This window comes from Streptomyces corchorusii (assembly GCF_001514055.1).
Classification (GTDB): Bacteria; Actinomycetota; Actinomycetes; order Streptomycetales; family Streptomycetaceae; genus Streptomyces; species Streptomyces olivaceoviridis.
Map to the genome: position 1 here is coordinate 115,344 of NZ_KQ948370.1, position 56,465 is coordinate 171,808.

52 protein-coding genes and 5 pseudogenes (1 of these 57 only partly in view) are annotated in these 56,465 nt (G+C 70.0%); 27 read left to right on the forward strand and 30 right to left on the reverse strand.

All coding sequences use genetic code 11. The annotated features are described in order from the left end of the window. The 3 genes from AQJ11_RS37810 to aroA all read left to right on the forward strand — a co-directional run. On the forward strand, positions 1-453 hold the 3' end of the coding sequence (locus AQJ11_RS37810; protein ID WP_079082589.1) for an ATP-binding cassette domain-containing protein. The gene continues 1,581 nt to the left of window position 1, outside the view; the window shows 453 of its 2,034 coding nt (coding positions 1,582-2,034); its start codon lies off the left edge, out of view; it ends in the stop codon at positions 451-453. A 68-nt stretch (positions 454-521) separates the two neighbouring features. Further along, positions 522-677: a hypothetical protein gene (locus AQJ11_RS48695; protein WP_244218554.1), complete on the forward strand. Its 156-nt coding sequence runs from the start codon at positions 522-524 to the stop codon at positions 675-677. A 200-nt stretch (positions 678-877) separates the two neighbouring features. Further along, the gene (gene aroA / locus AQJ11_RS37815; protein WP_159061759.1) at positions 878-2,242 is read left to right on the forward strand and encodes a 3-phosphoshikimate 1-carboxyvinyltransferase; all 1,365 of its coding nucleotides are present in this window, start codon (positions 878-880) and stop codon (positions 2,240-2,242) included. Between the two features lie 70 nt (positions 2,243-2,312). Here aroA and AQJ11_RS37820 read toward each other — a convergent pair whose 3' ends face one another. From AQJ11_RS37820 to AQJ11_RS37840, 5 genes are read right to left on the reverse strand one after another with little or no spacing between them, the layout of a single operon-like run. Continuing rightward, a complete protein-coding gene (locus AQJ11_RS37820; protein ID WP_059266325.1) occupies positions 2,313-2,990 on the reverse strand; it encodes a hypothetical protein in 678 nt (225 codons plus the stop codon). 24 nt (positions 2,991-3,014) lie between these two features. Next, a complete protein-coding gene (locus tag AQJ11_RS37825; RefSeq protein WP_063807728.1) occupies positions 3,015-4,115 on the reverse strand; it encodes an oxidoreductase in 1,101 nt (366 codons plus the stop codon). A gap of 22 nt (positions 4,116-4,137) precedes the next feature. Beyond that, the gene (locus AQJ11_RS51735; RefSeq protein WP_059266326.1) at positions 4,138-4,413 is read right to left on the reverse strand and encodes a hypothetical protein; all 276 of its coding nucleotides are present in this window, start codon (positions 4,411-4,413) and stop codon (positions 4,138-4,140) included. Then, positions 4,413-5,174, reverse strand: coding sequence for an MmgE/PrpD family protein (locus tag AQJ11_RS37835; RefSeq protein WP_079082591.1), 762 nt, complete (start codon positions 5,172-5,174; stop codon positions 4,413-4,415). Before AQJ11_RS37835 ends, AQJ11_RS51735 begins: the two co-directional genes overlap by 1 nt. Positions 5,175-5,218: 44 nt before the next feature. After that, entirely contained in the window at positions 5,219-5,929 is a 711-nt protein-coding gene (locus AQJ11_RS37840) for an SMP-30/gluconolactonase/LRE family protein (protein ID WP_059266328.1), read from the reverse strand. An 83-nt stretch (positions 5,930-6,012) separates the two neighbouring features. Between AQJ11_RS37840 and AQJ11_RS49465 the strand changes: the two genes are divergently transcribed. Next, on the forward strand, positions 6,013-6,291 hold the full coding sequence (locus tag AQJ11_RS49465) for a hypothetical protein (RefSeq protein WP_159061761.1): 279 nt from the start codon (positions 6,013-6,015) through the stop codon (positions 6,289-6,291). A gap of 72 nt (positions 6,292-6,363) precedes the next feature. Here AQJ11_RS49465 and AQJ11_RS37845 read toward each other — a convergent pair whose 3' ends face one another. Further along, positions 6,364-6,828 carry a hypothetical protein gene (locus tag AQJ11_RS37845; protein WP_059266329.1) on the reverse strand — a complete coding sequence of 155 codons (465 nt, stop codon included), beginning with the start codon at positions 6,826-6,828 and terminating at the stop codon, positions 6,364-6,366. A 173-nt stretch (positions 6,829-7,001) separates the two neighbouring features. Between AQJ11_RS37845 and AQJ11_RS37850 the strand changes: the two genes are divergently transcribed. The 3 genes from AQJ11_RS37850 (at position 7,002) to AQJ11_RS37860 (ending at position 9,420) form a co-directional block, all read left to right on the forward strand. Continuing rightward, positions 7,002-7,637 (forward strand): hypothetical protein, encoded by a 636-nt coding sequence (locus tag AQJ11_RS37850; RefSeq protein ID WP_059266330.1) that lies wholly within the window; start codon positions 7,002-7,004, stop codon positions 7,635-7,637. After that, entirely contained in the window at positions 7,634-8,116 is a 483-nt protein-coding gene (locus AQJ11_RS37855; protein ID WP_059266331.1) for a hypothetical protein, read from the forward strand. The genes AQJ11_RS37850 and AQJ11_RS37855 overlap by 4 nt, the downstream gene beginning before the upstream one ends. A 314-nt stretch (positions 8,117-8,430) precedes the next feature. After that, positions 8,431-9,420, forward strand: a complete 990-nt coding sequence (locus AQJ11_RS37860) for a dipeptidase (RefSeq protein WP_059266332.1) — start codon at positions 8,431-8,433, stop codon at positions 9,418-9,420. A 164-nt stretch (positions 9,421-9,584) separates the two neighbouring features. Here AQJ11_RS37860 and AQJ11_RS37865 read toward each other — a convergent pair whose 3' ends face one another. From AQJ11_RS37865 to AQJ11_RS37880, 4 genes are all read right to left on the reverse strand, one after another. After that, positions 9,585-10,505 carry a nucleoside hydrolase gene (locus AQJ11_RS37865; RefSeq protein ID WP_059266333.1) on the reverse strand — a complete coding sequence of 307 codons (921 nt, stop codon included), beginning with the start codon at positions 10,503-10,505 and terminating at the stop codon, positions 9,585-9,587. Positions 10,506-10,576: 71 nt separating this feature from the next. Next, positions 10,577-11,428 carry a carbohydrate ABC transporter permease gene (locus AQJ11_RS37870; protein ID WP_059266334.1) on the reverse strand — a complete coding sequence of 284 codons (852 nt, stop codon included), beginning with the start codon at positions 11,426-11,428 and terminating at the stop codon, positions 10,577-10,579. A 6-nt stretch (positions 11,429-11,434) separates the two neighbouring features. Next, entirely contained in the window at positions 11,435-12,391 is a 957-nt protein-coding gene (locus AQJ11_RS37875; protein WP_208616713.1) for a carbohydrate ABC transporter permease, read from the reverse strand. Continuing rightward, the gene (locus AQJ11_RS37880) at positions 12,388-13,698 is read right to left on the reverse strand and encodes an ABC transporter substrate-binding protein (protein WP_059266336.1); all 1,311 of its coding nucleotides are present in this window, start codon (positions 13,696-13,698) and stop codon (positions 12,388-12,390) included. The genes AQJ11_RS37875 and AQJ11_RS37880 overlap by 4 nt, the downstream gene beginning before the upstream one ends. A 212-nt stretch (positions 13,699-13,910) precedes the next feature. Between AQJ11_RS37880 and AQJ11_RS37885 the strand changes: the two genes are divergently transcribed. Next, positions 13,911-14,930, forward strand: coding sequence for a LacI family DNA-binding transcriptional regulator (locus AQJ11_RS37885; RefSeq protein WP_059266337.1), 1,020 nt, complete (start codon positions 13,911-13,913; stop codon positions 14,928-14,930). A 108-nt stretch (positions 14,931-15,038) separates the two neighbouring features. Here AQJ11_RS37885 and AQJ11_RS52255 read toward each other — a convergent pair. Beyond that, positions 15,039-15,209: pseudogene (locus AQJ11_RS52255) on the reverse strand (nucleoside triphosphate pyrophosphohydrolase family protein); the annotation flags it as partial. 173 nt (positions 15,210-15,382) lie between these two features. Between AQJ11_RS52255 and AQJ11_RS52895 the strand changes: the two are divergent. Next, positions 15,383-15,583 (forward strand): annotated as a pseudogene (locus tag AQJ11_RS52895) (hypothetical protein); the annotation flags it as partial. Here AQJ11_RS52895 and AQJ11_RS37895 read toward each other — a convergent pair. Beyond that, the gene (locus AQJ11_RS37895) at positions 15,542-16,120 is read right to left on the reverse strand and encodes a transposase (protein ID WP_107120935.1); all 579 of its coding nucleotides are present in this window, start codon (positions 16,118-16,120) and stop codon (positions 15,542-15,544) included. The pseudogene AQJ11_RS52895 and the gene AQJ11_RS37895 sit on opposite strands and share 42 nt — an antisense overlap. Before the next feature lie 289 nt (positions 16,121-16,409). Beyond that, positions 16,410-17,227, reverse strand: a pseudogene (locus tag AQJ11_RS47270) (IS5 family transposase). A gap of 168 nt (positions 17,228-17,395) precedes the next feature. Between AQJ11_RS47270 and AQJ11_RS37910 the strand changes: the two are divergent. Beyond that, on the forward strand, positions 17,396-18,037 hold the full coding sequence (locus tag AQJ11_RS37910) for a C39 family peptidase (protein ID WP_059266341.1): 642 nt from the start codon (positions 17,396-17,398) through the stop codon (positions 18,035-18,037). Continuing rightward, positions 18,034-19,401 (forward strand): UDP-N-acetylmuramoyl-tripeptide--D-alanyl-D-alanine ligase, encoded by a 1,368-nt coding sequence (locus AQJ11_RS37915; protein WP_063807729.1) that lies wholly within the window; start codon positions 18,034-18,036, stop codon positions 19,399-19,401. Before AQJ11_RS37910 ends, AQJ11_RS37915 begins: the two co-directional genes overlap by 4 nt. Positions 19,402-19,979: 578 nt before the next feature. Here AQJ11_RS37915 and AQJ11_RS37920 read toward each other — a convergent pair. The 8 genes and pseudogenes from AQJ11_RS37920 to AQJ11_RS37955 form a co-directional block, all read right to left on the reverse strand. After that, positions 19,980-20,804 carry a shikimate dehydrogenase gene (locus AQJ11_RS37920; protein WP_059266342.1) on the reverse strand — a complete coding sequence of 275 codons (825 nt, stop codon included), beginning with the start codon at positions 20,802-20,804 and terminating at the stop codon, positions 19,980-19,982. Positions 20,805-21,123: 319 nt separating this feature from the next. Next, positions 21,124-21,564, reverse strand: a pseudogene (locus AQJ11_RS52900) (NAD-dependent epimerase/dehydratase family protein); the annotation flags it as partial. Next, the gene (locus AQJ11_RS48705) at positions 21,561-22,289 is read right to left on the reverse strand and encodes a coenzyme F420-0:L-glutamate ligase (RefSeq protein WP_059266344.1); all 729 of its coding nucleotides are present in this window, start codon (positions 22,287-22,289) and stop codon (positions 21,561-21,563) included. The gene AQJ11_RS48705 and the pseudogene AQJ11_RS52900, both read right to left, overlap by 4 nt. After that, positions 22,286-23,344: a glycosyltransferase family protein gene (locus AQJ11_RS37935; RefSeq protein WP_059266345.1), complete on the reverse strand. Its 1,059-nt coding sequence runs from the start codon at positions 23,342-23,344 to the stop codon at positions 22,286-22,288. The genes AQJ11_RS48705 and AQJ11_RS37935 overlap by 4 nt, the downstream gene beginning before the upstream one ends. Further along, positions 23,341-24,216 carry a phosphoenolpyruvate carboxykinase (ATP) gene (locus AQJ11_RS37940; protein WP_059266346.1) on the reverse strand — a complete coding sequence of 292 codons (876 nt, stop codon included), beginning with the start codon at positions 24,214-24,216 and terminating at the stop codon, positions 23,341-23,343. The genes AQJ11_RS37935 and AQJ11_RS37940 overlap by 4 nt, the downstream gene beginning before the upstream one ends. Continuing rightward, a complete protein-coding gene (locus tag AQJ11_RS37945) occupies positions 24,213-25,439 on the reverse strand; it encodes a methionine adenosyltransferase (RefSeq protein ID WP_059266347.1) in 1,227 nt (408 codons plus the stop codon). Before AQJ11_RS37945 ends, AQJ11_RS37940 begins: the two co-directional genes overlap by 4 nt. Beyond that, complete coding sequence (locus AQJ11_RS37950) at positions 25,387-26,322, reverse strand: Gfo/Idh/MocA family protein (RefSeq protein WP_059266348.1); 936 nt, start codon at positions 26,320-26,322, stop codon at positions 25,387-25,389. Before AQJ11_RS37950 ends, AQJ11_RS37945 begins: the two co-directional genes overlap by 53 nt. Further along, positions 26,319-27,176, reverse strand: coding sequence for a sugar phosphate isomerase/epimerase family protein (locus AQJ11_RS37955; RefSeq protein WP_059266349.1), 858 nt, complete (start codon positions 27,174-27,176; stop codon positions 26,319-26,321). Before AQJ11_RS37955 ends, AQJ11_RS37950 begins: the two co-directional genes overlap by 4 nt. A gap of 792 nt (positions 27,177-27,968) precedes the next feature. On the opposite strand from AQJ11_RS37955, the gene AQJ11_RS37960 reads away from it, so the two are divergent. From AQJ11_RS37960 to AQJ11_RS37970, 3 genes are all read left to right on the forward strand, one after another. Continuing rightward, positions 27,969-29,321 (forward strand): NsdA family TPR-like regulatory protein, encoded by a 1,353-nt coding sequence (locus tag AQJ11_RS37960; RefSeq protein ID WP_059266350.1) that lies wholly within the window; start codon positions 27,969-27,971, stop codon positions 29,319-29,321. Beyond that, a complete protein-coding gene (locus tag AQJ11_RS37965; RefSeq protein WP_107120938.1) occupies positions 29,318-30,202 on the forward strand; it encodes a glycosyltransferase family 2 protein in 885 nt (294 codons plus the stop codon). The genes AQJ11_RS37960 and AQJ11_RS37965 overlap by 4 nt, the downstream gene beginning before the upstream one ends. A gap of 110 nt (positions 30,203-30,312) precedes the next feature. Beyond that, on the forward strand, positions 30,313-30,822 hold the full coding sequence (locus AQJ11_RS37970) for an SUKH-4 family immunity protein (RefSeq protein ID WP_059266351.1): 510 nt from the start codon (positions 30,313-30,315) through the stop codon (positions 30,820-30,822). A gap of 23 nt (positions 30,823-30,845) precedes the next feature. Here AQJ11_RS37970 and AQJ11_RS52905 read toward each other — a convergent pair. Continuing rightward, a protein-coding gene (locus tag AQJ11_RS52905; RefSeq protein WP_425265015.1) for an IS630 family transposase occupies positions 30,846-31,909 on the reverse strand; the annotation gives its coding sequence in 2 pieces (ribosomal slippage) (positions 30,846-31,462 and positions 31,462-31,909; 1,065 coding nt in all). Positions 31,910-32,645: 736 nt separating this feature from the next. Here AQJ11_RS52905 and AQJ11_RS37985 point away from each other — a divergent pair. The 6 genes and pseudogenes from AQJ11_RS37985 (at position 32,646) to AQJ11_RS38010 (ending at position 40,845) form a co-directional block, all read left to right on the forward strand. Further along, positions 32,646-34,661 (forward strand): ATP-dependent nuclease, encoded by a 2,016-nt coding sequence (locus AQJ11_RS37985; protein WP_059266354.1) that lies wholly within the window; start codon positions 32,646-32,648, stop codon positions 34,659-34,661. Positions 34,662-34,707: 46 nt separating this feature from the next. Beyond that, positions 34,708-36,576 (forward strand): UvrD-helicase domain-containing protein, encoded by a 1,869-nt coding sequence (locus tag AQJ11_RS37990; protein ID WP_059266355.1) that lies wholly within the window; start codon positions 34,708-34,710, stop codon positions 36,574-36,576. 190 nt (positions 36,577-36,766) lie between these two features. Further along, positions 36,767-37,294 (forward strand): annotated as a pseudogene (locus AQJ11_RS47285) (DEAD/DEAH box helicase); the annotation flags it as partial. A 608-nt stretch (positions 37,295-37,902) separates the two neighbouring features. Beyond that, positions 37,903-39,156, forward strand: coding sequence for an IS256 family transposase (locus tag AQJ11_RS38000; protein WP_079082597.1), 1,254 nt, complete (start codon positions 37,903-37,905; stop codon positions 39,154-39,156). Positions 39,157-39,229: 73 nt separating this feature from the next. Continuing rightward, positions 39,230-39,661 (forward strand): DUF5959 family protein, encoded by a 432-nt coding sequence (locus AQJ11_RS38005; RefSeq protein ID WP_059266357.1) that lies wholly within the window; start codon positions 39,230-39,232, stop codon positions 39,659-39,661. A gap of 488 nt (positions 39,662-40,149) precedes the next feature. Further along, a complete protein-coding gene (locus AQJ11_RS38010; protein WP_059266358.1) occupies positions 40,150-40,845 on the forward strand; it encodes a TRADD-N-associated membrane domain-containing protein in 696 nt (231 codons plus the stop codon). Here AQJ11_RS38010 and AQJ11_RS38015 read toward each other — a convergent pair. Continuing rightward, a complete protein-coding gene (locus AQJ11_RS38015; protein WP_208616714.1) occupies positions 40,842-41,477 on the reverse strand; it encodes a hypothetical protein in 636 nt (211 codons plus the stop codon). The two genes, AQJ11_RS38010 and AQJ11_RS38015, sit on opposite strands and share 4 nt — an antisense overlap. A gap of 50 nt (positions 41,478-41,527) precedes the next feature. Next, positions 41,528-42,574: an NADP-dependent oxidoreductase gene (locus AQJ11_RS47290; protein WP_059266360.1), complete on the reverse strand. Its 1,047-nt coding sequence runs from the start codon at positions 42,572-42,574 to the stop codon at positions 41,528-41,530. Between the two features lie 223 nt (positions 42,575-42,797). Between AQJ11_RS47290 and AQJ11_RS38025 the strand changes: the two genes are divergently transcribed. After that, entirely contained in the window at positions 42,798-43,211 is a 414-nt protein-coding gene (locus AQJ11_RS38025; protein WP_059266361.1) for a winged helix-turn-helix transcriptional regulator, read from the forward strand. Positions 43,212-43,448: 237 nt separating this feature from the next. Here AQJ11_RS38025 and AQJ11_RS38030 read toward each other — a convergent pair whose 3' ends face one another. After that, on the reverse strand, positions 43,449-43,793 hold the full coding sequence (locus AQJ11_RS38030) for a hypothetical protein (protein WP_059266362.1): 345 nt from the start codon (positions 43,791-43,793) through the stop codon (positions 43,449-43,451). Between the two features lie 564 nt (positions 43,794-44,357). On the opposite strand from AQJ11_RS38030, the gene AQJ11_RS38035 reads away from it, so the two are divergent. Further along, entirely contained in the window at positions 44,358-45,047 is a 690-nt protein-coding gene (locus tag AQJ11_RS38035) for a hypothetical protein (RefSeq protein ID WP_208616715.1), read from the forward strand. A gap of 245 nt (positions 45,048-45,292) precedes the next feature. Here the strand turns inward: AQJ11_RS38035 and AQJ11_RS51745 are convergent, their stop codons facing one another. The 4 genes from AQJ11_RS51745 to ku form a co-directional block, all read right to left on the reverse strand. Continuing rightward, on the reverse strand, positions 45,293-45,991 hold the full coding sequence (locus AQJ11_RS51745) for a hypothetical protein (protein ID WP_244218556.1): 699 nt from the start codon (positions 45,989-45,991) through the stop codon (positions 45,293-45,295). Between the two features lie 673 nt (positions 45,992-46,664). Next, positions 46,665-47,843, reverse strand: a complete 1,179-nt coding sequence (locus tag AQJ11_RS38045) for a PP2C family protein-serine/threonine phosphatase (RefSeq protein ID WP_244218561.1) — start codon at positions 47,841-47,843, stop codon at positions 46,665-46,667. 298 nt (positions 47,844-48,141) lie between these two features. Continuing rightward, a complete protein-coding gene (locus tag AQJ11_RS38050; RefSeq protein WP_059266363.1) occupies positions 48,142-48,369 on the reverse strand; it encodes a DUF6417 family protein in 228 nt (75 codons plus the stop codon). 325 nt (positions 48,370-48,694) lie between these two features. Beyond that, positions 48,695-49,615, reverse strand: a complete 921-nt coding sequence (gene ku, locus AQJ11_RS38055) for a non-homologous end joining protein Ku (protein ID WP_059266364.1) — start codon at positions 49,613-49,615, stop codon at positions 48,695-48,697. Between the two features lie 504 nt (positions 49,616-50,119). Here ku and AQJ11_RS38060 point away from each other — a divergent pair. The 5 genes from AQJ11_RS38060 to AQJ11_RS38080 all read left to right on the forward strand — a co-directional run bounded on the left by AQJ11_RS38060 (position 50,120) and on the right by AQJ11_RS38080 (position 55,337). Beyond that, complete coding sequence (locus AQJ11_RS38060; protein ID WP_059266365.1) at positions 50,120-50,566, forward strand: peptidase inhibitor family I36 protein; 447 nt, start codon at positions 50,120-50,122, stop codon at positions 50,564-50,566. 547 nt (positions 50,567-51,113) lie between these two features. After that, positions 51,114-51,992, forward strand: a complete 879-nt coding sequence (locus AQJ11_RS50135; protein ID WP_059266366.1) for a hypothetical protein — start codon at positions 51,114-51,116, stop codon at positions 51,990-51,992. Positions 51,993-52,136: 144 nt separating this feature from the next. Beyond that, a complete protein-coding gene (locus AQJ11_RS38070; protein ID WP_107120940.1) occupies positions 52,137-52,961 on the forward strand; it encodes an ATP-dependent DNA ligase in 825 nt (274 codons plus the stop codon). Positions 52,962-53,412: 451 nt separating this feature from the next. Further along, on the forward strand, positions 53,413-53,655 hold the full coding sequence (locus AQJ11_RS38075; RefSeq protein WP_208616716.1) for a hypothetical protein: 243 nt from the start codon (positions 53,413-53,415) through the stop codon (positions 53,653-53,655). A gap of 200 nt (positions 53,656-53,855) precedes the next feature. Continuing rightward, positions 53,856-55,337, forward strand: a complete 1,482-nt coding sequence (locus AQJ11_RS38080; protein ID WP_059266368.1) for a helix-turn-helix domain-containing protein — start codon at positions 53,856-53,858, stop codon at positions 55,335-55,337. A gap of 244 nt (positions 55,338-55,581) precedes the next feature. Here AQJ11_RS38080 and AQJ11_RS38085 read toward each other — a convergent pair whose 3' ends face one another. After that, positions 55,582-56,253: an HNH endonuclease family protein gene (locus AQJ11_RS38085; RefSeq protein ID WP_059266403.1), complete on the reverse strand. Its 672-nt coding sequence runs from the start codon at positions 56,251-56,253 to the stop codon at positions 55,582-55,584. Positions 56,254-56,465: the final 212 nt, after the last annotated feature.

Sequence of the window (56,465 nt, forward strand, 5' to 3'; positions counted from 1 at the left end):
GTCGAGAACCTGCCGCACGGCTGGGACTCGATCGTGTTCAAGGGCTACGAGCGCGGTGTCCAGCTCTCGGGAGGCCAATGGCAGAAGCTGGGGTCCGCTCGAACAAGGTACCGACAGGCGCCATTCCTGCTGGTCGACGAGCCGACCAGCGCCCTCGACCCTCATGCGGAGATCGCCGCGTTCCAGGGGCTGTGGTCTCTGGCCGAGGAGGGGCACGCGGTCGTACTCGTCACCCACCGGCTCGCCGCGACGATGCACGCCGACCACATCTACGTCCTCGAACAGGGATGTGTCGTCGAGGACGGCACCCACGAGGACCTGATGTCCCTCAAGGGCGGCCTGTACCAGGGGATGTTCACCGCCCAGGCCGCGCAGTACGGGATCACGCCGGCACCCGACGGCGTTCCCGCTCCCCGCGGCGCCCAGCCGTCCGGCCACGAGACGACGAGCTGATCCACCGGAGCGACCCCCGTCCCGGACCGCCACCCCTCCCCCACGACTTCGAAGGCGAGACGACGCCCATGTCACCCAGCTCCACCGCGATCCGCAGGACCGTCGAGGCGTACCTCGGCGAGCACCCCGGAGAGCGTGACGCCCTGGCCGGGCTTCTCGCCGCGCTGGACCGGCCCGTCGACGCGACCGCCCGGACGCCACTCGGCCCGGGCCGGCTCGCTTAGGACCTGCCCGGTTGGTCCATGGCGACGGAGGATGTTCGCACTCTGCAAATCGAGTGCGAGGCGGTGCGGGCCAGCGCGCCCATCCCGGATCCGCGAGCCGCATCCTCGGCGATTCGGCCAATGGGTCCGCGAACTCCGGGCGACGGCAGCTGTTGGTGAACTAGGGTCGGTCTAGAGCGTGATCATTCGGGCACGTTGCCTTGTTCCGCTACGGCCGCACGCGCATCATTCCACGGAGAAAGAGCCTCATGACACCCGCCGTTTCCGATTCCGACCTCGATGCCGTCTCCAGCCTCCAGGTGACCGGTGCCGGGCCAGCCCGCGGCTTGCTCCAGGTACCCGGCGACAAGAGCATTTCGCACCGGGCTGTGCTGATGGCGGCAATGGCCCACGGGCCCACCGTCATCACCGGCCTGTCCATGGGACAGGACGTGACACACACGCTCGGAGCCGTCCGCCAATTCGGCGTGTCTGTCGACCACGCAGGTGACGGCCGTGTACGGGTGGAAGGGCCGATCCGTCACGAGCCCGCCGATGTCCTGGACCACGGCAACGCGGGCACCGGCATCCGGCTCACGGCCGGCGTCTGTGCCGGAATCGACGGCGTCTCGGTCCTCACCGGGGATCGCTTCCTTCGGCGCCGGCCGATGGATCGGATCGCTGAACCGCTGCGCATGATGGGCGCCACGGTCGATGGGCGCGAGCGTGGGCGGCTGGCTCCGCTGGTGATCCGCGGGGGCGGGCTGACCGGCATCACCTACTCCCCGAAGCAGGCGTCCGCCCAGGTCAAGAGCGCGTTGCTCCTGGCGGGCCTGTCTGCGGCAGGTCCGACCACGGTGGAGGAGGTGCACCCGACGAGGCGGCATACGGAGGAGATGCTGGCCCAGTTCGGGGGCCGGGTGCGTGTGGACGGGAATCGGGTGACGGTCGAGCCCGGGGATCTGACGGGTACGGAGGTCGTGGTGCCGGGCGATCCGTCTCAGGCCGCGTTCTGGGCGGTGGCTGCCCTGCTCGCTCCGGAGCACGGCGAGGTGGTGGTGGAGAACCTGTACACGGGCTTCGGGCGCAGCGACTTCGTGAACGTGCTGGAGCGGATGGGCGCCGACATCGACTTCGACCTCACCACGGGCACCCTCACGGTCAAGGCGTCCCGGCTGCGGGCGGTGGACCTCACGGCCGAAGACATCCCCGGCATCGTGGACGAGGTCCCCGCGCTGGCGATGGCGGCGGCCGTCGCCGAGGGCACTACCGTCATCTCAGGCGCCGGCGAACTGCGGGCCAAGGAAAGCGATCGGATCGCGTCGACCACGCGCCTGCTGCGGGCGTTCGGCGTGCAGGTGTCCGAGACGGAGGACGGCATGGTGATCGAGGGGGGCTCCCGGCTGCGCGCGGGCCGGGTCGACTCGCACGGTGACCACCGCATCGCGATGACGGCCGCGGTCGCCGCGGCGTGCGTGGAGGGCGCGACGGTGATCGACGGCTGGGATTCGGTGGCGACCAGCTACCCCAGGTTCGCTGCCGACCTGGTGCGGCTGACCGGAGCGAGCGCCCAGCCCGGCGCGTAACCGTCCCGCCGGCCCGTCTTGTCTCCGACGTCTCCTCGGGGAGAAGACGGGCCGTTGTCGTGGGAGCCGGCTACCAGCGGTAGCCGTGGTGGGCGAACTCGGGCGCGTACGCCTCCTCGATGGCCCGGCGTGCGGCCGGGGTGAGGATCTGGCGGTAGTCGCTGCCCGGTGGCCGGAACTGGGACTTGGCGCGGGGCAGGACCAGCGCCGGCAGCCCGACGCGGGTGCACAGGGCGTCGAGCCCGGCCTGTAGGTGCTCGTGGTGGATGACGGTGTCGACCATGACTTCCCCGCCCGCGTCCGTGTACAGGGGCCAGTTGAACGCGTCGTGGAACTCCCCGGACTCGATGAACTCGCCGATGGGGATGCGGGGTTCCGTGCGGTGCCGGTGGAAGTAGAGCGAGACGACTTTCTCGTAGGGGCTGCGCTCCAGGCACACGGTCAGGTAGCGGTCCCAGGTGTCCGCTCCGAGCTGTTGGCGGATCTCGCGGGCGGGCATGTGGTTGTAGAAGCGCACTCCGGGGCCGCGGCCGGGCGGTACCGGCTCCCGGTCCGGGGTGTAGCCGTGGACCAGGTGATGCTGCGGTGCCCGGCCCCCTTCAGCGGTTCGCAGGGCTTCGTCCCGTGGCGACATCGAGGTGATGATGTCCGCCTGGCCGGCGTGACGGGACAGGGCGATCTCCACCGAGGTGCCTGCGGCTTTCCTGGTGCGGACGAAGATGAGCCCGCTGTCGTGCATGACCAGCATGATCGGATCTCACTTTCCTTGCGGTCACAGCTCCGGCGGCAGGTGGCCGTCGCCGGCAGCCGCGGTGGTGGCCAGGGCGCGCCGGTAGGGAGCGGGTGCGAGGTCGTGGGCATGCCTGGCCGGGAGCATCGGGTCGACCAGGAGTTGGCGGCCCATCAGCACCAGGTCGCATGTGCCGTCGGCGAGCAGGTCGCGTGCCTGGCCCAGGGTGGTGATCTTGCCGACGGCCGCGGTGGGCACACCGGTCCTGTGGCGGATGGTGGCCGCGTACGGGGCCTGCCAGCACGGGCCGGTGGGGCGTGGCTCGGGCCGGGCGATGCCGCCGGATGTGCAGTCGATCAGGTCGGCGCCGTCTGCGGCGAGCAGCGGTACGAGCCGGACCGTGTCGTCGAGCGTCCAGCCGCCGGGCAGGAAGTCGCAACAGGACATCCTTACGATGAGGGGCAGTTCGTCGGGCAGCGCGGCGCGCACGGCCCGCACGGTTTGCCGCAGCAGCAGGGTCCGGCCCGCGAAGTCGCCGCCGTAGGCGTCGGTGCGGTGGTTGGCGAGAGGCGGCAGGAAGCTGTGCAGGAGCCGGCCGTGACCGGCGTGGAGTTCCACGACACGGAATCCGGCGCAGGCCGCGCGCGTGGCCGCTGCCGCGAACTGGGTGACCGCCCGCTTGATCTGGGCGGGCGTCATTTCGGCGGGCGTGCTGTACCCGTCGGCGAATGCCAGCGGCGAGGGGCCGAGAGGCGTCCAGCCGCCGTCGGTCTCGGCGAGCGCGGCATCGGCGCCGTCGCCCCACGGGCGGGTACGGGCTGCCTTGCGGCCCGCGTGGGACAGCTGCAGGCCGGGCACCGCACCCTGCGCGGTGATGACCTCGGCGATCTGGGTCAGGGCCTGGGCCTGGGTGTCGTTCCACAGTCCGAGGTCGTCGGGCGTGGCCAGCCCCTCGGGGGCGACGGCGGTGGCCTCGACGAGGACCAGGCCCATGCCGACGGAGCGCGTCTGGTAGTGCGGCAGGTGCCATCGGGGGGCCGGCAGGCTGCCGGGTGCGGCCTGGTAGGTGCTCATCGCGGGCAGGCCGAGCCGGTTGCGCAGTTCGACGTTCCTGAGCCGCAGCGGTGTGAACAGCGGGTCCATGAGTGGTGGTCCCCTTTCTCGTTCAGGAGCCGGTCTCGGGCAGCCGTTCGGCGGCCGCGGCCAGCGCGTGGTCGTACGGGTCCGGGTCGTCTTCGGGCAGCGGCTCGTACGCGTCCCGGGTGTCGATCTCCACCATGCGGTCGAGGAGCCTGGCCGTGCCGGGGAAGCTGTCGGGGGCCGGGAGCGCGACGCGCAGTCCGAGGCTTGAGGCGAGGCCGGGATCGGTGAACAGGGGCGTATCGTGGAGCGGCCGGGCGGGCAGCGCCGCGCGCACGCCGGCAGCCCGCAGGGCCTGCACTACGGCGTCCGCGCGGCGGCCGGGGGCGGCGCGCCAGTGCCACTTGTACAAGGCGCCTGCCGTGCGGCCGCCCGGATCGGGCAGCGGCGCCAGGGCGGGCAGATGCCGGGCGAGCAGCTGCTCGACGGCCGTCTGCCGCTCGGCCTTCGTCGCCAGGGTGTGCGGCAGGCGCCGCAGGTGATCGGCGACGAGGGCCGCGGCGACCGGGGCCGGCCGCCGGTTGTGGCCGAGACCGGTGACCGCCAGTGCCCGCAGCCGCTCGCCACCGCGGCGGCGACGGCATGGAGGAAGTCGGCGTTGAGGTGGTGCCGTTCCTTGACGCCGAACAGGCCGCCGCATGCTTCGATGAGCCGGACGCCGATGTCGTATCCGAGAACCACGGCGTTGAGGAGCTCCGCGCCGGTCGCCACCTGCCGCTCGGCCATGGCGACTGCGGCGTGGACGAGTGTGGCGCCGGGGTGGCCGCCGACGACATGGGCACCGTCGATCTCGTCCGCGTGGCCCGCGGTTCCGTTCGCGAGAGCGGCGAGGGGTGCGGAGACGCGCAGGGGGGTGCCCAGCACCCGGGCCTCCGGAGGGCCGGCCAGCCCGGCGACGTACTGCGCCGCGAGCGCGCCGGCCGGCTGCGCCCTGCCGAAGTGGGCACTGGCCAGTTCGTCGAGGATCACCTGTTTCGCGCGTTCTCGTACCTCCTCGGGAATCCGTTCCAGCGAGGTGGAAGCCGCGTACTGGGCGAGGATGAGGGTCATCGATTCAGACATGATGCGTGGACGTGCTCCTGCTCCGGTTTGAAGGTCGACCCGTGCTAGGCGCCTGCGCCCCCGCCGTTGGACTGGGCATCGCCGAGGCCCAGGGCGCGGAACGTGTAGACGAAGCCGCCGTTGTCGCCGCCGACCACCAGATAGCCATCGTGGGTGCCAGGCTTGATGACGAGGTTGGTGGTGAGCAGCTCGGGAGCCGGCATCGTCTGTGGCACGACGATGGTCGCCAGCAGCGTGCCGTGGGGGCTGTAGACGTAGATCTTCCCGTCGCCGAAGGCGGCCTCGTAGATGTTGCCGCTGGCGTCGACGGCGTTCGAGTCGAAACCGCCCACGCCCTCGTTGCCAGACATGCCGATGCTCGGGTCGACCACGCTCTTGTGGTCGGCGGACAGCGGCAGGTAGGCGGTGCGCCCGGCGCGGAACTCGCTGACCCACAGGGCCGAGTACGTCGGATCGAACGAGACGCCGTTCGCGCCGGCCAGGCCGTCCATCAGCAGGGTGGGGTGGGTGCCGTTCGGATCGAACCGGATCACCCGGCCGGTCGCTTTCCAGGGTGTGCCCTGGAAGTCGGTGACGAAGAGGGCGCCGTTGCGGTCGAAGGCGATGTCGTCGGCCGCCAGCGGCCGCCCGAGTACGTCACCCGACACGACGTTGGTGAATCCGCTGCCATCGGGGTTCATACGGTCGATCTTGCCGTTGACGTCGGTCAGGTAGATCTTGCCGTCGGCCGGGCTGAACTGCAGCGACGTGTACATGCTGGTCGAGGCCTGGTGTATGCCCGTGATTCTCCGGGTGCGGACATCGAGCGCGATGACACTGGGCCGGCCGGTGCGGTTGAGTGGAGCAGGTACAGCTTGCCGTTCGGACCGAACGCAGGCCCTTCCAACACGGTGATGTGCCCGAGAGGGCCTGGCGGATCGAGCGGCGCGACCTGGGCGAACAGATGGGCGTTGATCGTTTTTCCGTCGAGCGCGGGCCTGTCGGCATGACCAGGCTCCGAGCCCTCGGCGGACGCGCCGGTGACGCAGGCGGCGACCAAAGCCGCCCCGGCCAGGCCGACAGCGAAGATCGAGCGGCGACGCCCCAGGCGAGTGGCACACCGGTTGAATACATGTGAGAACGCCATCGATTCTCTTTCTCCCGTTTCTCTCGTTGCGACGTGGACTCACCGGGCGTCGACACACAGACGTCAGGCGATGTCGACCGCCTCGAGGAGCAGCTCCGTCACCGCTTCGGGATCCGTGACCATGGCGTCGTGACTTGCCTCGAGGACGCGGTACTGGAACGCGGGATCGTCCGCGTGCCGCTTTCGCACCCGGTCCAGGGCGTGCGGCTCCAGGGTCGACGGCACGCATTCGATGAACATGCCGGGGTGACTCCAGGCGCGGTCGGTGTTTCCCACCGGGTCCTGATAGGTCTTCAACGGCTGTGCCGTGGTATGGCGGTTGACCCATGCGGCGTGCTCCGGATCGGTGACGCCGTACCAGGAGGCGTCGGAGGTTGGGATGTACCAGCCTTCGCCGCCGTTCTCCGCCATCTCCACGTGCTTGGCGGCGCGGGCAGGGCCGACCATGTCGCCATGCGACTCTCCGGTGCGGGGGAGGTGTGCGTCGAAGAGGACGAGACTGCGCACCCGGTCGGCGATGCGTTCCATCGCACCGGATGCGCCCTTCACCTACCGGGCCTTCGAGGACCCGGCCGAGATCGCGCGGGGCCTGCAGGTGGCCGCGGAGCGGTTCGACGAGCTACTCGCAACCGGGCACGACCACCGGCGGGCGACTGCTGGAGCTGCTCGCCGACGACATCAGCACCGAGGCGTGGGAGGTCGTGGCTGCCATCCTCCCCGAGCTCGACTCGGAGTACGCCGACGCCGCACTGCTGGACGAGGCGGCCTCCGAACTGCTCGTCCGCGACCCCGGCATGAGCCTCGCCGAACTGGCCGAGGTAATACGCAGCGAGTACGCCTGGGCACTGGACATCGACATGGACGCACCGAACGCGCGCTACTACACCTGGTACAAGTCGCGCGACGCTGAGGAGCCGCGGCGCGGACCGGCCGGCGACGTCGAGGGCGGCCGCAACTGGGCGCTCGACCTGCCGACCGACGTCCAGACCGTCCTCGCCGCCATGACCGACCACCCCGGCGACCGGACCGTGGCCGAACTGCTGGCCGAGCGCCCCGACCTGCGCTGGATGGTCGAGCACATCCAGGGGCTGCGCGGCACGTATTACCACTCGCCGCACATGAACATGCTCGCCCCGGACTTCCGGGCGGTGCACATCATCCGCTTCATGAACGCGGCCTTCCACGGCTTGGGCCGGACCGTGGACTCGCTGGACCGCAACGTCCTCGGCCTGCTCTTCCAGGGTGCGCCCACCCGTCAGGACCTCGCCGAGGGCCGCGCCCTCGACTGGATCTACCCGCAGCGGCCGCAGCAGCCGAGCGGTCAGGAGGACCGATGAGCGCCACCAACGTGTCACTGCGCGAGCTGCGGCTGGTCGTCGGCCGGTTGCTGTACGTCGCCGGCCTGCCCAAGGGCTGCGTGTACCCGGTCCGGGACGCGCTGGTCGACGCGCAGTCGCTCGGACTGGACGCCCTCGGCGCGCTCGAGCGCACCTTCGCGCAGCTCCCCGGTGAACTGGGCAGGGTGGCGATCAATGGGGCCGGGGATCACACGGTCATCGACGGCGCAGGCCAGCCCAGCTATCTGGTGGCGCCTGCCGTCCTCGACGTACTCGTGGCACGGGGACATTCCGGCAGCGCGGTGGTCGAGGTCGCCCACGTCGTCGAACCCGAACTGCTGGGGGGCCTCGCCGCCGCGGCGTACCTGTACGGGCTGGATGTGACCGTCGTCGCCTGTGGGCCGGCCATGGCGAGCACGATCGTGCGCCGCCCGGTGCACCCTGGCGGAGCCGGCGGGTCGAGGGCAACACGCTGCTGATCGCCTCCCGTTCGGGGCGAGAGCTGGGTGGGACTGAGTCACCGCAGGCGCTCGGCGGCTGCCTCCGGCATGCGCTCGCGGCGGGCTTCGACCTCGACACCGACCTGTGGTGGCGGATGTTCGAGCGGTCCAACGACGCGCTCACGCCGGACTCGGACCTGTCGCGGCGCCATGCCGGGGCCTCTCTGCTGGACGAGGGCTGAAAGATCATCGGCGAGATCGGTGAGGACGACGACTACCAGCAGGCGGCAGGCATCCCGACCCGCCTGGCGATCTGACCGCGGTTGCCCGCGATACCGAGAAGGAGAGAGGGCATGTACTTCATCGACGGGCTCGAGTGCGGGCGGTACGACCGCAGGGTCCTCGCCGAATTCACCCGCAGGGTCCTCGCCGAATTCACCAAGGGCGGCATGGCCGCGGTCACCATCACGCTGTCGTTCTGGGAGGACGCGCTCGAGACGATGGACGCGATCGCGGCGTGGAACGACCTCGCCCGCGCCAACAGCGACCTGGTGACCATCGCGCGCACCGCCGAGGACATCGTGGCCGCAGCCGACTCCGGGCGCACCGCTGTCGTCCTCGGCAGCCAGAACTCCTCCCCCGTCAACGACCGGCTCGGTTTCGTCGAGCTCTTCACCGACATGGGCCTACGCGTTATGCAGCTGACCTACAACAACCAGAATGCGATCGGCGGCTCCTGCTATGAGCCGCACGACAGCGGGGTGTCCCGGTTCGGCCGTGAGGTGATCGCGGAGATGAACCGGGTGGGCATGCTCGTCGACCTGTCCCACGTGGGCGAGCGCACCAGCTTCGACGCGATCAAGGCCTCCGACCATCCTCTGGCGATCACTCACGCCAACCCCCGGTCGCTGTACGACCACCCGCGCAACAAGAGCGACGACCTGCTGCGGGCACTCGCGGCAGGCGGCGGCGTACTCGGACTTGCCACGTACAACAACATCTGCGGGCCGTACGCGCAGTCACCGCAGGCGTGGTGCGACATGGTCGCGCGGACCGTCGACCTGATCGGCATCGACGCAGTCGCCATCGGAACCGACCTTGGACAGAACTCCGGCCCGGACCGGCTGGAGTGGATGCGCAAAGGCAAGTGGACGCGCAGTGAGCAGCCCGGGGCATCGCTGCCAGGTACGCCCGCCCCGCCTCAGGAGTGGCTGCGGTCCACGTTGCAGTTCCCCGACATCGCCGCCGCGCTGCGCGAGAGCGGACGCTTCAACGAGGCAGAGATCGAAGCGATCACGGGCGGAAACTGGCTGCGGCTCTACCGCCAGGTGTTCGGAAGCTGAGCCAGACCAGTCCCGCCAGCTCCTCCGCGTGCACACCGCCCGTCCCGCCGGTGTGCCCCAACCATCCCGGCCCGGGCCCGGTCGCCCACCCGGCTCGAAGAATCGCATGCCAGCCCGGCCGGGACGGGGCGGTGCGGCCCGCTGAGGCCGGTGCCCGCTGAAGCTCAGGCCGAGGCGCGTACGATCCGGCTCACGATCTCGTCCGCCACCGTGGTGAGGTCGGCGTCCACGACGAGGCGCACCGGGCCGGACGGGTCGGGGTGGAACGTGGTGCGGCCGTCGTCGTCGACCGTCACGGTCCCGTTGCGCGTCTCGTACAGCTCGGGACGCAGCATGGACAGCGCGGTGATGGGGTCGTGCGGGACGCTCCAGCTCTCGCCGGTGAACCCGGTCCACGCGTCGATCTCGCGGGCCAGCGCCTTGCCGTAGGGCCCGGCGGCGCGAATGGCCTCGATGCCGTCCCTTCCGATGCGTACCTTCGTGGTGATCTCCAGACCGGTGACAACAGTGGGGATCCCGGAGCCGAAGACGATACGGGCGGCGGTGATGTCGCTGACGATGTTGTGCTCGGGCTTTGGCTCGGGAGCGAAGTAGCCGCCCATCAGGTACAGCGTGCGTACGGCGGACGGGAAACCGGCGTCGTACGCGATCGCGCCGGCGATGTTGGCGAGTGGCGCGATGCCGATGACCTCGAGCTCGCCGGGCCGGGCGAGGACGGTCTCGGCGAGGAAGCGGTCGGCACCGATGTCGTCGCGCACCGGCTCGGCGTCGAGGTCGGTGAACGCCTTGCCCTCGTGGCCGGCCCACCACACCTCCTTGCCGGAAAGGGTCTGCGTGGCGCCGGGTACGACGGTCAGGTCGTGCCCGGCAAGCCCGGCCAGGCGGTGGGCCAGGCGGGCCCGCAGCAGGGTGTCGCCATACACCGTCGTGATGCCGCGCACCTGCGCGTCCGGGGAGCCGAGGAGCACGCCGAGCGCGAGCGCGTCGTCGACGTCGCTGCCGATGTCCGTGTCCAGAAGCACCTCGTGCGCCGGGGCGGCCGGGGCGTCGGGCCGGGGCGGGGTGGCCGGGTGGTCGGTCGTCATGGTGTGCTTACCTCTCCGGATACGGATACGGATACGGGTGCGGTGTGTGCGGGGCGGCTGGGGTGCGCCGGCTACTTGAGGCCGGTGTTCGCCAGTGACTGGGTGAAGTGGCGCTGCAGCCGGATGAGGATCACGAGCGGGATCACCGTGAGGACAACCGCGGCTGCGAAGACCTGCCCGTAGTCCACCACCATCTGGCCCTGGAGGGTTCCGAGCGCGATCGGGCCGAGTTGCTTGTCCGGCTCGGTGCCGATCAGGAGGGGCCACATGTACGACTGCCACTGGAAGGTGAACAGCGTCAGCCCCGCGCCGATCAGGGCGGGCCTGGACAGCGGCAGATGGATCCGGCGGAAGATGCCCCACCAGCCGAGTCCGTCGAGTCGGGCGGCCTCGATGAGTTCCCGGGGGACTGCCAGGAAGAACTGCCGGAGCAGGAAGATCGCCAGTCCGTTCCCGATGCCTGGCAGGATCAGACCGGTGTACGTGTTCTGCAGGTCCCACATGCGGAACAGCGAGGACAGCGGGATGGCGATCGCGTCGAACGGGATCATGAAGCTGAGCAGGATCCCCGCGAAGACGAGACCCCGGCCGCGGAACTCGAAGACGGCGAGCGCGAAGGCGGCACTGGCGGAGAGCAGCAGGCCGACCCCGACGGTGAGCGCGGCCACGAGGACGGAGTTGAGCACGGCCCGGCCGAAGTCGGCCTGGAAGAGGGTGACGTAGTTGGCGAAGGTCGCGTCGGTCGGGACGAGGCTGCGCCAGGACAGGTCGCCGAGTCCGGCGAGCACCTGGGACCCGGGCCGCAGGGACCCGGCGAGCACCCACACGAGCGGCAGCACGAACAGCACGCCGATCACCACGGCGGTGAGCGCGGGCAAGTGCCGGGCGGGGGACGGGCGCCGGTTGGCGGAAGGGGCGGTCATGGTGGGCTACTCCTTGCCTTTTCCCTGCATGAGCCGGTACTGCACGGCGACGACGGCGAGCGTGAGCGCGACGAGCAGGACCACCTCGGCCTGGGCGTAGTAGATGTCACCGACGCTGTAGGCCCGGCGGAAGACGTCGTACATGAGCAGGTTGGTCGTTCCTTCGGGGCCGCCGTTCGTGAGGAGCTGCACCGGCGCGAACACCAGGAAGTTGGAGACGGTGACCGCGACCAGGACGAAGGACAGCGGGCGGCGCAGCAGCGGCAGTGTCACGTGCACGAACCGCTGCCAGGTGTTGGCTCCGTCCATGGCAGCGGCGTCGTAGCACTCCTCGGGGATGTCCTGGAGGCCTGCGATGAGGAAGGTCATCCAGTAGCCGACGCCAACCCAGGACATCAGCACGATCAGGCCGTAGAGGGCCTGGTGCGGGCTGGTGAGGAAGGGCTGGGCGGGCACGCCGAGCGCGCCGAGGAGGGCGTTGAGGGGGCCCTCGGGGCGGTAGAGGATGCCCCAGATGACGGCGGAGACGGCGGGTGGCACCGCGATCGGCGCGAAGACCAGCGAGCGCCAGAAGCGGACGCCGGCGAACCGCCGGTTGAACAGGATGGCAAGTCCGAGCGCGAGGACCACCTGGAGCGGGTTGATGATCACACTGAACAGGAGGGTCACCCGGACGCTCTGCCAGAACTGCGGGTCACCGAAGAGATCGGAGTAGTTGGCGAGCCCGACGAAACGGGTGACGCCGTCGACCAGACTGTGATGGCGCAGGCTGTCCACCACGGCCATCGCGGCGGGCAGCAGCCTCAGCAGGATCAGGGCGAGCAGGGCGGGTGCCAGGAAGCACAGGGCCGGCCTGAGCTGGGAAGCCGGTCGGCGCGGATGCGACCCGGAGGAGGGCGGGGTGGACGGTGGTGTGCGTTCGCCGGAGGAAGCCGGCGCAGGCGGTGTGGTGTCGGTCATCATCGCAGTCGCTCCCACGTGCGGACCAGCTCGTCGGAGGCCTTCGCGAGGCGCTCCGCGGCCGGTGAGCCGTTGCGGATGTCGGAGAAGGCCGAGCCCATGACGGTCTCGAACTGGGTGTAGCCGACGGAGCGCGGCCGGCTCACGGCGGTCCGCGCCAGCTCGTACCGCATGATCGCGGCCACGCCCTCGGTGGGGCGGGTGGCCTTGCGGTCGAGATCGGTGGCGTACCGCTCGAACGCGGCGCGGTTGGACGGGATCAGCGGGGACGCGGCGACCGTGGCGAGGTTGCCCTCGGTGGTCAGCGACGCGTACTCCATGAAGCGCAGGGCGTCCTGCCGGCGGTCGCTGTAGGGGTTGATCCCCCAGGACCAGGAGCCGGTGGGCGTGACGGGCCGGCCCCCGGCGAAGTACGGCTGCGGAGCCGTGCCCCAGGTGAAGCCCTTCAGGGCCGCGAACGTGCCGAGGTTCCAGGGGCCGCCCACGAAGAACGGCGCACGGCCGGAGGTGAACAGCGAGCCCATCTGGAAGGAGGAGACACCGCGCGGGGAGAGGCCGTCGGCGAACAGCTTGCCGTACCAGGTCATCGCGTCGATCCAGCCGCGGGTGGTGACGGCCGGGGTGAGCATGGCCGCGCCGACGATGCCGGACCCTCCGCCGAGGGACTCGGCGAGCGGCTGCATGCCGTAGTAGGCGTCGGTCTGCTCGATCAGCAGGGCGTGATCGGCGCCCGTGCGGTCCATGACGCGCCGTCCCGCCCCCAGGATCCGCTCCCATGTCCAGCGCTCGGCCGGGTCGGGCTTCGGGCGGGTGACACCGGCCTTCTGGAGCAGGTCGGCGTTGTAGAACAGGTACTGGGTGGACGTCCACACCGGCAGGCAGCGCAGCGTTCCCTTCCAGGAGCTGATCTCGTACTGCTCACGGGTCACCGCGGCCCGGGTCCGCGTCTGGACGTCGGAGAGGTCGGTGAGGAAGCCGCGCGCGGTGAGGGCCGGGACGCGGGGCTGGTCGACGCAGTAGACGTCGATGGCGGCGTCCTTGGCGGACAGGCGCAGCTGGAGCACGTCGTTGAGCTGGGTCGGCGGGACCGCCGTGTAGGCGACGCGCAGGTCAGGGTGGGCGCGTTCGAAGCCCCGGATGACCGGGCGGAACGTCTCGGGCGTCTCCGGGCCCAGAAGGCGGACGGTGCGTCGGCCCGCCGCGCCGACGGATGCGCCGGACGAGCAGCCGGTCAGGGTCCCGCCCGCGGCGGTGAGTGCGGCGCCCAGCACCGCGCGGAGCAGGCCGCGGCGGCCGAGGGAGCCGCTCACCGTGAACGGCCCTGAGTGGAGGGTCGGTTGGGAGACATACCGTGAATCCAAATCGTTTTGCATCGCATGGATTGAGGTCAGGATGGCATTGCGGTGGCGCAATGGCGAGCACACTACAAAACGTTTTGTGTTTTGGGTAGGGTGCACTCGACGGCGTCGACGAAACCGGATCGGCGCCGCGGAAACCGGATCGGCGCGGTGAGAGCGAGGCGATGGTGCGCGGTGTGTACGGCGAGGGCCGCGTCAAGATCGTGGACGTGGCGGCCGCGGCCGGGGTGAGCGTGACCACCGTGTCGCACGTGATCAGCGGACGCAGGCCGGTCTCCGCCGCGACCCGGGCCCGGGTCGAGGACGCCGTGCGCCGGCTCGGCTACCAGGCCGACCCCTCCGCGCGCGGCCTGCGCACCCAGCGCACGCACACGCTCGGCCTTGTCGTGCCCGACATCACCAATCCGTTCAACACCGAACTCGCCGCGGGCGTACAGGAGATCGCCTTTACGGGCGAATACCTCACCGTCGTCTGCGAGGCCCCCATGCAGGGACCCGGCCTCCCGGCGGTACTGCGCAGGCTGACGGCCCGCCGAATGGACGGCATCATCATCGGCCGGTACGGCGCCGGACGAGCGGATCTCGACCTCGTCACCGCGTCCGGGGCGCGGCTGGTGCGCCTCGGCTCACGTCTGGCGGACGGTCCGGGCGATGTCGTGCGGGCCGCCGAGACTGAGGGCATGCGTGACCTCGTACGCCACCTGGTGCGCGAGCGGGGATACCGGAACATCGGGTTCATCGGCGGCGAGCAGGGCGTCGAGCCGGGCGGCGAACGGTTCGAGGGTTACGCGCAGGCGCTCGGTGACGCCGGTCTGACGGTGCCCGAGGGGCTTGTCGCGTGGACCGGCTTCACCCGCGAGGGCGGTCGCGCGGGGGCCGCGCGGCTGCTCGACGCTCCGCATCCGCCCGACGCTCTTGTCTGTGCCAACGACCTGATCGCGATCGGTGCCCTGGACGTGGCCCGGCAGCGCGGCCTCGACGTGCCCGGTCGCCTCGCCATCACCGGCTACGACGACATCGACGCGGCCGCCATGGTGACGCCCGCCCTGACGACCGTCCTCAACCCGGCCCGCGAGATCGGCCGTTCGGCGGCCCGGCTGCTCCTTGACCGGATGGAGGGCGAGACGGGTCCGGCGCGCGAGATCGTCCTCGCCCACCGGCTCGTGCGGCGCGAGTCGGCCTGACCGTCCTTCGGATGCTTGCGGATTGCCTCGGATGCTGATCGAGACCTCGAACCCTCACGGACGTCTGGGAGGCCTCCGGGTGAGTGGGAGCAGGCGGGCGGCTGTCGGTCAGGACTGAGCCGGTCGGGCCGCTCCCAATGAGCGGTTCGTGACCCTCGCCAGGTGGTGGGCGAAGACCGCGCGGGCGTCCGGGGTGAGGGTGCGGAGGGTCACCAGCGCCGTGATCAGCATGTCGCACAGCTCCGCCTCGACGTCCTGCCAGGTGTGGGTGGTGGGCCGACACGGTCCAACGCCTGCTGGGCGGCAAGGCCGGCCGGCAGGCCGCGGACCGGGCCCGCGGCATCGACCCCCGTCCCGTCGTCCCCCGCGACCTGCCCGCCACCGCCACCGTCCGCCACACGTCTACAGAGCACACGCTCGATGGCGCTGCCGTCCGCGCCGCCCTCCTCGGCCTGGTCGTCCAGCTCGGCCGGCTGCTGCGCCGACGCGGCCAGGCCACCTGTGCCCTCACCCTGCCCCTGACGTTCGCCGGCGGCACCGCGGGGGAGAAGACCCGCCGCCTTGCCGAGCCGTCCGGACACGACGAGGACCTGCGCATGGTCGCCTACCAGCTAATGGACGCGGCCGGCCTGCAGCGCGGCTGCCTGACCGGCATCGCCCTGAAGGCAGCAGACCTCATCGATGCCGACCAGGTTGCCCAGCAGATCAGCCTCGACCATGTCGGCGACCTGCCGGAGCAGGACCTGGGCCGCGGTGCGGTCGCCGACATCCGCGGCGGTGACCATCACGCCCAGCAGCAGGCCGAGGGTGTCGACGACGACGTGCCGCTTGCGGCCGTTGATCAGCTTGCCGCCGTCGAAGCCCCGGCTGTCCCCGCCGACGACGGCGTCCGCCTTGACGGACTGCGAGTCGATCACCGCGGCGGTCGGCTCCGCGTCCCGCCCCAGCTCCTCGCGGACCCTCGCGCGCAGCCGGTCGTGGAACTCCTTGACCAGGGCGTTGTCGCGCCAGCGGCGGAAGAACGCATAGACGCGGTCCCACGGCGGGAAGTCGCCGGGCATCGCCCGCCACTTGATCCCGTTGTCCACGAGATACCGGATCGCATCGAGCAGTGGCAATACGCCTCCGGCCGGCCGTCCCGGCCGCGCATCCAGCCCGGCACCGGCAGCAGCGGCAGCACCCGGGCCCACTCCTCGTCCGTCATATCCGTCGGGTAGCGCGGCCGCCGCATCCCGTTGTCGGCGGCGTTCCCGAACCGGTGAGCCAGGCAGTCACACTCCCAGGTGACCGCGCTGGACTGCCCGGCCATCGGCACGCAAGACTGGTGCACCAGGGCCTCCTGCTGCTCGGTGATTAGACACCAACGAGCTGTTCAGGAGGCCCTGTTCCTATGCACCCAGCACCCCGCGACCACCCGATCGGGACTCCCGTTCGACGCGCATCCCTCAAGATCGAAAAGACAACACCTTCTAACTGGCCCTAACAAAGCCTCTGGACGTGGCGGTGGGTGATCAGGCAGACGGCGAGGCCGAGGAAGGCCTCGTGGATGTCGTCGCGTCTTTCCCAGCGGATGCGCAGGCGGCGGAAGCCGTGCAGCCAGGAGATCGTCCGCTCGACGACCCAGCGGAAGGTGCCCAGGCCGGTGCCGTGCGGCTGGCCACGTTCGGCGATCACCGGTCGGATGCCCCGCTCGCGAAGGAGCCGGCGGTACTTGTCATGGTCGTAGCCGCGGTCGGCGAAGAGCACGTCCGGGCGGCGTCGTGGCCGGCCGACGACTCCCGCGACCGCTGGAATCTTGTCGAGCAGGGGCAGGAGCTGGGTGACGTCGTTGCGGTTTCCGCCGGTCAGCGACACCGCGAGCGGGATGCCCTGACCGTCGGTGATGATGTGGTGCTTGCTGCCCGGTCGTGCGCGGTCGACCGGGCTGGGTCCGCTTTTGGGCCCCTGCGTGCGGCCCGGACGTGGGAGGAGTCGATCACCGCCCGGGACCAGTCCAGCTGGTTCTTCGACCGCAGCTTGTTCAGCAGCAGCTGGTGCAGTTGGTCCCAGACGCCGGCCTCGTTCCAGGCCGCCAGGCGCCGCCAGCACGTCATGCCCGATCCGAAGCCGAGCTCCTGGGGCAGGTACTCCCACTGGATACCCGTGTGCAGGACGAACAGGATGCCGCACAAGGCCTGACGGTCGGGCAGCCGCGGCCGTCCCTCGACCTGCTTCGGTGCCGGTTCGGGCAGCAACGGCTCGATCAGCGACCACAGTTCGTCCGACACGATCCATGGCCGCGACTGACGCTTCCCCATGCCCCCATCAACGAGCGACCAAGCCGACAGTCACATGATCAACCCGCTTTTGTTAGGGCCAGTTAGAGGCATGGAGACCGCGCACGGGCGGGTTGCCTTCCGGCTAACCGGCCTGTCGACAGCGCGTTCAACCAGTCTCCCGACGTGCTGCGGGTGACACTGACGGGTATGCCCGACCGATCGACGCTCCACCAGGTCCCCTACTACTCGCAGTGGGAATCACCCGATCTCGTCCCGGAGTTCATCGCCGACACGAGATCGGTCCGTGACGACCCCCTGTGGCAGAAGTCCGGCGCTGCCGACCCCGACGAGTACGCGTTCTGGGCCGACCGCACCTGCGGCATCACCTGCCTGCGCATGGCCCTGGACTACTTCGGTGAGCAGGTCCCGCCCGTCATGCCGCTCGTGACCGACCTGTGCGAGGCCAAGGCCTACGTACACGATGGCGACACCGTGGCGGGTCTGATCTACCGGCCCTTCGCCGCGTACGTCACCCGCCGATGGCCTGCGATCACCGCCACCGTCCACACCGACTTGGCAGAGACGCAGATCGCGGACGCCCTTCACGCCGGTTCCCTCGTCGTCATCTCGGTCCACAAGACGATCCGGACACTCGCCCCGCACCCCATCTCACGGGGCGGCCACCTCGTCCTGGCCGTCGGCGCCGACAAGACGGCCCTGCGCATCAACAACCCCAGCGGCCTTCCCGGCCACAGCCAGCGCGCCCACCGCGTCCCCTGGGCCGACCTGCCCCGCTTCTACGCCCGCCGCGGCATCGTCCTGTCGCACACCGAGGAGCCGGTCCGATGATCCCCATGACCCTCGCCGAGATCGCCGCCGCCACCGGGGGCGTACTCGACAGCACCGACGGCAACCCCGTCGTCGACGCGCCGCTCGCGTTCGACTCCCGCCATCCCGCCCCCGGCGCCCTGTTCGCCTGCCTCACCGGCGCTCTGGTCGACGGCCACGACTTCGCCGCCCTCGCCGTCGAGCAGGGAGCTGTCGCCGCGCTCGCCCAGCGCCCGGTGCACGTCCCGGCCTTCCTTGTCCCCGACGTCCTGACTGCCATGTCCGACCTCGCCCGCGCCGTCCACCAGCGCTACGACGGCGTCACCATCGGCATCACCGGCTCGGCGGGCAAGACCACCACCAAGGACCTCCTCGCCCACGTCCTGGCCGCTCACGCCCCCACCGTCGCCAACCGGGCCTCCTTCAACAACGAGATCGGCTTCCCCGTCACCGTGAGCTCCGTCCGGCCCGATACCCGGTACCTCGTGCTGGAGATGGGCGCGCGCGGCAAGGGCCACATCCAGGCCCTGTGCGACATCGCCCGCCCCGGTATCTCCACCGTCCTGGGCATCGGTTCCGCGCACGTCGGGGAGTTCGGCTCCCAGGAGGCCATCGCGGATGCCAAGGCCGAGATCGTCCGCGCCCTCCCGACGACCGGCACGGCCGTCCTCAACGCCGACGACCCGCTCGTGGCCGCCATGCGCCGGGAACACGACGGACGGATCCTCACCTTCGGAACCGACGAGGGCGCCGACGTACGCGCCACCGACATCACCACCGACGAGGGCCGCCCGACCTTCACCCTCCACCACCGGGGCCGGACCGCGGCCGTCCAACTCACCGTCTACGGCCGGCACAACGTCACCAACGCTGTGGCCGCCGCCGCGACCGCGCTCGCCGCCGGCGTGCCCTTCGACACCGTCGCCACGGCCCTGTCCGAGGCACGGATGGCCACCGGAGGACGCATGGCCGTCACCACCCGCACCGACGGTGTCACCGTCATCAACGACGCCTTCAACGCCTCCCCCGAGTCCGTCCTGGCCGCACTCGACGCACTGACCGAAGTGGGGCGCGGTCGTCGACGGATCGCGGTCCTGGGCGAGATGGCCGAGCTCGGCGACGCCTCCCTCGAATGGCACCGGCGCGTCGCTGACGCCGCCGCCCGGGCCGGCCTCGCCCACCTCCTTGTCGTCGGCAGCGGAGAGGGCGCCGACGTCCTGGCCGACGCCTACACCGCCGCCACCCACACCGCCTCCGACCGGCATACTGCCGACACGGTCAGCGCCGCCGTCCGCGCCGTCCTCCTCCCAGGCGACGTCCTGCTCGTCAAGGGTGCCCACGCCTTGGGACTGGACGCCGTCGCCGACCAGCTCCTCACCGTCTGATCCACGACAGCAGGTCGCCTGGTTGGGAGGGATAGTGGCGGGGCTCGGTCAGGGTGCCGTCGCGGTCGAGAAACACGGCCTAATGTCGGCGGCCCCCAGGACAGCGGACCGGAAGAGGGTTCACCGGGGCGCACGGCCGCGGAACGTCGCGAACAGATCGGCGGCGCGCGCTTCAACGGAATCAGCCGACTCGGTCGGCCTGTCAGGCAGGGCCTTGTCGAGCGCGGTCATATCCGCGCAGGTGAAGTACTGGTACGCGTTCGCCACAGGGTTCGGGACGAGTTCGACGGGTGCGTGCGGAAACGCACCAGACACCGGAAGTCGAAAGGCGGCTTCGCAAAGAGGTTGTCCGCCTGAAGGAAGCTCTCAAGGACTCCCGAGCTGCCGAGGCCGCCTCTCGGCAGCGAGCGGAGCAGATGGCCCTCGCGGCAACCGTCCTCATCCTCCGGCGCCCCGGCGGCCACGACCAGCCTGTCCCGGGCAACGTCATCCCGCTCCGCCCGTCCGGCCATTGAAGAGGGCAGGACCGTCACGCAGCGACACCGAGTTCATCGCCAGCGGTCCTCAGCCTCGCCTACCTACGGGCCCGAGGTGCGCGGGCCGAGGGCGTCCTCCGCCGCGGTACGCATCGCAGACAGGGGTGCCGGGGTGTGGCCGGTCTGGAGTTCGACCTGTCGGGCGGCCTGGTGGATGAGCATCGGCAGTCCGCCGATGACGGTGCTGCCTGCGCGGATGGCTGCTTGGGCGAGCGGGGTGGGCCAGGGCCGGTACACGACGTCGAGGAGCGTGCTCCCCGCCGCCGACCACAGGGCTGCGAGCGGGTCGGCGGCGCCGGGCGGGAGCGCGGAGATGACCAGGCTGGTCTTGAGGTGCCGGCTGGCTTCGGCCCACGGGCGGAACCGCACGCCGGTCCCGATCCGTTCGGCGGCGCCGTCTAGTTCGCGCGTGCGGGCCATGTCGCGGGCGATGACGGTGGCCTCGCGGCAGCCCAGGGTGTGCAGGGCGGCGAGGGCGGTGGCGGCGGTCGCGCCCGCCCCGAGCACGCACGCCGACTCCACCCGGGTGATACCGGCGTCGAGGAGGGCTTGGAGCATGCCGTCGACGTCGGTGTTCTCACCCAGGAGTCGGCCACCGTGCACGGTGACGGTGTTGGCGGTGCCGGTGGCCTTCACCGTCTGAGAGACCTCGTCGAGCAGGGGGACGGCGACTCGCTTGAGCGGCATGGTCAGCGACAGACCCGCCCAGCCGTCGTCCAGACCGGCGAAGAAGGAGGCGAGCCGGTCCGGGGTGCAGTCGATCGCGCGGTAGCTCCAGTCCAGGCCGAGCGATCGGTAGGCGGCTCGGTGCAGCACTGGGGACAGGGCTTGGCCGATCGGGGAGCCGAGCAGGGCGAGCTGCTTCATCACGCTCCAACGTGGGGAGGTCGTCCTCGGCGAAGGCGCCGCCCATGAAGCGGTCGGCCAGCGGCCCGGAGCCGGGGTGCTGGTCGGCGCTGTCGGCCGGCTGGTAGCCGAGGGCGTTCCAGCCGGTGCGGGGCCACCACCTCTCGCAGTTGCCGGAGGTGCCGCACACGGTGAGGAACGGGCCGGTCAGGGGCCGGGTGGCGGCTGAGTAGAGCAGGGCGGTGGCGTCGCGGGGGCTGAGCCAGGTCGCCCGGTGGCGGGGCTCGGTGGGGCGGTCGCGGTAGCTGCCGATGCGGACGGCGACGACCTGCACGTCAGTCTTGTGAGCGTAGAGGTGGCCCAGGGCCTCGGCGGTGACCTTGGATACGGCGTAGAAGCTGTCCGGGGCCAGCGGCGCCGGTCCGTCGAAGGGGTTCAGGCCGGTGACGTGGTGGCTGCTGGCCAGCACCACGCGCGGTACTCGCTGGCGGCGGGCAGCCTCCAGGACGTGGTGGGTGCCGGTGATGTTGTGCTCCACCGTGTCGGCGAACGGCCCCTCCTGGTGATTCCCACGAGGTGCACGATGGCGGATATCCCGGCGGCGGCCTTTCTCGGTGGCGTCGAGGTCGCGCAGGTCGGCCTGGACGAACTTGACGCCCGCGGGCGGCCCGGCGTCGAGGGGCCGCCGGTCGAGCAGCCGTAGAAATATCCCGTGGGTGGCGAGGTCGGCTGCCAGCCGGGTCCCGATGGCCCCGGCCGCGCCCGTGATCAGCAGCGTCACGGCCGGTGGTAAAGCATCGACGCCACGCCCGTGTCGCTGGCCTCGTACGCGATGCCCCGCAGGACGGCGACCGGGGCGCCCCGGCCGCGCTGGCCGAGGATGATCCCGGCCGCCGCGGCGATGAGGTCGGTAAACGTCTCCTCCTGCCGCTTGCCCGCGTGCTCCGTCGTCCGCAGGGACCCGACGCCCGCCGCGCCGATGGAGATGACGGTGGCCCCGCGACGGTCGGCGCGTCCGTCGGAGTCCGCGATCACCACGGCGACGTGGGAGCCGGTGTAGGTGATCAGGGCGTCGCGCAGGGCGCGGGCGGACGCGTCCGGGTCCACCGGCAGCAGCCAGGCGCCCTCGGTGCCGGCGCGGTCGATCCCGGCGGAGGTGAGCTGGTAGCCGAGGGTGTGCCGGGCGATGATGGGGCCCTTGTCGGTGGCCAGGAAGTAATCGCTCGATGAGTCCAAGATCAGTTGCACGATCTCGGCGGGCTTGCCCGTCTTGGCGGACAGCTCCAGGGCCTCGGGCCCGGGGGTGACGCTGGCGAGGTCGACATACCGCTTCTCCGCGATGGAGACGACCTTGCTGGCGACCACGAGGATGTCCCCGTCACGCAGTTCGGTGCCGGTTCGGTCGAGGACGCCGGTGATGGTGCCGGCCAGATCGTCACCGGGCTGGAGCTCGGGGAAGGGCTCCAGAGCGAAGGCGGAGAAGCCGGAGGTCGGAGCGGCAGTCATCGGCAGGGCTCCTGCGAGGTGAGGACGGCGGTGTGCAGGCGGGCGTGTGCGGCGGCGAGCGCGTCGGCTCGCTGCCGGGTGGTGGCGTGCTGTCCGCTGGTGAGCCAGTCGGTCACGCGCCGAAGGTAGTGCGGCCACAGCCGGCGAGCCGCATCGGGCGCCGGCATGCCGGAGTTGACGGCGTGCCAGGCGTCCGCAGCGGTCAGCGGCCACGGGTGTTCATCGTATCCGCCGGGGTGTGGGCCAAAGCTGTCCAGCGTGGTGAGCATGGCCGAAAGACGGGCGTGCCCGACGGGGCGGTCGGCGACACGGTAGAGCGCCGTCTCGCCGCTGGGCGGGGCCGGCGGCGGGGCCCATGTCGCTGTCAGGTGCAGCAGGACGGGGACGGCCTGGTGGTAGATGGCCGCCAGGTGCGGGAAGGACCCGGCGTGCTGCTTGGGCCGGTCGATCCGAACGGAGGCGATGTGCCCGACGGTGGCGGCGGTCAGCAGCAGGAACGCGTCGATGCCGTAGCCGTCCATGCACGCCGACACCTCCGCTGGCAGGGCCCCGACGGCGCGCAGGACGGCGTCCAGGGCGGCACGGGAGAGAGCGAGGTCCCCAGCGAGGGGCTGGGGAACGTCGTGCCCGGTGGTGGCGGCGATCAGCGGCCGGGCGAGGTGGTTGGTGAGGTTGGCCTCGTCCCAGTGCCGCGGGTAGTCGGCGATCGCCAAGGCGGCCCCGCCGCTTATCCGCTCCAGCAGCGCGGCGTAGACAGCGGGGTCGGGGCCCAGCGTGTCGGTATCCGTGATCAGTACCGCATGGGCGTCGGCGATCTCCGGGCGGCGGGCGGCGGCCAGGATCTGGGCCCCCTTGCCTCGCACCAGGCTGGCCAGGGACACCTTGGCCGCGCGGGTGCCGGTGGCGACGAACCGCTCGGAGGTGTCCGGGGTGTCGGAGGAATCGGCGTTGACGATGACCGACCGGTGCTCGGCGAGCGCAGCGTCGATGGCCGTGGTGACGGCGGCGATGGTGTCCGGCTCGTTGCGGCTGGGCAGGATGGCGGCGGTGTTCATCCGGCCTCCTCCTTGGTCAGCAGGTCGGCGGCCGTGGCGGGGCCGGAGGCGTGCAGGTAGTCGAACCGGCAGTCGGCGAGCCGGGCGATGACGTGGCTGCGCCAGCGGGCCAGGGCCGGGGTGTCCAGCGGCCACACCGGCCCGTACGGCACCCCGGTCACGCCGGTGATGGGGGTGGGCAGGCCGGAGATGTAGCGGCCGAGCATCTCGTGCAGCCGCAGCCGCTCGTTCACCGACAGCGGCACCGCGGGCGTCAGCGAGGCCGTCTCCAGCGCCGGGTGGACGGCCATGCGCACAACCCGGGCCAGCGGGGCCGGGCCGGCGGCGAACGGCTTCAGGGCCTGCTGGGGCTTCGGCGCGAGCGGCCGGGCGGGGTCGCGGACGGCGGCCGCGGGCTTGCCCGGCCATACCGCCACCGTGCCGTCGTCCATCTCGCCGAGGACGACCAGGTCGTCCCCGGCATGGGTCCAGCCCCGGGTCGCGAGGGCGAGCGCGGTGGACGTCTTGCCCGCCCCCTTCGCGCCGAGCAGCAGCACTGCCCGCCCGTCGGGTGCCATCAGGGCGGTGGCGTGCACCGTGACCTTGCGCTGTTGCTGACGGGCGCGTTCGAGCGCGGTGTAGGTGACGTACGCGAGCGTGTCCGAGGCGGCCACGTCTGCCGGCAGACGCAGGCGCACAGTTTCGGCGGCGACGGTGACGGCCGCGGCTCCCGTGGTGACCTCGATGTCCGCCGCTTCCGTGGCAGGGCCCGCTGTCAGCGTCCAGCCGCCGGGCAGGGCCCGCTCGGCACCCCGCGCGGTCCTGGTGTCCAGTTGCTCGGGCAGGGCGAGGCGGGCGCAGACGTGGCCGGTGACGAGCCGGTACACGCTCATCCGGACGCCTGCTCCAAGTCGGCCAGCAGCTCCTCGACCGGCGCGACGGCGGGCAGGTACCGGCCGGACAGCAGGTCCTCGATCCAGTCCGTGCGGGACAGCGCGGCCCGCACCAGCTCCTCGGCCGCCCCGGGCGGTGCCTGGTTGACCGTAGTGATCTCGATTGAGGCGGGCTCGTCGTAGGGGGCGCCGTTGCGCCACAGCAGGGCGATACGGCACGGCCCGAACTCGGCGGCCACCGTGCGGGCGGCGGTATCGGCGAGCCAGCCCCCGACTTTGCCTACGTGGTAGGCCGGGTTCTTCCCGAAGGTCGCCTCGTTCCCGGCCAGGTGGGCGCCGCTGATCACGCCGGTGCGGGCGTTGCCCCGGCCCACGAGGCCGTCTTCGCCGTAGTCGACGGCCGACCCCGACAGCGTGAAGTACTGCCCGGACAGGGGGCCGGTACGGGAGTTGCGGGTGTTGCACACCACCGTCACGCGGCCCGGCAGCCGCTGGGCAAGCAGGTCGGTCAGTTCGCCAGCGGCGGCGGTGACCGCGTCGTCGAACTGAGCGGATCTGGTCAAGTGCCCGGCCAGGGCGGGCACGCACACGGTCACGGTCCAGGTCGCGCCGTCGCGGACGGCGAGGGCCTTGATGTCGCTGCCCGCCCACGGCAAGCGGCGGAACCACGCCTCCGCGAGCAGCACCACGGTTTCCGTGACGGTGCGGGGGGCCGAACCGACGAGGTAGGCGGTGTCGTTGGAGAACGCGGCTCGTCGCTCGGGCAGATCGTCCAGGGAGCGGGGGGCGAACCAGTGGGGGAACTTGGAGGAGTCGGTCGTCTCGTGCCTCACCTCTAGCTTCACCCGGTCGAAGCCCGGCAGGGCGGTACGCAGGTGGTCGACGGCCGCCTGCTCAAGGATCTCCCGCACCGGCAGCTCCTGGCCGGCGAAGCTGGTGGAGATCCGGCCGCCGAAGACGATTCGCAGCGGCCGGTCATAGACGCCGTCGGTGTCGGTGAACGCGGCCCGGCCGCCGAGCACGGCGACCTTGTCCAGGTTGTGGTGCAGCACCGCCCCCGCCACGTCCAGGCAGTGCCGGCTGTAGCGGATGGAGGCCAGCTCGGCGATGCCGTCGGCGAGGGTGTCAGGGTGGCCGATCCCTTTGCGTTCGACGACCTCGACGGGCAGCTCATGCGGCAGCGGCGTGCGCAGCGCGGACAACGCGGGCGTCGCGGTAGACACGGTCAATCACCTCCAGCGGGCGCCGCAGCGCCGTCAGCGGGAACAGGCAGGGATGGGCCGGACGGTCCTCGGCGGTGTCCAGCACCGCGGCGTACATCGCGCGCCGCAGTGCCTCGTGCGTGGGGGCGGCGGCGATTGCGCCGAGTCCGGCTTCGAGGTTCCGGCCGCGCACGTGAAGGCGGCGCCGGTCGGCGAGGTGGAGGACGAGTTCGTGGGCCGGGGGGCCGTCGTGGTCGACGCGGGCATCGATGTGCACCGTGGCCCCGCCGGACAGGGTGATGGTGGCGGTGACGTGGTCCTCGGTCTCCGCCAGACCTCGGCAGTGCACCACCTCGGCGTCGATCACCTCGACGTCGCCGGGCAGCAGCCGAAGGGCAAGGGCCACCCCGTGGATGGCCTGCTGATGCAGGACCCCGCCGGCGGTGGCGTAGGTGCGGCGCCAGCCGCGGAAGTAGCCGGGGTCCCGCCGCACGGCCAGCAGCACCTCGGCCCGTACGACGGCCGCGGGCTCGGCGAGCAGAGCGTCGAGGCCAGGGGCGAAGTGCGGCTGGAAGGCGACGAAGATGCGTCCGTCGCCCGGCTGGGGCACCAGGGCTGCGGGGGCGGTGGTGCCAGGCTTCTCCACGAGCACGGCGGCTCCGGCCTGGGCGGCGTCCCGGGCCGCGGCGAGCGCGGTCCCGGGCGGGGCGGCCACGACCACTAGATCCGGCGCCACGGCCGTCAGGGCTGTCCGACAGGAAGCGAACAGCGGGATGCCCGGAGGCACCTCGGTGCGCGGGTCGGGGTCGGCGACCGCGGCGACCGCCAGGCCCGGAGCACCGGCGAGGGCGGTCAGGTGCTTGGCTCCGACCTCCCCGGCTCCGACCAGCAGCACCCGCTTCATGCGACGCCGCCCGGGACAGCGGAGCGCAGGAACGCGGCGCCAGCGGCGAGTGCGTCGGCGGGAGTGTCGCGCACGTGGGTCTCCAGCGCGTACGGCAACGCCGGCCGGGCCGCGTGCAGCAGCGGCAGCACCTCGCCGTATGGCACCACGCCCTCGCCGGCCGGACAGAACGCCCGGCCGCCGCCGTCGGTGGGCCGGTAGTCCTTGACATGCACGTAGCCGACGTACGGGGCCAGGGCGCGGACCACGTCGGGCGTGGCCTGGCCGACCTCGTGAAGGTTCGCCACGTCCAGCCACAGCCCCAGGCCCTGACCGTGGTACCGGTCCAGGATCTCCAGCAGCGACTCGGCGTGGGCGACGGTGCATACCGGCTCGTTCTCCAGCAGCAGCCGCACCCCGGCGGCATTCGCCAGCTCCAGGGCCTTGGCCAGCAGCGGGTCACCGAGCAGCTGCTCGGTCAGCTCCGGCTCGACACGCAGGTGGGAGAAGACCCGCACGACCGGAGCGCCGAGAATCCGCGCGGTCTCGATGGCCCGTTCGACCCAGCCCAGCCGCTCCTCGGGCGGGACCTGGGTGGGGAAACCGAAGGTGTCCACCCGGCCCGGCCGGGCCTCGGGTCGGCACCACTTCCACAGCGGCGAGGCCAGCGCCGCCGCCTTCAGGCCGCGCTCGTCGGCCAAGGCGCGGATGTGTCGCAACCGGTCGGCGGGCAGCGTCACCGCATTGGCGCCCCCGGCCGAGCGGATCTCCAGATGCCCGATGCCCAGCTTCACCGCCAGATCCATGCCCGGCGCCGGGTCGGGGCCGAGTTCGTCGGGGTTGAGCAGCAACGTGCTCGGCGGCGTTTCGTGCATGGCCGTCTTCTCCTTCGGTAGGGCGGGTGGGTGGAGCCCCCGTACCGGGGCGCGTCCTGCGGCACGGGGGCGGTCAGCAACCTGAAGCAGCGGTTTTCAGTCGTTGTCGCTCGTCGGCGGGGGCGGCGGAACCGGGGTGGGCGGAGGCGGCGGGGGCGGAGGGGGCGGGGGCTGAGGCCCCCAGGTCGGGACCGGTACGCCAGCGGCGTGCATGGTCACCTCCAGCGGTGAGAAGCGAGCCCCCGCCATCCCCGCGAACCCCACGGGGCGACATCCCGCCAGCTCCACCAAAACCGGGACAGCGTCTGCCCGTTGGACAACCCTTGGACCGATGACGAACCCCCGCCCCGGCTCTCTTCGGAGAGCATCCGGGCTGAGTTGCTGCGGCTGCGCCAGGGTCCGGCCCACCCGGACTGCTCGGCGTTGCGCGGGTCCTGCGTCCGGCGCCACAGCCCCTCCTCGATGTGACGGGGGGCGCCCGGCCGGGCGGGCGTAGAAGCGATCCCAGCGGCGGGACAAGGTCTCGTCCAACGGAAGGGTGACGTACGGCAGTTCCATGCTGCGCCTCCGCGATGGTGAGGCTCGCCCTCGGATTGGGCAAAGCCAGGGATGACGGAGCCCGGCCAGAGCAGGCAGGGCAGGGAGGAACGGGGGCGGTCCGGTGGACGGCTCTCGTACCGGCCGGCCGTACCGGGTGCTGTGAAGAGTGAACAGCGGTGCACGCGAAACGAGTACGGTGTTCGCCCCGCGGATGCGTTCAAACCGTTCAAGATCACCTACGGGAGGCCGGGCATGCCGGAGCCCAACACCCAGTTAGCCGCTGTCATCGCCGAGGCCGGCATCACCTACAACGCGCTGGCCTGCACCGTTCGCATCGTCGCGGCCGAAGCCGGAGAGCGGCTCAGCACCCGGGCGTCCGCCGTCGCCTACTGGGTCGCCGGCGGTACACCGTCCGGCCAGACGCCGTCCTACATCGCCGAAGCGCTCACCAGAAGGATGAAGCGGACGGTGACGGTCGACGAAATCGGTCTAGGCTCCGCAGGCACCGGACCGGTCCTCGCGGCCGACCCGCTCGCTGCCGTCGCCGACCTCGGGAGATTCGTGTTGCTCCGGCGCAGAGACTTCCTCCACTCCGCCTTCGCCACCGCAGCCGTCGCGCTTCCCCTGGCGTACGACCACGAAGCCGTCGCCGCCACCCTCCACGCCGCCGCGCGCAAGGGAGCCGTGGGCGCTGGCGAGATCACCACCATCCGCGACCTCACCGAGATGTTCCGGGCCGCCGACGACAAACTCGGCGGCGGGCACGGTCTGACCACCGCCACCGTCTATCTCACCGACACCGTCGTCCCGCTGCTCAAGGCCCGCTTCCCTGATGAGAAGCAGCGCCGACAGGCGTACGCGGCTGCCGCCCAGCTGGCCTGCCTGATCGGGTGGAAGCACCACGACCTCAGCCGTGAAGGCGCCGCCCAGCGCTACTACCAGGTCGGTTACCAGCTCGCCTGCGAAGCCGACCCGAACGGGCACGCCGCATGGATGCTGCGGGCCATGACCCACCAGGCCCTCGACCTCGGCCACCCCGACTCCTGTGTCGACCTGTCCGAAGAAGCACTCCGCCGCGCCGCCGGCAAAGTCGACCGGCACACCCAGGCCCTGCTCCTGGTGACCTGCGCCCGCGCCTACGGCGCCGCCGGCCTCACCGCCCAGGCCGCATCCGCGCTCCTGCGAGCCGAGCAGGCCCTCGACGGCGAAGACGGGCCGGTGGCTTCCTACGCGGCCGGATCCGGGCCCGTCGCCGCCACCGTCGCTTCCCACACCGGGAAGACCCTGACCGCCATGCGCGACCACAAGGCCGCCGAGCACCACTACCGCTCAGCCCTCTCCGGCCGCTCCCCCAGCTCCTACCAACGCGGCCACGCCCTGACGCTGGCCAACCTCGCCAAGTCCGTGGCCGCCCAGCGCCGCCACGAAGAGGCTGTACACCTGTGGCGGCAGTGCATCACCCTCATGGAGAGCCTCGACTCCAACCGCAGCCGGCAGGAGGTCAACGCCATAAGGGATGCCGCCGCCAGCTACGCCCGCCGCGGCATCCCCGGTGCTACCGGCCTGGCCCAACGCGCCAACCACCTGCTGAGGACACCGGCATGACTGACACCACCGACCTGAAGATCGGCGTCGTCATCCTCACTATGGGCGACCGCCCCCGCGAGCTCAACGCCCTGATGGCCTCCGTCACCGCCCAGGACGGCGAACCCGCCACCATCGTCGTCGTCGGCCAGGGCACACCCCTCCCGCCCCTCCCACCCGAAGTCGTCCCGCTGGAACTGCCGGAGAACCTCGGCATCCCCGGCGGCCGCAACATCGGCGCCCGATGGCTGCGCGACCACGACCGAGCCGACCTGGTCGTCGTCCTCGACGACGACGGCCTGCTGCCCCGCACCGACACCTTCCAGCTCCTGCGCGACGCGTTCAACACCAACCCCCGCCTCGGCATCGTCAGCTTCCGCATCACCGACGACACCGGTCAGACCCAACGCCGCCACGTCCCCCGCCTCGGAGCCGCCGACCCCCTGCGCTCCGGCCCCGTCACCACCTACCTCGGCGGCGCCCACGCCATCCGCGCCACCGTCATCAACGAAGTCGGCCCCTTCCCCGACCCCTTCTTCTACGCCCATGAGGAAACCGACTTCGCCTGGCGCGCCCTAGACGCCGGCTGGGACATCCACTACCGAGCCGACGCGATTCTGCGCCACCCGCGCACCCCCGCCACCCGGCACGCCGTCTTCTACCGCAACACCGGCCGCAACCGGGTCTGGCTGGCACGACGGCGCCTGCCCGCCCTCCTCATCCCGCTCTACCTCACCACCTGGGCCACCTACACCCTGACCCAGCGCCACCCCGCGTGGGGCCTGCGCGCCTGGTGGGCCGGGTTCTTCGAAGGGCTCCGCGTCCCCTGCCCGCCCCGGCGCCCTATGCGGTGGTGCACGGTGTGGCGCATGACCCGCCTGGGCCGGCCACCCATCATCTGACCGCCTACTGAACTTGAATAGGTGATGTCGGGGTCGGCGGCCCGGCGGGAGTTGCCCGCCTCGCGGGCCCATGGGTGTTGCCGGGCAGTCCATCGGGAGAGGATCTTCCCGTGAGCCAACCCCTGCCGCAGTTGCCGAAGCCCGAGTTCGTCTTGATCGCCATCGAGGCGCCACCCGAGGTACCCACCCAGATCGCTGCCGATCTCAGGGAGACCGGCATCCCAGGCGGGTTGATCGGATACGAGTACCGGGCACTGAGCGAGCCGGTGCATTTCGGAGGGATCGGTGAACGGGGGCTGGTCGCCATCGCGACGAGTGGCCTGTTCGGACGTATCGCCGTCGACGTGGCCAGTGGTCAGGTGGTGCAGATCCCCTATGTCGAGTCATCGACGACCCATCACGTGAACCGCGACCTCGACTCCTTCAACCGGTGCATCGCAGCCGTGATCGCACGCTTCCCGTTCTATGCGGAGGGCGACGAGGAGAGGTTCGAGGAGGTGGCGGAAGAACTGCGCGAGCTCGTCTCCGGCATTGACGGGACCGCTCTCGCGGACAACGGGTTCTGGGAGACCTTCTGCGACGACGTGGCGATCGGAGACTATGCGGACTGGGATGCGTGATCCGGACCAGTCCCCGACGCCGGTCAGCCGTCCAGACTCAGGCCGGTGGCAGCGATGCAGCCGTCGACAAGGTCGGGGCGGTACTGGATCTTCTTGAGCCGACGTTTCACGGCTCTGGTGATCTCGCCGAGGTCCGCAGCGGCCAGGTTGCCCAGGTCGCGCTTCACCAGCGCCCAGATGCCCTCGGTCGGATTGAGGTCAGGCGTGTAAGCCGGAAGTTGGAACACGGTCAGCCACGCGGCATCCGCCTCGATGAATTCCTTCATGTCGGCGGTCAGGTGGAGGCGGACGTTGTCACAGACCAGCACGATCGGGCCCCCAAGTTGGATCCGAGCGCGGACGACCAGGTCGCGGAAGTCCAGCCATCCAAAGCCCTTCGGCTCATCCTTGCGGCCCCGATACTCGCGGATCGCATAGATGAGCCGGGATCGCCGGCCCGGCTTGAAGCAGGCCATGCCCGCCATCGACACCCGCCCCGAACCCCGGCCCCGCACCCTCACAACCGGTGTCTGACCGATCCGACCCCAGGTCCTGGCACGCGGCGGAGTCAACGACTGCCCGGCCTCGTCCTCGAAGACGATCCAGGCACCGCGCTCCGCCGCGGTCCTCTTACCCGCGGCCAGGTCTCCTTCTTCCACACCTCGACCGCATCGTCGTCCCGTTCGATGGCGCGCCGGGCCGGCTGCTGCCAGCTCCAGCCATGCCGCTTCAGCAACCGCCACGTGCCCTCGACGGTGTAGGAGACGTGGAACAGCCGGCCGATCAAGGTCTTGACCCGCGCCAGTGTCCATCGCTGGTCCGCCCCGCCGTGGACCAACGGGCCACGCTCCAACTCCCGCTCCAGCCTGGCGACCTGCGTTTCGCTGAGCCGGGACCGTCCCGGAGAGCCCTGCGACAGGACCCCAACCCGGCCGCGCTCGCGCCAGGCCCGGCGCCACCGCTCCACCGACCGCTCGCTCACCCGCAGCGCGGCGGCGACCTCTCGGTTCTTCTCCCCAGACTCGAAGCGGACGACGGCCTGCAACCGGATCCGCTCCCGCGCGGCCCTCTCGGTGTCGGTCAACCCACCACCCTGCGCGTATCTCACCCCCCCCCGGAGCTACCGGCACCAGCAGCCGCTGTCAGGCGAACCCTCCCGACATCACTCCATCAAGTTCAGTAGCGAGCGACCCCCGCGTAGGACATGCCCAAGGAGACGGTGAGGATCTTGGCATCGAGTTCGTCTGCAAGAGCGAGCAGGCGTGTGGAGCACAGGATGCGCGGCAGGAGGCCGACGGGGGCGAGGCTGTCGCGGATGTGGGCGGCGCCCGCAGGTCCGTGGCGTGTTCGGGTGAGTCGGGTGACGAGCAGGTGAGGGTTGTTCGTGCCGAGTTGGCACCGGTGCTCCTGGCAGCGTTGCAGCGCCTTCCAGGTCGCAGGGTCCAGTGGGAGATGGACACGTGCGGGTGCCCCGCTCGCTTGCTGGCACGTCGAAATGATCACTATGAGCCAGTGTCGCTGACACCCGAGTGTGTAGAGCACCCATCTGGTATAGGCGCGCTGGGCGTGCCGGGGGCCGTCACACGCCCAGCGGTGCAGGCCTTCCACCCCCAACGGGGAACAGCGGGGACGCGATGCCTTGTCTGGTGCGTCTGGAGACCATCTCCGCGGGTGCAAGTGCGCGAAGCCGGCCGGGCGGTCGTGCCTGTGGGCACGGCTTCGGCTGTTTGGTAGGAGAGATGACGATCAACCACATAGGATGCTGATCCTCTTTTATGTGGGGGCAGTTCTCGCGTCACCGTCCACGCGAGAGTCCAGCGCGTCAAGGAACCATCTGGAGTGGCATGCAGCTCAGCCGTGTACGGGTCAAGAACTTCCGCAACTTCGAGGACTTGACGATCGCCCCGTTCCCCTCTCCCGCTGTCATCGTCGGTGAGAACGGGGTAGGAAAGAGCAACCTACTGGCCGCTCTGCGCCTCGTGCTGGACCCTGAGTTGCTAGATCGGTACCGCGTCCTGGATGCCGACGACGTCTACGATGGCAGTCTCGGCATCGCCGGCGGTGCCGAGGTCAGCGTGGAGGTAGAGCTTTCCGGTTTTGACGCCGACGCAGACGCACGCGCCGTCCTCGACGGTGCCATCGTCAGTCTCGCTCCGCTCACGGCCCGTCTCACCTACTTGTTCCGTCCCCGGCAGCGTGCAATCGACGCCGACACCAGCGGCGCCGACAGCGACGCGCCTGAGGGAGAGCTGACCGCGGCAGACTACGAATGGACGATCTTCGGCGGCACTGATCCTGGCAACAGCATGCGGGACGTCAAGCGCTACGCGGCATTTTCTGTGCTGCCTGCGCTGCGGGACACCGAGCAGGATCTCGCCCGTCCTGACCGCAGTCCCTTGACCCGGCTGTTGCGCGAGCTGCCGCCGGCCGCCGAGAACCTGGAGAGAACGCTCGCGGTGATGCGGCAGGCACGCGCCGAGCTCGCCAAGGACGACAACGTACAGAAGCTGACACAGCAACTCACGAAGCGGATCACCGCGCTGGCTGGTCCCCGCATGAGCATGTCCCCGACGCTGGATTTCGCTGGACGCGAAGAGGACCTGCTGCGGCGCGTGCAGTTGTACATCGACGCGGCTAACACGCGCACCATCGATCGGACCTCCACCGGCATGGCCAACGTGCTGTATTTGGCGATGTTGTTGGAACGCCTGGAGATCCGGCGTGTGACCGAGGATGGTGAAGACACTCTGCTAGCCGTGGAGGAGCCTGAAGCCCACCTGCACCCGACACTGCAACGTCATCTCTTCTTCCATCTGCTGCGTAACCTGAGCCGACTGATGCTGACCACCCACAGCCCTCACATCGCTGCGGTCACCCCTCTGACCAGCCTCGTGCTGATGTACGAGGAGAATGGTCAGATCCAGGCCCGGTCGGTGCCCAAGGCGCTGCTGGAGGAGCGGGAGCGCAAAGACCTGGAGCGGTATCTGAATGTCAGTCGTGCAGAGATGCTCTTCGCGCGCGGCATTGTTCTGGTCGAGGGCATCGCCGAGGCCTACCTTGTTCCGGCGTTGGCAAGCGCAGCAGGACTGGATCTTGACGCACACGGCATCGTGGTCGCCAACATAGAAGGCACCGACTTCGTTCCCTACGCACGTCTGCTGGGGCCAACCGGACTGGAGCGGTCATTTTGGATTCTCACCGACGGTGACCAGACCGATCTCGACCCTCAGCAGCATGCGCACCTGAGGGAAGGCGGGCTGACACGCGCCGTCGACGTCCTGGACGTCCTGTCACCTGCTGATGGTGAGCGGATGCGGACAACACTGGAAACGATGCGTCTGGCGGAACTGCCTGAGGATGGCAGCGCTCGTGAAGGACGCGATGACTTGGTCGCCGCCGCGGCACAGCACCGGGTCTTCGTAGGCGAACATACCCTGGAGATCGATCTGGCCCGCCTGTTGGACGAGGAGATGCGGGCCGCGTTCGACGAGTTGGTTGCGGGGCCCGTGGCGCGCGGGAACTTCGCAGATGCCCTGCGGGCGGCCTTGTCCACGACCACGCCGCAACAGCGCAGGGACGTGCTCAGTCGGATCGAAAAGAAAGAGGTCAGCAAGGGGCGGTACGCCCAGAGGCTGGCCGCTCATGTCGAGCAAGTCGGCGACCTGGCCGCGCGTGTGCGCGCTCTCGTGGGAGTCGCCCCCGATCAGCCGGTGACCCAGACGATGCTGATGCAGATGGGCGGCTGCGGTCCGTTGCTGGCGCTGCTTGATCAGCTCTGTGGCAACTGCCTTGGCCGTCCCCTAGCCCCCGGTGTGGAAATGGACGCCCAGCCGGCCGTCGATGTGCTTGACGCCGGATGACGGGTGCCTGCGCACTGTCAGCACCGTTGAGCAGAGGAGAGGCCAGATGCACCACGACCAGCTGCCCGCGATGGAAGAACGACTGCCTGCTGCGCTAGCGGCCGAGTTCGCCGAACTCACTGACGAACAGCGGGAAGCAGCCTCACACCAGGGAAGTCTGGTGTTGCGCGCCGGTCCCGGCGCCGGCAAGACCCGAACCCTCGTGGCCCGCGTCGGATACTTGCTCGCCACCACGTCACGTCACCGCTCAGTCGCCGCCATCACCTTCACCGACGCAGCCGCGACCGAGGTCACGCAACGGCTGCGGCATCTTGGCTTGCCCGGCGGTCGTCGCATATCCAGCAGCACGATCCACAGCTTTTGTATGCGGCACATCCTGCTGCCCTATGCCCACTTCACCGACACACCGCTACCCGACGACTTCACCGTGTGCACTGAGGCTCAAAGCAGCAAATGGTGGGACGAAGCTGCATACGACGCCGGGCTGGGCGAGCTGAAAAGTAAAGACCGCACCGAACTGAGCAAACAGCGCAGGCTGCTGGCTGCCGGAACCGACTCTGCGTCCTTCAACCTGCTCTACCGCGCCACGATCACCCGTTACCGGGAGCTGCTCACCGAGCGCCAGGTTCTCGACTTCGACGCCATACCCGAGCAGGCGCTGAACGTCCTGCGAAGCACCCATGAAGTGCGGAAGATGATCGCCGCACGCTTTCCGCATATCGTCGTCGACGAGTACCAAGACCTCGGTCCGGTCCTGCACGCCATTGTCCTCGAGCTCCTTGCCTGTGGAGTTGAGTTCACCGTCGTCGGGGACCCGGACCAGACCATGTTCGGCTTCCAGGGAGCCAGCCCCCACTACCTAACGGAACTGGAACAACTCCACGGGTTCGTCACCCGGCAGCTGAACGTGAACTGGCGTAGCGGCAGCCACCTAATCACGGCCGGTTTGCGCGTTCTTGACGCCGACCGCCCCTACCGAGCCGCACCCAGCCGCAATGAACCCGGACTGGTCACCGAGGAAATCATCGTTGGCCATCGTGACCTCGACGAACACGCGTCCCGTGCCGTCACCATCGTGCAGGACCGCATCCGCGCCGGAACGCAGCCCGAAGAGATCGCAGTGCTCTACCCGAGTCAGGGACCGCTGCTGACCGAACTCCACACTGCCTTCGAGCAGGCCCAAATCGCCTATGACGCCGAGAAAGCCCGCAAGATCCCGCCTGGGCACCTGGCCGACTTCATCTCCGACTGCACCAGCCGCTACCTCGCAGGACCTCTGCCAGGTGGCGCGAGCGCATTGCCCGGCGCCGCAAAAGCCCGCACCTTGATGGAACTCGCCACGTTGTGGCACCGGCGGCGCGTGGCAGCCGGCCTGGCCATCGAAGAGGACACCCCACGTCGTCTGGCACGCACGCTCACCCAGCTCTTGGACGCCAGTCCCCGACCGCAGCCAGCCGACGACGCCACCGACTTTCTCGAGCGCCTCATCTCGGAGCTCGATCTCAGTACCCTGGCCGCAGCAAGCGAAGACAGCCGCGACCATACCGCCATCCAGCAGTGCCGGGGCGCTGCAGCCGCTGGCCTGTCCTTGGCCGAAATGGCCGGCGCACGGGCGCCGGGCCGCATCGTGATGACCACCTATCACAGTTCCAAGGGCCGCGAGTTCGACATCGTCGTACTGCCCGGCCTGGTCAATAAGCACATCCCGTACTACGGCTGGTCCGGCCCGACCCAACGGGAGATGCGCAATGCGCGACGCAACTTCTATGTGGCCTTCACCCGGGCCCGCCACGAGGTCGTCCTGATCACAGGCAAGTACCACACTGACCGGTGGGGCGAGCCTCATACCACCCGACGTTCCGTATTCGTCGATGACATCCTCGGCACCCACCCCGAGCACAACGAGGACAGGTAACCCCAGCCCACACCGCTGCGGCCAGTCCGACTTGGTTCAACGTGCTCCGCAGCATGCATACGCACTGCGCCGGTGTGGGGGCAGTGCGCGTGACGCTGCCAGATCGTGAGGCCGCACCCCGCGCATCCTCGCTGCCGCCCGCCCGCAGAAGGGTATGGACGGCCAGGAGGCGGAGATCGCGACCATGACCCCTTCCCCGTGATCGGGGAATTGGAGGAGGCGCCGTGAGGCGGCGCCTGGCGCTCCTGCAGACCGCGCTCCTGGAGCACGCCGCCGCGCACAACCTCCGAACGGTCATGACGTTCCACCAGAAGGTGAAGGCGCCGCCGCGTTCGCGGACAGGCTCCCGGAGACCGCTGCCGAGCTGTACGTCAATGACGCCTCCGATGAGGACTTGGCCGCCGCGGACAAGCTGCCGAAGTCGTCCATCGACGCGGAGCTCTACGAACTCGAGGCCGGCCGCCACGTCCCGCCGGACCGGGTGTGGTCGGCATGGCTGTGCGCCGACCACCTCGTGTCCGAACGGCGCGAGGTCCTGCGCCAGTTCGACATCGGCATCGACGCGTCCGGCCGCCGGTCCCACCGCGCCTTCATCGCCAGCGTTCGCGTGCTCGGCGAGGGCGTGGACATCACCGGCGTGCGGGGCGTCGACTCGATCTGCTTCGCCGACACCCGAGGCTCCCAGGTGGAGATCGTCCAGAACATCGGCCGGGCACTCCCGATGACTCCGCCCGCGGCCATCAGCGCCTTCAGCTACCTCCGGGCCGTCCAAGCCGACAACGCCGACGCCGCCCGCGAATTCGCCAGCGCCGAACCGCGGATGCCCGAGCTGCTCGTCGACACCGCGACGCGGATCGTCGTCCCGGTCACCGCGCTGCCCGGCCCGGAGGCCGGCGAGCCGTGCGCGGACACCTTCGCCCTGGAAGCCCTCGGACGCGTCTTCATAACCTCGCTGCGGATCTGGGCACAGGCCGGACCGGACACGGCCGAGGGCATCGCCCGCGCCGTCATCGACTTCGCGCAGCAGTTCCTCACCGAGGACCACGAGGACGTCGCCGACACCCTGCGCCAACTGGAAGCCGTCAGCGTGGGCCAGGCCCTCGATGCGCACCCCGCACCAGACGGTGCGTACCCGGTGCGCCTCACTGCCGTGTAGGGCGCGCGCCGCGCGGTGGCGGTGCGCACCAGTACCACGTGGCGCGCACCAGAGCAATGCTCAGATCCTGTGGATCACTCCTGACGGAAGGAGGCGTACCTTCCCGATGGATCGATCGATAGGCCATCGAGCAAGGCCGACGTTGCCGCGTCGGTCGGGAAGGCACGCCCGTGCTTACGGTAGTCAACGAGGACGGCACCACGCCAAGCGGCAGTTCGCTGCTGGATGAGATTGTCCGGGAAGGCGCACGGCGGATGCTGGCCGCCGCGCTGGAGGCCGAAGTCAACGCCTACATAGCCGAGTTGGCCGATGAGCGCGACGACAAGGGGCGTCGCCTGGTGGTCCGCAACGGCTATCACCAGCCCCGGAACGTCACCACCGCGGCTGGCGCGGTCGAGGTGAAGGCGCCGCGGGTGAACGACAAACGCGTCGACGAGGCCACGGGCGAGCGCAAGCGGTTCTCCTCCGCGATCCTGCCGCCGTGGTGCCGCACGTCCCCGAAGATCAGCGAGGTGCTGCCGCTGCTCTACCTGCACGGCCTGTCTGGCGACTTCGTACCCGCCCTGGAGCAGTTCCTCGGCTCCTCCGCCGGGCTCTCGGCGGCGACGGTCACCCGGCTGACGACACAGTGGCAGGCCGACCACGCCGCCTTCATGGACCGCGACCTCGCGGAGGTCGACCACGTGTACGTGTGGGCCGACGGCATCCACCTCAACGTCCGCCTGGAGGAGGCCAGAGCCTGCGTTCTGGTGCTCATCGGGGTCCGCGCCGACGGCTCCAAGGAGCTGGTCGCCCTCAAGGACGGCTACCGCGAGTCGGGCGAGTCGTGGGCTGACCTGCTGCGGGACTGCGCCCGCCGGGGCATGCGCGCCCCGGTGCTCGCGGTCGGTGACGGCGCCCTGGGCTTTTGGAAGGCGCTGGCCGAGGTGTTCCCCGAAACCCGTGAGCAGAGGTGCTGGGTTCACAAAACGGCCAATGTCCTCGACTCCATGCCGAAGTCCGCGCAGCCGGGCGCGAAGAAGGCCATACAGGACATCTACAACGCCGAGGACCGCGACCATGCCGAGGCGGCGATCAAGACGTTCGTCCAGCTCTACGGCGCGAAGTTCCCCAAGGCCGTCAAAAAGATCACCGACGACCAGGAGGAGCTGCTGGCGTTCTACGACTTCCCGGCCGAGCACTGGATCCACCTGCGCACCACGAACCCCATTGAGTCGACCTTCTCCACGGTCCGGCTGCGGACCAAGGTCACCCGCGGCGCCGGCTCCCGCACCGCCGCCCTGGCCATGGTCTTCAAGCTCGTCGAGTCCGCCCAGCAGCGGTGGCGGGCCGTGAATGCGCCCCACCTCGTCGCCCTCGTCCGCGCCGGAGCCCGCTTCGAACGAGGACACCTCGTTGAACGCCCCGAAGCCCACGCGGCCTGACGCACCTCAACCGAGGCTGTGTCCGTGCCGACGATTAGTCTTCGGCAACATGTGCAAGTCGGGAGGGGCAGTCATGCCTGAGGATCCGATCGACCTGATCCGCCTGGAGGGGGATGGCAATAGCGTCATTCTCCGGATCACGGGAAAGGAGGAGCGGAAGCCTCCCACCGAGGCCAATGCCCTGGTCGGAGAGTTCGTGGTCGATACGCCCTTCGTCCGTGGCACCCTCAAGACCTGGATCTCCCCCGAGGACCTGCGGCAGTGGCAGCAGGCTCTGGACTTGCTCGACGCGGGCCAGGACATCGCCTGGCGCGAGGGAAAACGCGCTCCGTGGCTGTTCATCGAACTCGACGAAGACGACGACCGGTGCCAGGTCACGATCAAGGACTGCTCCATGTCCCTGACGACGGTGACGGTCACCGTCCCACTGGCCGACGCCTGGTTCGACGACGCGTACCAACGCCTGGACTTGGTCTGGGAGACCTGGCCCATGACTGAAGACTGAACCATGGCCGACGAACGAGACCGCCAGCCTCATTGAGCTGGGGACTCACCACGCGCTTGATCCACAGGTCTTGACTATTACTCTCTTCGGCATCTGACGGACGTTACCGCACCACGCTCGATCGACACAGTGCGGTACACATCGCCTTGTGTAGTGAGTGCCGTGGCCCGGTCTACCACTCGCAGTGTTCTCGAGCGCCGGCGGTCGATGTCCGTGTACCCAGCGGTCGCCTGTGCGCCCCGTCGGCAGTGATGGTTCGGCCTCTGTGCGGCCGCAATTGGCTGGTCAGATGCTGGGCGAGGAGATGGCTGGCTGCCACACTCAGCCGGTTGAACTGATCACTGCACGGCCGTGGCGCCGTACGGAGAAGTCCGGGGGGATCCTTGTCGAGCGCACGCCCAAGCGGAGGCCGCTACATCCGATCAGGCTCACCCTCCCGGCCGTCCGCGCTGTCATCGCTTGCCGCCTTGGGTGTGGTGTTCCTAGGCGTGGGTGTCGCCAACGGCGGTGCGGAAGCGGTGCCGCTGTGGCTGTGGACCCTGATAGGCGTCACAGTGACCGCGGTCTCGGGGATCGCGATCTACCTGCTGGTCAAACAGATCCGCCGGGAGGACCTCCAGGTGCAGGCGGCTGAAGAGGCAGCCGAACGGCAGAAAGAGATCGACGCGCAGAAGCTCGCGGACCTCAAGACCGTGACGCCCCTGGCCACGCTCCTCGAACTCAACCAGTCCCAGATCGACGAATACCACCGGATCGCCACCGACCAAGCCGACCGGTCCTTCCGGTCCTCGCAGCGTGCCATGGGATTGGGCCTGCTGGTGATCGTGGGCTGCTTCGCCGCCGGCCTGTACTTCGCCAACGGCCAGACCAAGGTCTTCGTCGCCGCCATCGCGGGCGTCGCCGCGGCGCTCTCCGCCTTCCTCAACCGCACCTACCTGCAGATGTACGGGCAGACCCTGAGCCAGCTCAACCGTTACTTCGAGCAGCCGGTCCTGACCGGCTACTACCTGACCGCGGAGCGCCTGGCCCAAGACCTGGGCGAGGATCCCGAGAGCGAGATGCGCCGCCGCATCATCGACCAGGTCCTGGAAGCCAGTGCCCGGATGAACAACGGCGCCACCGGAGAAGAACCACCGCCATCGGCCAAGCCGAAGGCGAAGAAGAAGCGCACCACGGCGTCCTAGTCGCTGCTGATCAGCTGCGCGCTGCCAGAGCCTAGGTGAAGGGTCCCGGAGCAGGGCGTTTTCTCGCGGTAGACGGCTCCTTGGATGCGGGCCGCGGAACGGGTCAGCAGCTCGACGACCTGATCGTGTTCAGTGTCGGAGCGGGCGTCCAAGATGAGCCGGTCCGGGCGCGTGGCGTGGCCAGTGGCCCAGGCAGGACTGAGGTCAAAGCGGTACCACAGTGGCATGGAGCGCATGAGGAGTGCGCTGCGCAGCGGGGTGCTGGCGGTGTACGCCCAGCACGCATGGTGCGCGGCTTCTTCGTCGGTGAGGCCGTTGTGCTGCCACAGCGGTGAACGCCCATCCTTCTGATGCCAGCCGGTCTCCTGCCGGAAGACCATGCGGGCGGTATCCATGTTGGGCCAGCGCTGCGCATCCACGAGGTCGAGGCGCGCCCCTGTGGGGAGGTGGGTCAGGCGCACCCGCCGACAGGTGAGGTCGATCAGCCGAAGGCCGGGGATGCCGCACACGCCATGGTCTTCGTGGAGGAAGGGCAGGATGCGGCTGGCGACGCGGCATGCCGTGTTGGTGTGGATTTCCAGGTAGTCAGGCTGGTGGCAGATGGCGTTCAGGTAGCCCCTGATGCTGGCCATCGCGCTCTTTCGCGGCTGTTCCAGGGGGTGCGGGTGCTCATGGTTGCTCATCAGGCACTCGAAGAGGAGGGCCTGGAAGGCCAGTTGTCCGCGGTCGGTGGGGTCCAGGGTGGGGCGGGCACCCTTCCTCTGGAGTCGTCCCAGATACAGAAGGCGCGCGAGTTCCTTGCTGATCCGCTTATCGGTCGTGTGCGGCATGAGGTTCCTGCTCCGGCTGCTCCCGGGCGGCAGCCGTGGAGGAATGCCTGCACGGACACCGAGAAACGCGTCTTGCGGGACCGGGCATCCCACCCTTGAGACTCCTGCGACTCCGCCCGGGCGGATCGCTCGCCTCCAGGCCGTCCCTGGCCTGTCAGAGGGGACAGTAGCGAACCGCGCGCGGCAGACTGTTCGGTGGTGGGTTCGCTGCCGGGCCACAGGCCGGCGTAGGCGCCGCCGTCACGGACGGCGGCGAGCGCGGCCGCGCCCAGGCTCGCGGTGTCCAGGACGCCGTCGAAGGACGCCGGCTCGGGAGTCTCGTCGCGGGCCAGGAAATGGTCGGCGCCGCGGGCCCGGACGAAGTCCTCGCAGGCGGCGGCGGTACCGGTGACCTTCCAGCCCCGCTGGTAGGCCAGCTCTGTCGCGTGGGCGCCTACCCCGCCGTTCGCGCCGACGACCAGCAGACTCTGCCCCGCGGACAGGTCGAGCAAGTCGAACACCTGGGAGGCGGTCGTGGCGTTCAGCGGCAGCGTGGCGGCATGGACGTCGTCGAGGGAGGCGGGGGACGGGGCGAGGATGCCGGCGTCCACGACGATGTGGTCCGCGTGGGTGCCCAGCGGCTTGTGGTGCCCGGTCACCACGGCGAAGACGCGCTCGCCGACCTTCCAGTCGGCGCCGGGGCCAACGGTGTCGACCACACCGGCAACGTCGAAGCCGAGCCCGACGGGGCCCTGGCCACCGAAGACGCCGGAGCGCATCGCGACATCCACCGGGTTGATCGCGGCGGCCTTCACCTTGATCCGCACCTGCCCCTCGCCCGGAACGGGGAGCGGGTGCTCGGTGATCTCGACGGCCTCGGGCCCGCCGAAGCGGGAAACGGTCGCGGCGCGCATGGTCATGGTTGTCCTCCAAAAGGGCGGGGTGCCGCCCCAGCACGGATAGGGGCGACGTCCTGTTCTGCGGGCCGTCGGCGCCGTCCCACACGGGGTTCGCGCCGGGACGATGCCCCGCTACGCACTGATAGACGTGTTACATACGATTGGTGCGTAACCCATGGTGCGTCAGCATGGAGACCTCCACAAAAGGCACATCCATGTGCGGAACAGGAAAGGCAGGTGCGTCATGCGGGCCGACGGGGAAATCGAGCGGACCGCCGTGCGGTCGGGGCCGTGCGCCCGCTGGCCGGCCGAACAGGGCGAGACGATCCGCCAGATCGTGGACCGGGCCGGAGACAAGTGGACCGTACTCGTGATCGGCACCCTGCAGCACGGCCCCCTGCGCTACACCGACCTGCAACACGCCGTCACCGGCATCTCCCAGCGCATGCTCACCCACACCCTGCGCCAGCTCCAGCGCGACGGCCTGGTCACCCGCACCGCCTACCCCGAGGTGCCGCCGCGCGTCGAATACGCCCTGACCGACCTGGGCACCACCCTCCTCGACGCCGTCACCGCCCTTGTCGACTGGGCAGGCACCCACCACGACGAGATCCAGGACCACCGCGCCCGCTACGACAGCGAGACCACCGCCCGCTGACGCGGCGGCGCCTCCCGCCAGCCATGTCCGTCACCGGCATCGACTCAACGAACACTTTCATCCGGCCGCTGACCTGGCGTGATCCAGTGCCAGGGGCCCCGCTGCTCCGACCCGGCGCAATAGCCCGCCACGGGGACGCGAACCGGATCAGCTCATGCACACCGCCCGGACCATGACCGTTCTCGCCGGTCACCTGCGCCGAAGTTCCGAGGCGGGCCTGGGCGTGGCACTTCGCTACTACTTGATCAGGCCAATGAGGTCATCGATGCTTGTGACACCCACTAGTGAGAGTGCAGCAACGCAGATTCCTCCGATCGTCGTCCAGTACGTAGCGATGGTGATTTTTCCAGTCTTTACATCTTTGTATAGATGATCTGCGGCCGTCCTAAGTATGAAGACGGGGCCCATAAGGAGGGCCAGGCCGATCACGATCTCCTTTAGTGACAGCTCCTCGTTCTCACGTACACCCATCGCATACAGCACCTTGAAGGCGAGAACGCCACCGACCACAAGCGCGATGAGGCACCAGACAAGGTCTAATGGGTCATCTGATTGATTCTGATCGCCACTCTCATCCGGCATGCAAGTACCCGCCCCCGGTCACGTCCGATCAAAGCCCGAGTCTATCCAGGCTGACTGCCGTGCACGCAGCCATCCTGGTGTACCGGACACGGCCGTCTGAACCGCGCACACCCTGCACCGGCGCCGGGATGTCCTGGCCCGGCGGGGCTGGTCGCCGCACTGGGCGGAGGCCCGCTCCACCGCCTCCACCAAAGCGCTGGATGCGTCGGCCAGGAGCACCACGGCGTCGGGTATCAGGTTCCCGGCCGGGGTGGGGCGGGTGACTTCCACCTGCCAGTCGGCGTGGCCGGCGCCGCGCAGCAGGCTGTCGGACGCCGATCCCCGCTCGGAGTCGTGCCATCGACCTGCTCCCCGAGCAGACCGGCGGACGCGGCATCACCGTCGTCTACCGCCACGACCGGGACCTCGAGGCCGCGCTGATCCTCTGGCTCAGCGCCAAACAGCCCAGCGACTCGCCGCCCTGTGTGCGTCCAACTCGCCATTTTTCAGGGGATATTGACAGCTTTTCGTGTGTTCTGTCATGTTCTGTCCGCCGTTTCCGGCGAACGAGCGAGAGGTGATCTCATGCGACGAACCGAGTACGACGAGCCCCAGGCCGCGAAGCGGCTGCACACGACGGTCGCGGTGCTGCGCTGGGCGCGGCATGTGGGCGTGGTCCCGGATCCGGACGTCCGCGGCTACGCGTGGTCGAGGCCGGCGGTGGAGGCGATGGACGCGGAGGGCGTGCGGGCCTCGATGCCGCGTGAGGCGATCTCCCCGTATGAGGCGGCGAACCGCATCGCGGCAGCGCTGGGCACGCCGAACGAGCCCGGCCAGCCGCCGGCGGTGTCCACCTACGCGGTGGAACGCCTCATCGCACTCGGCCTCCTGCTCGACCTCAGCGCCCACCGCCGGTACACCCTCCTCAACCCCGACCAGGTCGACCAAGTCGCCGCCCGGGAGGGCCTCGCCGAGCTGCTCGACCGCGAGGCGCCGCTCGGCCCGGAACAGGCCGCCGCCAGGCTCGGCGTACGCCGCGTCGATTTCGAGTGGATGCGCCGCCTGGGCTGGATCTCCCCCGTCTCCTGGGGCCGCGTCCAGTTCGGCGCGAGCAAAGCCGGCGCCGTCAACGCCCCGCGCTTCGCCACCGGCCACGTCGACGACCTGCCCGCAACACACCCGGAGATCGACTGGACCCAGTTGCGCCGCGTCGGGAAAGGCCGGCGCTCGCCGCTTGCGGCGCTCCGCCCGGAGCCGACGCCCGTACCGGCGTAAGCCTCGTTCCTTCCGCCCGCCCGCGTCCTACACCGTCCAGAAGGGCGGCGCGGGACGCGGGCGTTCTTCTTGCGAGCCGATCAGACATCGGTCTCTTCTCGGCTGCGCCTCATACGGCCCGTGTAGGGCCTCCTGTGGGTTGTCACCTGGGGTGGCCCCGTCCGTCCCGCCCAGTGGGCGGTGACTTCGGGGTCGGTCCCGCTGTGCGGGCTGGCGGCTGCCGACCGCACAGCGGGCTTGTGCGGTCAGGTCCGCCGACGGAACCAGCCACGGCCCCGGCCCGGCCCCTGGTCGTCCTCCGGCTCCGGCGGCGCGGCGGCCTGGAGGCGGGCGGCTTCCTCGCGGGCGACGTCGTCGGCGCGGCACGGTCCGCACACGGAGGTGTCCCCGGCACTCCAGGCCCTCTTGTGCCCGGTGGTCTCCTCCCAGCGCTGGTCGGTGAACTTCCTTCCGCACCGCTTGCACACGGGACGCTGCGCCTCCCGCTCAGCGGCCCGGCGCCGCTTGTCCTCCGCGTCGGCGCGGGCCTCCTGGTCGCGGAAGAGAATCTCGCCGTCGGGGTTGTCGAGCGCGTCCGTCAGCGTCTGCTCGCCCTTGCGTCCCAGCCGCCGCCACACTGCCGCGCCGGCGCCGTGCTCCTGGAGCTGCTCCAGGGTGGTGACGACGACGGGCACCGCCTGACGGTAGTCCCGCGCGGTGACCGCGTTGCGGTAGAGGGAGTCGTACCGGTGCGGCGCCCAGTAGCGGCGGCCGGCCTCCTCCAGCACGGCGACCGTGTTGGCGACCTTCGCGGTCGTGGTGTCCGCGAACACGAACGCCACCGGGACCAGGCCCTCCCGGCCGGTGGGCGGGTAGACCCGCCGCCACAGCCGCTTTCTCGTGGTCGACGTGCTCGATCGCGTCCGGCCGGGAGCGGACCAGGTCCACGGTGTGCTTGTCCGCATCCTTCGGGAGCAGCCGGCCCCACTCCCAGTACCGGCGCAGCTTGGCGACCAGGTCGTGGGCGTCCTCGGTGCGGCGGTCGATCTCCAGTAGCAGCACCGGCACGCCGGCATCCGGCGCCCGCACCACCAGGTCGGCTCGCTGCACGTAGCCGTTGCCGAGCCGGTGCCCGATCTCGGTGGCGAAGCCGAGCTCGGTGGCCGATGCCTGCGCGGTGGAGTTCGGCGGCCGTCGAGGTGACCGCCGCGGCGTGGTCGTCGTAGCCGGTGCCGAGCAGCTCCCCGGTGTCCGGGTCGTACTCCCGCTTGCGCAGCGCCGAGACCCCTATGCCCTTCGGCTCCAGTAGCTGCTTCGCCTCGCTGTGTCCGCGCCGGGTCAGCACCCATACCTGCCGCTGGTCCTCCTGCACCGACTCGATCCTCACCAGGTGGTGGTCCTGAAGATCCAGGAGGTTGTCCCGTGAGGGTATGCGGACGGTGAGGTCACCGGTGATGACGCCGACTTCGCCGGGCCTGGCGGGCGAGCCGGCCGGAGCTTGTCCGCGGCATGCCGGTCATGGCACTGGCGGCGCGGGCGAGGGCGGCTTCACGGGCCGCCCCCACCGGGGCCGGCTCTTCGCGCATCCGACGCGTCCCAGGCAGCTTCGCGCGAGCTGAGGTCAGCCGGCCGGACGGGTCAGGTGTTGGAACCGCCGTTGGTGTCGCGCTGTCCGGTACGGCTGCCGTGCCAGTCGAGGACCATCGTGGTGGCATCGTCGGGAAGAGATCCTGCGCAGGCCTCGTGGACTGCCCAGGTCAGGGTTCGCACCACTTCGCGGGGGTGGTCGTCGCGGGTGGCGTGGATGAGAGCGGGGAGGTCGACCGTGGCGGCTGCGCGTTCCCGCATGCCGTCGGTAATGAAGATCAGGCGGTCGCCGGGCTCCAGGCCAAGGCGCTGCACCCGGTAGGTGACCGGAGCGGGCACTCCGAAGGGCATGTTCACCGTGAGGGTCAGCTCCTCCACGGTGTGGCCTCGTAGGCGTAGCGGCCAGGGGTGGCCGGCGTTGACCAGTTCGCAGGTGCCGGTTTCCAGCTCGACGCGGAGCAGCTGGCCGGTGGTCATGCCGCGGCCATGGCTGGTGATCGCCTGGTGGGCGGCGTTGGCCTGGTCGAGAAGGCTGTGCCCGGCTCGGCGGGCGCCGCGTAGGGCGTTCACGGTTAGGGTGGCCAGCAGTGCGGATGCGGTGTCGTGGCCCATCGCGTCGGTGATCGACAGGTAGAGGGCGTCCTGGTCGAGGGCATAGTCGTAGGTGTCGCCGCCGATATCGTCGGCCGGTACCAGGCCGCCGACGAGGGTGAACTGCGCGGCCTCGCAGCAGGATGCAGAGGGCAGTAGCTGGTGCTGGATCTCGGCGGCCAGGCTGACAGTGGTGGTGCGCCGGCCCCAGTGGTAGAGGTCGGTGAAGCGGCGGTCGGTGACCACGATGTACGCCAGCGCGTGCGCGGCCTGCGCGACAGCGTCCCGTACCGCGTCGTCCGCTTCGGGTACGACCAGGTCCAGGACGCCGATGCAGTCGCCGCGGTTGGTCACCGGGGCCACCAGCCGGCAGCCGCCCTCTTCGTCCGGCTCCTGGTACAGGCTCTGGGAGCGCAGCACCCGGTCGTAGACGCTGCCCGCCAGCCCACGTCTTTCTGTCTTACCCCGCGTCTGCGCGGCCGTGCCGGCTCTGGGCAGCCGTACGGCTTCCTGTCCGATCATGTCGACGAGCCAGAACGACACCTCGTTCGCCGAGAACCGTTTCTCCAGGTTGCGGGCCACTACGTCGACCGACTCCACCGGCGCGGCATCCTCCGCCGCCTGCAGCACCTCATCCAGGCCAAAGCGCTCACCATCCGGCACAGGCACCTCCCAGTCCACCACCCCGGATTCCCGGCGAACCCGTTTTGGATGCGCCGACCAGGCGCAGCCCGGCCAGCCCATCCTCTGCCCGCCGTGCAAGCTCATCGGTTACGTTCCGACTCCTCGAGGGGCGTGCCGGTGTGGCTTGGGCTTGTAGCCGAGCCGGTGCTTACCTCCTCTGCGCCTGCCAGCGCAGCGGTTCTACGCTGCGCACATCCGCGCCGGCGCCGACGTTCGCCGGCTTAGCCGACCGCGGCCGCCGGGCGGCGGGGGCTCACTCCTGTGAGGGGACACGGGCAGCGATCTCCTTGGCCCAGCGCTCGGCCTCGGGCGCATGGGCCCCACCCTCGGCGGTGACGAGCCGCAGCCAGTTCAGCAGGTCGTGCGCCTCCTGAAGCGTGAGCAGCGGCAGTCGCTCGCCCTCTGTCTCCATCGGCACGAAGTCGATCTCGTCCAGGTCCAGGTCCTCGTAGCCGTCCACGACCGTGGCAACGCTCCGCACCCCACCCCGGTCACGGGCCCTGGCCCTGGCCCTGGCCCTGGCCCTGGCCCTGGCCCTGGCCCTGGGCAAGAAACAGCCCCGGCCGGCGTGGCCGCCGGCCGGGGCTGAACCCGTGAACAGTGTGGTCGTGAAAGGGTGGTCGCCTACGCGGCGAAAGGCTCTGCGGGGCTTCAGCCGGACGATCGTCCCCGCAGGCAATAGGTGAGGCCCGGGGACACTGTCCCCTTCACCACCACCCCGTCTACAACCACACCCACCCGCAGGACATTCCCGAGCCGACCGGGACGGCCCACGGATCGCGCCGTTGGGTGCACGGGGCTCTACCTCAGGCGCTGCGAGGCCGGCGGCCGGCTGTCTTCTTCGTGGCCGTATTCTTCGCTGCGGTCTTCTTGGCCGGCTGTTTCTTCTCCACGGTCTTCTTCGGCTGCGGCAGCTCGTGCACCTCGGCCGGGCCGGCGGACTCGCCCCGGGAGGCCTTCGCCTTCGACACCGATTCCTGCAATGCGGCCATCAGGTCCAGCACCGCCGCCGGCTCCTCCGGCTCCGGTGCCTCCGGCAGCGGCCTGTCCTCGCGCTTGGCCTCGATGAGCTGCGCGATGGCCTCGGTGTAGCGGTCCTGGAACTCCGGGCCCTCCAGCTCCTCCACCGTCATGGTGTCCAAGAGCGCGAGCGCGCTCTCGATCTCCGCCTCGGACACCTCGGTGGGCGGTGGGAGCAGCTCGGTGGGGTCGCGGATCTCGTCGGGCCAGCGCATGGCGTGCAGGACCAGGACGTCGTCGCGCACCCGCAGCAGCCCGAGTCTTTCTCGGCCGGACCAGGCGTACTTGGCGACGGCCACCTTCGACGACCGTGACAGGGCCTTGACCAGGAGCTTGTACGGCTTGGCGGCGACCTGGCCGGCGGGCTGGAGGTAGTAGCCGTCGGCGATCCGGATCGGGTCGACCGATTCCAGGGGGACGAACGCGTCGATCTCGATCGCCTTGGCGGTCGGCAGAGGCAGGTTGCTGAGATCCTCGTCGGTGATCGGGATGACCTGCGTCCGAGTCAGCTCGTATCCCTTGCCGATCTCGTCCTGAGGGACCTCGCGGTCCTCCAGCTCGCACACCTTGCGGTAGCGGACCCGTCCCTGGTCGGGCAGGTGGTACTGGTGGAAGTGGATGCTGTGGTCCTCAGTCGCGCCGACCACATTGATCGGCACCGTGACCAGGCCGAAGGAGATCGCGCCGGACCAGATCGTTCGGGGCATGACCCACCTCTCGTACTCGCCCCGAGCTCCTCCAGCGTAGGAACGCCGCCGACGACCCGCATCTGTCCGCACCCCCGCACCCGGCCTGCGCGGTGGTGCGCAGACGGCCCGCGACCAGGCCACCCGTTCGGCTCCGTGTACGTGCGCCGCGAGGGGCACTCCGCTGTGTGCGTTGTGAATGCCCTCCGGGCGGTGGTGTCGCGGTAGGTCCCCGAGTCCCCGTCGCGACACCCACCGGGCGCCGGCCCCGGAATGCCAGCGCGCGCCCGAGCGGGGTGGGACGGCTACTGCACCCGGGTGACCCCGCCACGCCCATGCGGAGGGTGGGCCGCCCCCGCACGAGGCGACCCACCATGACCACGCCCGGCTCATGGGCCAGCGTCGGGAGGCCGACGGCAGGCGGAGACGGCGCCGTCGCGAGCCGACCAGCGCCGACTCGCTCGTCTGAATGAACATCGGCGGGAAACGGCATGGCGAACCGTTCCGCCAGGACAGGCCGATGCCATGAAACTTCTGCCTCCACGACGGCCCCGCGCCAGCAGGACTGCACTGCTCGCCGCCGCCGTCCCGGCCGTCCTGGCCGCATCACTGACCGGCCTCGCACCCGCCCACACCACCACCACGGGGGCACCCGCCGTGGCCCGCGACCAGATCGCGTGCCCGCGCGGGTTCGTCTGCATCTACCCCGACATCAACTTCAACGGCCAGCCCTACGTCAAACGCGCCGTCGACGGCTCGGTGCGGCACCTGCCCGACTACATCCGCGGCAAGGGCAGCTCCATCATCAACAACAGCAGCCGCACCGCACGCGTCTACCAGAAGGACAACTACTTCGGCCGGCACGTCTGCGTCGGACGCGACGGCGGCACCATCAGCGACCTGCGCTCCTACCAGCTCAACGACACCACACACAGCCTCCGCAACAACGACACCCCCTGCGGCGCCTCCTGATCCCCCGACAGGGGCTCATCCGCCTGCCGGCCGCCGGCCGGCAGGCCCCTGGGCTCGCCCCCTGGCCTGCGCCAGTGCAACCGCCTGATCCGCGGTCGGCCGCCGCCCCGGCACCGGAGTCTTCTCGCTGACTGCGGTGGCTCGTGTGGAAGGCATCTCCCCATGACGTGATCCTTGCCCGAACCGATGCTGACCGTGACCGTGGACAACCCTGTGCTGCCCTCCGGGTGGGCAGCTGAGCCGAAGTGGGACGGTTCTCCAGACACCTGAAGTTGTCTCACCTGGGTGATAGTTCGGCGTCTCGCCGCAGCGGGTGGGACGTAACGGTGACGGGGCCCGACCCGGCGGCGGCCATGGTCCTGTGCCAGGGCACGCTCCTCGACGGTAAGTGCGTCACCGGCCCCGGGATAGCAGTGGTGCCCGACCCACCAATATCACGCTACGACGTATTAGGGGTTGAAGATTCTGTGCAAGCTCCTGCTGGCGCCCCGGACTGCCTGTAAGGATTTCCCGACTTACCCAACAACTGTGAGTAACGGAGACAGCAGTGACTCAGGCCCAGGGTGCAAAACCGCCTGTTCCGGCGCAGTCCGGTGGGGACGCCGGGACGCCGCAGCAGCCGCAGCAGCCGCAGCAGCCGCAGCAGCCGCAGCAGCCGCAGCAGCCGCAGCAGCCGCAGGAGCCGCAGGAGCCGCAGGAGCCGCAGCAGCCGCAGCAGCCGCAGCAGCCAGACGGAACGCCGGCCGGAACCTCACCAACGCCGGATCGGAAGAAACGCGACGGGATGCTGATTGCGACGATGATCGCCACGTTCGTCGCGGCCGGAGGTCTTGTTGCCTCTGCCTGGACGGGCTACTACCAGGTTAAGACGTCCCAAGATCAGTTAGCGCAGTCGAAGGAGGACTCCGAGAAAGAACTCCAGTCTCAAGCCTCGCTCGTCTCAAGCTGGACAATGGACGGCAGGAACGGTAAGACCACCGGCTACTTCGCGAACCGGTCTCTCGACCCAATCTCCCAGGTCACCATCGGCATAGCGACGGGGTTTGACGGCGAGACGCAGGAAGGTCTGTACCGCGGTGATAAGGAGCTGCTCGACCTCAGCGACGTGCCGCCATGCAGCATCGTCACGATCCCGCAGAGCCAGGCGCCCGGGAACGCGCAGTACTTCGCCATCGCCGGATTCTCGTTCGTGGACGTGCGCGGCCAACGATGGGGACGCGACCGGTACAAGCCGCTAAGGGCCATGGACCTGCCCGCCGCCATACACAACACACGAGACAGCGAGAAAGGTCGGCTGATGGCCACTTGGAAGCTCCTCTTCGGAGGTGCCGGCCAGCCGTCGTTGAGCACGGCCAGGCCGGGCTCGGCGTTCAGTGACATCCCGGCGCCCAAGCCCTTGAAGGACTGCGGAACCGACAAGAGGTAAACCGTGTTGCGCCCCTGAGCGGTCAGGGGCGCCCGACGCTCTGCCTCATGAGACACATCAACCCCTGGAGAAGGACGGCTACCGCGCTCAGCTCGGCGTGTTCGCGGGCGGCCGGGTGCTGCTGCGCTCCCGGCAAGGGACGGCATGACGGCATCGTTTCCCGAGATCCAGAGGGCAGCGCTCGCGCAGCTACCGGCGGACACCGGGTTGGATGGCGAGCTGGTGGTGTGGGAGCGGGGCCGGCTGGCGTTCGAGCGGCTGCGGCAGCGCCTTGCGCGGCGCGGGTCCGGGGCAGTGGAGGCCGCTCGCCAGTGGCCTGCACATTATGTGGTCATCGATCTGGTCCACGCGGAGGCGGTTCTGACCGGCTGGCCGTACAAGCGGCGGCGTGCCGCCCTGGAGTCGCTGTTCGAGGACCACGACTTGAAGGCGCCGTTGACGCTGTGCCCGTCGACCAGTGACCCGGCGGTGGCACGTGAGTGGCTTGCGTGGACGGCGGCCGGGCTGGAGGGGCTGTGCTTCAAGCGGCTGGATGAGCCGTACCGGCCGGTGCGTTCCTGGCTCAAGTACGAGGTGCGGGTCACGACCGGGGCCATCGTCGGTGCCGTCACCGGCTCCGTCGCGGCGTCCCGGACGGTGCTGCTGGGCCGGTATGACGCCGCGGGCCGCCTGCGGTACGTCGGCCGCAGCACCACGCTGTCCCGGGCCGCCGGCCGCGCCCTGGCCGACCAGTTGGCCCCGCCGTCGGGCCCGCACCTGTGGGAGGGCTGGACGTTCAGCGCGGGCTGGGGGACGCGGCGGACGCTCGATGTGCACCTGGTGCATCCCGGTGTCGTCGTGGAGGTCGCCGTCGACGTCGGCCGAGACAGTGCTGGACGGTGGCGGAATCCGGCGCGGCCGCACCGCGTGCGCACGGACATCGATGTAGCGCAGGTATCGCTGTTCGATGAGGGCGACGCTTCGCGGTGATCGTTTCTGCGAGCTGGTGATCGGGAAGTGGCGTGTCCCGGGTCGTGCTACGCCGGTTGATTGACCGCATCAGATCATCTTCCGACCATTTCCCTGCGTCTGGCGTGCGAAATGCTGTCCACTTCGACCACTTAAGGCGTGGCTGGTGACTGGAAAAGGAAGGAAACGTCCGGGAGTGAGAACAGGCCACGTCCGAAACGCGGAGCTACGGAATCCGGGGATATTCCCCTGGACGTGGCAACGAAAATCCACTGTCCCGGGAAGATCGTCATTATGACCCAGAGTGCGGCATTTGGGTGATTAGCATATCGCACTGTGTATCGGTAGCTTCACCGTCAGGTTGCGTGCGGGACCTCGCACAACGTCTCCAAACCCTGTTCGAAGTCCCGCACGCTCAACGGCAATCCAAGAGGAGTGCCCTATGGGGCGATCTACCCCCCGGCGTCGCCGGGTGAAACAACCATCCGGCCGCTTCGCACGCAAGCGTAGTGGCCGTAACGAAAACTTCCGTTACGTGAACCGGTCTGGCACGCATGCCGTTAGTGCGTTCATCGGAATCCTGTTCACCGGATACCTGCTCATTTCCCGCCCGCCCATCCACGTGACGGTCTCCCCCGAAGCCGCCACCGCCGTCGGCGGTGCGCTCACCGGCGCCGCCCTCCGGCTTGTGCGGTTCCGCCGTTACCGCCGCTGAGAGGCCTTGATTCGGGGGGAGACCGGCTTGCCGGTCTCCCCCCGACCCACACCCTGCGGCACGGGCCCCTGGCACAGCCCCGATCCGTGCCGCGCAGCCGGCGCGCGTGACGAAACCCGGGGAATCCCCGGTGCATCCGGCGCGGGCAACCCTTCATGAACCCTTTTCGTTACGGACGGAAGCAACCGTGAGTGACAACTGTGAGTACTGCGGCTCCCCTCTCACCGGAGGCCCGGGCAAGGGCCGGCCCCGGAAGTACTGCACAGACGCCTGCCGTCAGGCCGCCCACCGGCGTCGCACCCACGCCGGACCCGGATCCGCACCCCCGCTCCCGGCGCCCCCGGAACCCGCGGCCGAGCTGTCGCCGAGCCCCGCCCGGACCCCCCCCGGCCTCCCGGGCCGCCGGCCATGCCCCCTCGGCCGGGGACGAGCTCATCGCCGAGATCGCCAAAGACATCCAGGACGGTGCTCGCGAACTCGCACGGCTCCTGCCCTCGCTCGACGGGGAGGAGCCCCTGCTGCGCATCACCCAACTGCAAGAGCAGCTCGACGGCCTGACCGCAGCAGCCGTCGGCCGGGCACGCTACCGGCGTGTCACCTGGGTCACCATCAGCTCGGCCCTGCGCATCAGCGAGGACACCGCCCGCCACCGCTACACCGACCGCTACCTCCTGCGCCGCCTCGCACGGTTTAACCGGTCCGGGACGGTGCCCACCACCGTGGCCGGCCTCTTCACCGCCCCCGGGGACGGCACCGCCTCACCTCAGGACCCGCCCTCCGCCGGCGACACCGGCGGCGACGGCAACGAGGCGGGCAGCGACCGCAGCGACCGAGGGAACGGACCAGACCAGACCACACCCACCGAGCCGGCAGGCGCCGCCTACAACCGGCTCGCGCCGATCCTGTCCATGCTCATCCGCACCGCCCAGCTCACCAACAAAGAGGTCAGCGGCAGGATCGGATGCTCCCCCTCCTACCTGTCACGGATCCTGACCGGCGAACGCGTACCAACCTGGGACCTGACGCGCAAGTTCGCCCACGCCTGCGGCGCCGACCCCGAAGTCCTGCGCACCGTGTGGGAGTCGGAGAAGCTCAGCCACAAGTGCCGCGAACCACTCCCGGAACCCGACACCCCACCCCTGCCGGCCGCCGAACAGCTACGCGCCGCAGTCCGCACCCTGCACCTGCGCGCGGGACGCCCCGCCCCCAACGACATTGCCGTCGCCAGCCGGTGGGTGCTCACCGCCGGCACCGTGGCCTCCCTCCTCGAAGGCACCGTCCTGCCACCCCACGACGTTCTGGAAAACTTCGTCCGCCTCCTGGGCGGCGACGTCGACCACTTCGCCCGACTCCTGGACGACGCCCACCACGAAGCCACCCACGGCACAGCCGTCCTGCCGACCCCCAGCCAGCGAACAACTGACGTCGTCACCGCTACCGCACACTTAGAGACCGGCCTCGCCTCCCCACCCGCCGGCCCAGACACCGTCATGAAGGCCTTCAGCAAGGTCCTCACCGAAGAACGCACCATCGAAGACGGCCGCGCCCGCCTCCTGGACAAACTCGCCGAACAGAACCCGCAGACAAACCGCGAACGGTGGCGGCCGATGACCGCGATCACCGCCGCCCTGCGACAACGCAAACTCCCCCCAGCCACCGCCATCACCCCCCTCGGAGGATGACCCATGCACCCTGCCACACCCGGTGTCCCCACCCGACCAGACCAGGCCAGGCCAGGCCGGGCCCCCGCGGCCGCTCGGTCACGGATCACCCTGCGACAGCGCGCCTGCCAGCCGCGAAACGAGAAGGACAGGCGCCAGCCGGTCTTCTGCCCGGGCACCGTCTGGTCCTGCCCCTGGCAGCCGCGCCTGGCTCATCCTTCGGTGACCTGGCGCTGCCTCCGCAGCCCCTCCGCGGCCACTGTCGTCAGCGGGCCAGTGTCACGGTGACAGGCACGTCCGGACAGTTGCCGAGCACCTCGGTGAGCGCGGCCTGCTCGCCGGTGTCGATGCTCAGGCCCCAGCGCGTCTTGTCGGCCACCCAGTCGGCGACGTACTGGCAGCGGTAGCCGACGGCCGGCGGCAGCCACGTGCTGGGGTCCTGGTCGGCCTTGGACCGGTTCGAGGCAGCCGACACCGCGATCAGCGCGCGCTCGTCGCCGAGGTCGTTGGCGTAGGCCTCACGTTCCTTCGCGCTCCAGGCGGAGGCGCCGGAGTCCCAGGCCTCGGCGAGCGGGACCAGGTGGTCGATGTCCAGACCCTTCGGTCCCTGGATGAAGCGGTCGTCGTACGGCGAGAACCAGGCTCCTCCGCTCAGCCGGCAGCTCGCGCCCTGCTCTGGGGCGACGACCGCCTCGGCCTTCAGAACCTCGGCGCGGGTGTTGCAGCCGTCCTTGTCGGCGTCGACCCAGTGCTTGAACTTCGTGCGCTCGTACCCGGTGCGGTCCTCGGTGCGGACCGGCAGCTGGGCGAGGGCGTCCTGGACGGGAAGGGTGACGGTGTCACCGGGTGCGGAAGCAGCCGGGGCTGCGTGCGCGGTCGTCGGGATGACCAGGGCGGCGAACACGGCGGCCACGGCAGCGGTACGGGCGAAGCGCACGAGCGGAGTCCTCTCGAAGACCACAGAGCAGTTCGTGATCTTCGTAGCGGCTCCCGCACGCGACCCGCCGGCAACCAGCAGCGGCTCTACCCGATCGGGCGGTAAGTACGATCAACAACGCGCGAGGCTGGCCGCTTACGATCTGTGCCGTGACAGAGGCCCCCGATGAGCTGATCGAGTAGCCGAGGGGGATCTCACCCCTCGGCTCTCAC

Bases quoted from the DNA above. Each gene is read 5' to 3' on its own strand.
- AQJ11_RS48695 (WP_244218554.1), top strand. From the start codon at position 522: ATGTCACCCAGCTCCACCGCGATCCGCAGGACCGTCGAGGCGTACCTC.
- AQJ11_RS37820 (WP_059266325.1), bottom strand. From the start codon at position 2,990: ATGCTGGTCATGCACGACAGCGGGCTCATCTTCGTCCGCACCAGGAAA.
- AQJ11_RS37825 (WP_063807728.1), bottom strand. From the start codon at position 4,115: ATGGACCCGCTGTTCACACCGCTGCGGCTCAGGAACGTCGAACTGCGC.
- AQJ11_RS37835 (WP_079082591.1), bottom strand. From the start codon at position 5,174: ATGTCTGAATCGATGACCCTCATCCTCGCCCAGTACGCGGCTTCCACC.
- AQJ11_RS37840 (WP_059266328.1), bottom strand. From the start codon at position 5,929: ATGTACACGTCGCTGCAGTTCAGCCCGGCCGACGGCAAGATCTACCTG.
- AQJ11_RS37845 (WP_059266329.1), bottom strand. From the start codon at position 6,828: ATGGAACGCATCGCCGACCGGGTGCGCAGTCTCGTCCTCTTCGACGCA.
- AQJ11_RS37855 (WP_059266331.1), top strand. From the start codon at position 7,634: ATGAGCGCCACCAACGTGTCACTGCGCGAGCTGCGGCTGGTCGTCGGC.
- AQJ11_RS37860 (WP_059266332.1), top strand. From the start codon at position 8,431: ATGTACTTCATCGACGGGCTCGAGTGCGGGCGGTACGACCGCAGGGTC.
- AQJ11_RS37865 (WP_059266333.1), bottom strand. From the start codon at position 10,505: ATGACGACCGACCACCCGGCCACCCCGCCCCGGCCCGACGCCCCGGCC.
- AQJ11_RS37870 (WP_059266334.1), bottom strand. From the start codon at position 11,428: ATGACCGCCCCTTCCGCCAACCGGCGCCCGTCCCCCGCCCGGCACTTG.
- AQJ11_RS37875 (WP_208616713.1), bottom strand. From the start codon at position 12,391: ATGATGACCGACACCACACCGCCTGCGCCGGCTTCCTCCGGCGAACGC.
- AQJ11_RS37885 (WP_059266337.1), top strand. From the start codon at position 13,911: ATGGTGCGCGGTGTGTACGGCGAGGGCCGCGTCAAGATCGTGGACGTG.
- AQJ11_RS37910 (WP_059266341.1), top strand. From the start codon at position 17,396: ATGCCCGACCGATCGACGCTCCACCAGGTCCCCTACTACTCGCAGTGG.
- AQJ11_RS37915 (WP_063807729.1), top strand. From the start codon at position 18,034: ATGATCCCCATGACCCTCGCCGAGATCGCCGCCGCCACCGGGGGCGTA.
- AQJ11_RS37920 (WP_059266342.1), bottom strand. From the start codon at position 20,804: ATGAAGCAGCTCGCCCTGCTCGGCTCCCCGATCGGCCAAGCCCTGTCC.
- AQJ11_RS48705 (WP_059266344.1), bottom strand. From the start codon at position 22,289: ATGACTGCCGCTCCGACCTCCGGCTTCTCCGCCTTCGCTCTGGAGCCC.
- AQJ11_RS37935 (WP_059266345.1), bottom strand. From the start codon at position 23,344: ATGAACACCGCCGCCATCCTGCCCAGCCGCAACGAGCCGGACACCATC.
- AQJ11_RS37940 (WP_059266346.1), bottom strand. From the start codon at position 24,216: ATGAGCGTGTACCGGCTCGTCACCGGCCACGTCTGCGCCCGCCTCGCC.
- AQJ11_RS37950 (WP_059266348.1), bottom strand. From the start codon at position 26,322: ATGAAGCGGGTGCTGCTGGTCGGAGCCGGGGAGGTCGGAGCCAAGCAC.
- AQJ11_RS37955 (WP_059266349.1), bottom strand. From the start codon at position 27,176: ATGCACGAAACGCCGCCGAGCACGTTGCTGCTCAACCCCGACGAACTC.
- AQJ11_RS37960 (WP_059266350.1), top strand. From the start codon at position 27,969: ATGCCGGAGCCCAACACCCAGTTAGCCGCTGTCATCGCCGAGGCCGGC.
- AQJ11_RS37965 (WP_107120938.1), top strand. From the start codon at position 29,318: ATGACTGACACCACCGACCTGAAGATCGGCGTCGTCATCCTCACTATG.
- AQJ11_RS37985 (WP_059266354.1), top strand. From the start codon at position 32,646: ATGCAGCTCAGCCGTGTACGGGTCAAGAACTTCCGCAACTTCGAGGAC.
- AQJ11_RS37990 (WP_059266355.1), top strand. From the start codon at position 34,708: ATGCACCACGACCAGCTGCCCGCGATGGAAGAACGACTGCCTGCTGCG.
- AQJ11_RS38005 (WP_059266357.1), top strand. From the start codon at position 39,230: ATGCCTGAGGATCCGATCGACCTGATCCGCCTGGAGGGGGATGGCAAT.
- AQJ11_RS38015 (WP_208616714.1), bottom strand. From the start codon at position 41,477: ATGGCCAGCATCAGGGGCTACCTGAACGCCATCTGCCACCAGCCTGAC.
- AQJ11_RS47290 (WP_059266360.1), bottom strand. From the start codon at position 42,574: ATGACCATGCGCGCCGCGACCGTTTCCCGCTTCGGCGGGCCCGAGGCC.
- AQJ11_RS38025 (WP_059266361.1), top strand. From the start codon at position 42,798: ATGCGGGCCGACGGGGAAATCGAGCGGACCGCCGTGCGGTCGGGGCCG.
- AQJ11_RS38030 (WP_059266362.1), bottom strand. From the start codon at position 43,793: ATGCCGGATGAGAGTGGCGATCAGAATCAATCAGATGACCCATTAGAC.
- AQJ11_RS38035 (WP_208616715.1), top strand. From the start codon at position 44,358: ATGCGACGAACCGAGTACGACGAGCCCCAGGCCGCGAAGCGGCTGCAC.
- AQJ11_RS51745 (WP_244218556.1), bottom strand. From the start codon at position 45,991: ATGCGGACAAGCACACCGTGGACCTGGTCCGCTCCCGGCCGGACGCGA.
- ku (WP_059266364.1), bottom strand. From the start codon at position 49,615: ATGCCCCGAACGATCTGGTCCGGCGCGATCTCCTTCGGCCTGGTCACG.
- AQJ11_RS38060 (WP_059266365.1), top strand. From the start codon at position 50,120: ATGAAACTTCTGCCTCCACGACGGCCCCGCGCCAGCAGGACTGCACTG.
- AQJ11_RS38070 (WP_107120940.1), top strand. From the start codon at position 52,137: ATGACGGCATCGTTTCCCGAGATCCAGAGGGCAGCGCTCGCGCAGCTA.